The sequence below is a fragment of the Aeromonas sp. s8 genome (genome assembly GCF_040907785.1).
GTDB lineage: Bacteria > Pseudomonadota > Gammaproteobacteria > Enterobacterales > Aeromonadaceae > Aeromonas > Aeromonas veronii.
The window spans coordinates 1-57,671 of record NZ_JBFOCL010000013.1; the positions used below are offsets into that span (position 1 = coordinate 1).

Genomic DNA, 57,671 nt, shown 5'->3' on the forward strand with positions numbered 1-57,671 from the left:
AGGCTCACCGCGAAGTCTTCAAACAGGCTGTTGTTGCCATTCGCCGTCGGGTGCGCCTCGTTGTCGTTCAGGGTGTAGCTGTAGCTCACCAGCCCGGTCGCCGAGTTGTACCCGGTGATGGTCAGGGTGTTGCCCAGCGGCGTGGTCACCCCGCTCAGCGGGAAGCCCGCCACCACCCCGTTCACCACGATGTTGATGCCACCCACGCTCAGGCTCTGCACCCCGTCCGGTGCGCTGATGGTGAAGCTGCCGGGCACCGTGGTCGACTCCTTACTGCTGTCCGACCCCGCCGACTCAATGTCGCCGCGCCCTGCCAGCAGATCATCTTCGTACACGATGGCATCGCCACCCGCCCCTTGTGGAATGAGGTTGGTGATGGTCACCCCGTCATCGTCGTTCCTGATGGCCAGGGTCAGGGTCGCCGTGCTCACATCCCCGTCCGCATCGGTCAGGGTATAGGTGAACACTTCACTCCCCGTCGCCCCGCCCGGCAGCGCCACAAATTGCGGGTCTGCCGGGTCGAGGGTGTAGGTGTAGGTGCCATCGGCATTGAGCACCAGGCTGCCGTAGATCCCGGGCAGAGTGCGCGCAGTCACCGCCGCACCATCCGCCCCCTGCACGTCGTTGGTAATGACGTTGCCGGTGAGGGTGACGCTGCTTTCGCTCGCCGTGCCATTGGTGTCGTTCACCGCCGTCGGTACATCATCCACTATCTGCACGCTCAGGGTGTTCGTCGCCGAGTCCCCATCGCTGTCCACCAGGCTCACCGCGAAGTCTTCAAACAGGCTGTTGTTGCCATTCGCCGTCGGGTGCGCCTCGTTGTCGTTCAGGGTGTAGCTGTAGCTAACACTTCCTGTTCCGGTGACAACGTTGAAGTTAATACCTGTCACAATCAGCTGATTACCCAACTGGCTGGGGATCGCCTGAGGGAATCCGGTGATGAGCTGGCCGTTGCTGACGAGTAGCACGCCGCCCAGCGTAAGGCTTTGCACGCCGTCAGGAGCGTTGAAGGTAAACACGCCACCTTGAGTCAACACTGTCGCATCGGGGGTTGAACCATCCGCCAGGTTGGCATCACTGACCAACACCTCTCCCCCTTCCAGAGTAAGCCCATCAAGGCTAACCTCCTCATCTACCGGAGTAATGGAGATAACGAGTGTTGAAGTCACTGTATCCTGGCCATCAGTTACCTGATAGTTCACCGAGGGAGCTGCGCCATCATAATTAGGCGCAGGAGTGAAGGTATAGCTCCCATCCGGATTGATGATCAGCGTGCCCACTCCGGTAATGGTGGCAGCAACACCGGCAGGGACTCCAATATTGATACCCCAGTCATATGAAACGATAGAGGCATCAGCGGGTCCATCTGGATTGGTACTATTGTCGAGCAAATTCCCACTGACCTGAGTGTCTTCCAGGGTCACGGCGGTTTCGCCCAAATCATCAAGCTGATTTTCAAGAATCAAATCTTCGGCCTGATTTTCATTGATGACAGCGGCCGTATCGTAGGTGGTATCAAACCCTGCAGCCGCTATCGTGGCATCGCCTGTTCGATCAATTGTTACGAAACCACCATTACCACTGGTCCCCGCAACCCCACCAATACCACCGCCCCCACCGGCAGCAGGAGCCCCACCAGCAGCAGAAGCCTCAAAGTTTTGAGTCGGGTCAACGCCCTGCAGAATCGATTCTTGCAATGCGGCAATATCTGAAGGAGCGCCTTCCTGGCTAGCCGCCACTTGCGGTTGAGCTGGTTCAGCCGACTCGAAACCTGCCGGTACATCCGATGCAGGAGTATCGTCATAAGGGGAAAGAGCCAGCTTTGCATCATCCGCTATGGTCAACTTGGCTCCGGGTTGGAGAATTTCCCCTTTTTGCAGAGGGCGGCTGCTTCCATCAGCCAGCACAATCTCCACATTGCCTTCTATAGCTGAGACAACCACGGACTTGTCGATGATTTGGGTACGCATATCCATTGCTCCAAGGTGACAGATCTTAATGGATAGAACATAGAGCTCATCGGAGAGAACAACTGTTGCAAAAATGTATCTGCTGGAAGGTGAATACCCGACACTATTGAATTAAATCGAAAGGAACTTCTTTAACTTAAATATCAACAACTTAAATGCACCCCAATTGAGGCCATATAAGATATTCATTCAATAGATATGGTTTAAAAACAACGGAAGTTATAAAAAAGCAATCCACCGACATCACGACATCAATGTCGCTCAACTGAAACTCAAGCTATGACAACCAAATAGATGTTTCACTAGGTACAGAAAATGGCTAAAAACAATGCCAGTCAGATAGACCTGACTGGCATTGTTGCATCATGATATTAAAGCCGTAACTGCTGTTCTAATTAACGACTGTGCAAACTAGCGGCCGCGTTTCACTACTTTAATTTACCGTCATACTGCTCCGCCAGATAGAGCCAGGTATCGACCACGGTATCGGGGTTGAGCGACACCGAATCGATCCCCTGCTCCACCAGCCAGGCGGCAAAGTCCGGGTGATCGGATGGCCCCTGACCGCAGATCCCCACGTACTTGCCCGCCTTGCGCGCAGCCTGGATCGCCATCGACAGCAGCGCCTTGACCGCCTCGTTGCGCTCGTCGAACAGGTGGGCAATCAGCCCCGAGTCCCGATCCAGCCCAAGGGTGAGCTGGGTCATGTCATTGGAGCCGATGGAGAAGCCGTCCACGTGCTCGAGGAACTTGTCTGCCAAGAGGGCATTGCTCGGGATCTCGCACATCATGATCACCTTGAGCCCCCGCTCGCCACGGCGCAGACCGTTCTCGGCCAGGATGTCGATCACCTGCTCCGCCTCGCCCACGGTGCGCACGAAGGGGATCATCACCTCGATGTTGGTCAACCCCATCACATCGCGCACCCGCTTGATCGCCTCGCACTCGAGGGCAAAGCAGGGGCGGAAGCTGTCGGCGATGTAGCGGGAGGCGCCACGAAAACCGATCATCGGGTTCTCCTCGTGGGGCTCGTAGCCACGACCGCCCACTAGATTGGCGTACTCGTTGGACTTGAAGTCTGACATCCGCACGATCACCCGCTCCGGCCAGAACGCAGCGCCCAGAGTGGCGATCCCCTCGGTCAGCTTGGCCACATAGAACTCCCGCGGGCTGTCGTAACCGGCGATCATCTTGCCGATGGTGGCCTGCAGCTCTGGGGTTTGCAGGTCAAACTCCAGCAAGGCCTTGGGGTGCACGCCGATCATCCGGTTGATGATGAATTCAAGGCGCGCCAGCCCTACCCCGGCATTGGGCAACTGGGCAAAGTCGAAAGCGCGGTCCGGGTTGCCGACGTTCATCATGATCTTGATGGGCAGGCGCGGCATATTGCCCACCTCGGTCACCGCCACGTCGAAGTCCAGCTCGCCGTCATAGATAAAACCGGTATCCCCTTCCGCGCAGGAGACGGTGATCCGCTGGCCCGGCTGAATATGATCGGTAGCGTTGCCACAGCCGACCACAGCCGGAATGCCCAGCTCACGGGCGATAATGGCGGCGTGACAGGTGCGGCCACCCCGGTTGGTGACGATGGCGGAGGCCCGCTTCATGATGGGCTCCCAGTCCGGGTCGGTCATGTCGGTCACCAGCACATCGCCGGGCTGCACTTCGTCCATCTGGCTGATGGAAGAGATGACCCGCGCCGGACCCGCGCCAATCTTGTGGCCGATGGCCCGCCCCTCGATCAGCACCTTGCCCGCTTGCTTGAGAGCAAAACGCTCGAGGGTGTTGGCCTCCTGACGGCTGCGCACGGTTTCCGGGCGGGCCTGCACTATGTAGAGCTGGCCATCCTGACCATCCTTGGCCCACTCGATATCCATCGGGCGGCCATAGTGCTGCTCGATGATGAGGGCCTGTTTCGCCAGCGCCATCACCTCCTCATCGCTGATGCAGAAGCGGCTGCGCTCGGCCTCATCGGTGTCGACAATCTTCACCTGGCGGCCGTGACCGGCATCGTCCGAGTAGGTCATCTTGATAAGCTTGGAGCCGAGGGTCTTGCGCACCACCGCCGGGCGGCCCCCCTTGAGAGTCGGCTTGTGCACATAGAATTCATCCGGGTTGACCGCCCCCTGCACCACCATCTCGCCAAGACCATGAGCCCCGGTGATAAAGACCACGTCGTTGAAGCCGGACTCGGTATCCAGAGTAAACATGACGCCGGAGGCGGCGAGATCGGAACGCACCATCCGCTGTACCCCGGCCGAGAGGGCAACACCCTTGTGGTCGTAGCCCTGATGCACCCGATAGGAGATAGCGCGATCGTTGAACAGGGAAGCAAACACATGCTTGACCGCCGTCATGACGGCATCGATGCCACGTACGTTGAGGAAGGTCTCCTGCTGACCGGCAAAGGAGGCGTCCGGCATATCCTCGGCGGTGGCGGAGGAGCGCACCGCAAACGAGGCCTCGACACCGGCACTCAACTTCTCATAGGCAACCCGGATAGCCTGCTCCAGCTCGGGCTGGAACGGGGCGTCGATCACCCAGTCGCGGATCTGCTGACCGGCCCGGTTGAGGGCGGCGATATCGTCCACGTCCAGATTGTCGAGCAGATGGTGGATCTTGCCGTTGAGGCCGCTTGACTCCAGAAACTCGTTAAACGCAAAGGCGGTGGTAGCAAAGCCCCCCGGCACGGATACGCCGGCGCCAGAGAGGTTGCTGATCATCTCGCCAAGGGATGCGTTCTTGCCGCCAACTCGTTCTACGTCCTGCATTCCGAGTTGTTCGTACCAGAGCACGTACTGTTGCACTTGGATGTCTCCAGGTTGGTGGGCACCGATGCCATAGCACCTCGTGCGCCCGATTTAATCGATGAGGTTATGGGTAAGTCAGGTGCGTTATTGTCTGTTTCTTTTGTTGCCAACGACCATGAAAACGTTTTCTATTGGTTTTCAAAAAAATCCCCGAGCAAGAGGTGGGGATGGTCGAATGACCGGAACATTCTACAATGGCGACACAAAAAGATAACGATTCAGGTTTGCAAGCCACTTCACAACTTGGGCACAGCAGACCGGTTGACAAAACTGGTATGGTTTCGGGAGATACTTCTCACCCCTTACCCCATGCGACCCCACCCGCGGTATCACAGGAGCCCCACGTGCACACCGTATTTTATGTTTCAGACGGCACCGCCATCACCGCCGAAGTGTTCGGCCACGCGGTACTGAGCCAGTTTCCGCTGGCCTTCGAGCAGATCACTATCCCCTTTGTGGAGACACTGGAGAAAGCCCGTCAGGTACGGATGCGGATCGACGAGCAGTTTCGCCAGACCGGGGTACGTCCCATCGTGTTTCACACCATTGTCGACCCGCTGGTACGGGAAGAGGTACTGAAATCGGAAGCGTGCGGCCACGACTTTCTCAACACCTTCGTCAGCCCGCTGGAGCAGGAGCTGGGGGTAAAAGCCGAGCCCCGCCTCCACCGCACCCACGGCATGGAGAACCGCAAGCTCTATGACGATCGCATCGAGGCGGTCAACTTCGCACTGGCCAACGACGATGGCATCACCACCAGGGAGTACGATGAGGCGGACATCATCCTGATCGGGGTCTCCCGCTGCGGCAAAACCCCCACCAGCCTCTATCTGGCGCTGCAGTTTGGCATTCGCGCCGCCAACTACCCCTTTATCGAGCAGGACATGGGGATGCTGGAGCTGCCCGCCCCCCTCAAGGCCAACCGTCACAAGCTGTTTGGCCTCACCATAGCGCCGCAGCGGCTGCACGAGATCCGCAACCAGCGCCGTGCAAACAGCCGCTACTCCTCCATCGAACAGTGCGAGCAGGAGCTGGCCTGCGTGGAGAGGCTGTTTCGCCAGGAGGCGATACGCTTCCTCGATACCAGCTCCCACTCGGTGGAGGAGATCAGCGCCAAGGTTCTCGAGGCAACCGGTCTGCGCCGCCAGCTCTGTTAAGCCAGCTTGACAGCTATCGGCATCAACAAAAGATAAAAATTACAGTGTCGCGGCGAAAGTCAGCTGTGGCGAACTGCAATTCACATAGATGGCAGTGAAAAGAATGGATAAAAAAGGGATAAGCACCACAAATGCTTATCCCTCTTCTTGTCGACCTTGGCGTTGTGCCCTTGTCACCCGCAGCCAGTTAGCCGCTATTCGATTCCGTTCTGCTGCGCTCGGCAAACAGCCAGCGTTCACTAACGATTGAGCTCAGGGTTGTTCATCAACCGGGCATAGAAGGCCAGCAAACCGTGGCGCAGGCGAACCCGCTCCGCCAGCCAGCCGCCAACGAGCGCCCCCGTTACCCCACCCACCAGCAACAGCGACTGCCAGTAGTGCAGCAACTCCTGATCACCGAGTAACAGCCAACCCAGCAGCATGGTGGCGGCCACCAGCAACAACAGCGGACTGGCGGCAATCCCTAACCAGAGCGCCACCAGCACACTCCGGGCAACCCCTTGTTGCAGCACGCTTTCGCGCTCTCTGTACTCCAACTCCCTGCACTCTTCCCTGTACTCTCGCTTGTTTGGCATCATTTGCATCCATTTGTGGCTTGGCACCACAAAAGCACACCAACAAGACAAAATGTCAATAAAACAGAATTCGATTGCACAAACATCAACCAAAAACTACCAAGAAGCCTCTTCAGATCATGAAAAAGCTGCCTTTGGTACAAAACACGGCCATTAGAGATGGAAAACAGGTGCATTCATGGCGGATTATCACTATTCTGCTTCGGTTGCCAGCCAACACTAAAAATTGAAAATGGCATTGCGTAACGAAATAAATACAGCTTTCGTCAGGTTTTGGCTACGCACTGCGGCCTGCTCAGGATGAGCCCAACACCGACCAGAGACAACAGAGACGTAAGGACAGACCCATGGATTTGAAACAAGACGGTGAGGAGCTGAAGCGCGGCCTTAAAAACCGCCACATTCAGTTGATTGCTTTGGGCGGCGCCATCGGCACCGGCCTCTTTCTGGGCATTGCCCAAACCATCAAGATGGCAGGCCCCTCAGTCCTGCTGGGTTATGCCATCGGCGGCTTTATCGCCTTCCTGATCATGCGCCAGCTCGGTGAAATGGTGGTGGAAGAGCCGGTAGCCGGCTCCTTCAGCCACTTTGCCTACAAATACTGGGGCGAGTTTGCCGGTTTTGCGTCCGGCTGGAACTACTGGGTGCTCTACGTGCTGGTGAGCATGGCCGAGCTGACCGCGGTGGGCATCTATGTCCAGTACTGGTGGCCCGAGATCCCGACCTGGATGTCGGCAGCCTTCTTCTTCGTGCTGATCAACGCCATCAACCTCTCCAACGTCAAAGCGTTTGGCGAGATGGAGTTCTGGTTCGCCATCATCAAGGTGGTCGCCATCATCGGCATGATTGGCTTTGGCGGCTATCTGCTCATCTCCGGTGCCGGCGGCCCCGAGGCGAGCGTGACCAACCTGTGGGCTCAGGGCGGTTTCTTCCCCAACGGCATCAGCGGTCTGGTGATGGCGATGGCGGTGATCATGTTCTCCTTTGGCGGTCTGGAGCTGGTGGGCATTACCGCCGCGGAAGCGGACAACCCCGAGAAGAGCATTCCCAAGGCCACCAATCAGGTGATCTACCGCATCCTCATCTTCTACATCGGTGCTCTGGCTATCCTGATGTCCCTCTACCCTTGGGGTAAAGTGGTGGAAGGCGGCAGCCCGTTCGTGATGATCTTCCATGCACTGGACAGCAATCTGGTCGCCACCGTACTCAACATCGTGGTGCTGACGGCGGCACTGTCGGTCTACAACAGCTGCGTCTACTGCAACAGCCGGATGCTGTTCGGTCTGGCCAAGCAGGGCAACGGCCCGAAAGCCCTGCTCAAGACCAACAAGAGCGGCGTGCCGCTGGTTGCCCTCTCGGTCTCGGCCATCGCCACCCTGCTCTGCGTGCTGATCAACTACCTGATGCCGGGCAAGGCGTTCGGCCTGCTGATGGCGCTGGTGGTCTCCGCACTGGTGATCAACTGGGCGATGATCAGCCTCGCGCACCTCAAGTTCCGCAAGGCCAAGGTCGCAGAGGGTGTCCAGCCCAAGTTCAAGGCGTTCTGGTACCCCTTCGGCAACTATCTCTGCCTCGCGTTCATGGCCGGTATTCTGGTGATCATGTATATGACCCCAGATTTCCGCATCTCGGTCGAACTGATCCCAGCCTGGCTGGTGGTGTTGGGCATTGGCTTTGTCATCAAGCGCAAAGGACAAGCCCAAAGCAAGGTCGCAGCCAATCTGGGTTAATGCCCGAATCTAGCGACATCAATGCAAAACGCCGATCACATGATCGGCGTTTTTTTATTGCGCGCAGCGCAACTGACCGCACTACTAGCAGCCATAGCCCTCAGGAAGGCAGCTCTTGCCTTTGATCTTGCCGATGCTCCGGGCTGTTGACGCAACACTCATCGCGGAAAAAAGCGATGATCTCCTCCAACACCGCGTATTGAGAGACGCAAAGCAGGGTGCGACTCTCCCGGTTTTGCTTCACCAGCCCCACCGAGACCAGCGCCGCGATATGGTGGCTGAGGGTGGAAGCGGGGATCGCCAGCTGCTTTTGCAGCTCCCCCACCGGCAGCCCCTGCTCTCCCGCCTTGACCAGATGCTTGAAGATAAACAACCGGGTCGGATGACCCAGCTCTTTCAATGCCTTGGCGACCTCTTCCAGTTGCATCTCTGCTCCCTCCACGAATGTGATATTTCGATAATACCAGAAATATCTTGATCGGCCATTCATTTCGATTATTTTGGAAATATAGAAACTAAGTGAGGATACGACAATGAATGAGTGGTTAACCATGCTGACCGATGCAGCCCAGATGTTCCTGTTTCTGGCTGTCGAGCTGTCGGTGCTGTTTCTGGTCATTAGCGCCGGGGTCAGCCTGATCCGTCAGAAGATCCCCGACAAGAAGATCCAGCGGATGCTGGGGGCGAGACATGGCAAGGGCTATCTGCTCTCGGCCCTGCTCGGTGCCGTCACCCCCTTTTGCAGCTGCTCCACCATCCCCATGCTGAGAGGGCTGCTCTCGGCCAAGGCTGGCTTTGGCCCCACCCTCACCTTCCTGTTTATTTCGCCACTGCTGAACCCCATCATCGTCGGCTTGATGTGGGCCACCTTTGGCTGGAAAGTGACCCTGCTCTACGCCGTGATCGCCGCCAGTGTCTCCGTCATGGCGAGCATGCTGCTCGACAGATTGGGATTCGAGCGCCATGTCATCGACCCCAAAGAGGCCACCCCCTCTTGCGGTAGCGACTGTAGCCCGGCGACCCGCGCCACAACTCAAACAAATTGCAGTGACAACCAACGCAGTGCCATTCGCGCAATCAAACCCCTCAACGGGGCAGCATGCTGCCCGGCTCCGCAACCAGAGATGGCAGAGCAGGCCACCCTCTCCTGCTGCGGCGATGGCACGGCAGCCCTGACCAGAGCACCACAGCTCCCCACCGCCTGGGTCAAAGCTCGCATCGATGCCTGGCAGCAGTTCAAAGCGGTATTGCCCTTCCTGCTGCTGGGGGTGCTAATCGGCTCGTTTATTTACGGTTTTATTCCGGCCGAGTGGATCGCCGCCCATGCCGGCGCCGACAACCCGCTGGCCATCCCCTTCAGCGCCATCGTCGGGATCCCGCTCTACATCCGCGCCGAAGCCGTGATCCCGCTGGCGTTGGTACTACTGGGTAAAGGGATGGGAATGGGCGCCGTCATGGCGCTGATCATCGGCAGTGCCGGTGCCAGTCTGACCGAGGTAATCCTGCTCAAATCCATGTTCAGAATCCCGATGATTGCGGCCTTCCTTACCGTGATCCTTGGCATGGCGATCCTGATGGGCTACCTGACACAACTGCTGTTTTAAACCACCCATTTTTAAGCAGGTAGAGTGTTAAGCCAGCTGAGTGTGAAACCATCAGGCTTCCCATAGACAAAACGCCGATCAACTGATCGGCGTTTTGTCTATTCCGTACGGCAATCTGCAACCGGCGTTACAGATATTGCCCGACGATGGGGAGCAGATCCTCGACGTCACGGGCGATATGGTCGGGTTGGTGTTCCCAGCGCTCCGGGGTCGCGCGGCTATAGGCGACAGCCACCGATATCACACGGCTCTGCTCGCCAAGCGCTGCTTGCAAATGACGGGCAAACTGCACATCCGCTTCATGGTCACCGATATAGATCAGCGACTGGCACCTGGCTGGGCCGAAGATAGACTCCAGACATTTGAGGCCACCGAAAGGATGAGGTTTTTGCTGCTGTCCGGGCACGTCATCATAGCCGACCACAGCCTTGAACAGGCTGTTCACGCCATGCAGCTCCAGTACCCGGCGAATGTTTTTTTGGGAGTTCTGCGAACAAATTCCGTGGGGAATGGCAGAGAAATGGTCAATCACCGCCTCCAGCCCCGCAAAAAAACGCACCTCGGTCCGGTTCATCTCCTGATGCTTGGCCCACAGACTGCCAGCCAGCACCATCTCGTCCCGCGACAAACCGTAGTAATCCATATAGAGCGCCTGCCAGTTCTTGGCGGCGTGATTGGCATGGTGATACTCCGCTTCGCTGCGCAGATAGCGCGGCAGATATTCTCCGGTCAGATGGGGGGCGACCTCAGCCAGGATCTGCTTGGTGATATCGATATTCTTCGGCACCGAATTGACCAGAGTACCGTCATAATCCCATAAAATCGCATCCAACTTCATTGCGTTACCTGTCTCGCTTCACAGCCATAAGTCACGCCATGTTACTTGGCTTGCCTCCCCTCGCCAAACCGCGCTGTAAAAATGTGAGACCCATCCCGTCCCCACGAAGTAGCACAAGAGTTAATGTGCAACAACACAATAAATGAACATCCTCTGCCATACTCAAACGAAGTATTCCGTTACGCCGAAACCGGAGCCTGATCATGGTAACCAGCTCGCTTCACACCACAGATACCGAGGTTGAATTTGCCGACGATATCCAGTTGGTATCGACGACCGACCTCACAGGGGACATCACCTACGCCAATCCGGCGTTTTGTCAGGTGGCAGGCTATCGCCTGGAAGAGATGTTGGGGCAGCATCACAATCTGGTGCGCCACCCCGACATGCCCAAGGCAGCGTTTGCCGATCTCTGGGCCCACCTGCAGGCGGGTAAACCATGGCGGGGGATGGTAAAAAACCGCTGCAAAGATGGTCGCTATTATTGGGTTGATGCCTATGTCACCCCGATTTATGAAGATGGCAAGATGGTGGGTTACCAATCCGTCCGCTGCCGTCCCGCCGCAGAGCACAAAGCACGTGCCAGCAAGATGTACAAAACCCTTAAAGCCCGTGAAACCGGCTCTGCCATTCACATGGGCCTGCGTCAACTCACACCGGCCATGATGACCATCCCCCTGCTGCTCGTCAGCGTGATCAGCGCGCTCTGGCTGCTCTCACCGCTGCAGGCGCTCTGGGTCATCATTCCTCTCTTGGCTGCCATCTGGTTCAATCGCCACCCTCTCTTCCTCACACCGCGATTCTTGCAGCAGCTCGAGCAGGATTACGACAGCATCAGCCGCCTTATCTTCTCGGGGGATGCCCCCCACAGCATTGCCGATTTCCATATCAAGCTCGGGCAAGCGAAGATCCGTACCGTACTCGGCAGGGTGGATGACACCACCGCGTCGCTCAATGCCATGGCCAATGACCTGCGCGGCTCCGCCTCGCTGGCCAGCCAGGATATCTCTTCGCAAGACACGCAGATCCAGCAGATTGCCACCGCCGTCACCCAGATGGCCTCGGCCGCCGAGGAGATCAACCGCAATATTCAAGACAGCAACAGCCAGATTGAAGAGGCCCGCAGCCACTGCATCACCACCAGCACCCAGCTTTCGGAAGCAGGAGAAGAGATGTCGGCGCTTGCTACCCAGGCGGAGCAAGCCTTTCAGTCAGCCGTCGAACTGGCGAGCGAATCCGAGCGGATCGGCACCATCATGAGCGAAATTCGCGGCATTGCAGATCAAACCAACCTGCTGGCGCTCAATGCCTCCATCGAAGCCGCACGGGCAGGCGATCAGGGGCGCGGCTTTGCAGTGGTGGCGGACGAGGTTCGCAGCCTGTCGACCAGAACCCACAAGGCGACAGAGCAGATCCAGAACAGCATTGGCCATATCCAGCAAACCCTGGGGGGATGGAAAGAGATGATGCATCTCAATGTGACCAGAACCAACGCCTGCCTCGCCACCACCCGGGCAAGCACCGGCAACCTGAATCAGGTTGTGGTCGAGATAGACAAGGTCTCTGATTTTTCCAACCAGATCACCGCCGCGGCCACCGAGCAACAAGCGGTCATCGAGGAGATCAGTCGCAATATCAACCAGATATCCTCGCTCTCTCACGATAACAGTCTCAAAATCGATCAGGTGAGTGAAACCAGTGCCAATTTACAGAGCAAAGCGAGCCAGCTCAAGGACTTAAGCCGGACATTTGGATAGCAGCATGCAGATAAAGTCCATGTAAACGAAGGGCCACCCGTCTGGGTGGCCCTGTTGTTTATAAGGCTTAACTGTAGCTCCTAAACTGATCATGACCATTTAAGTTGGAAACTAGCTGATCAATCGATTCAGTAACTTAGCGAGCCCACAAGTGACATTTAAGTTGGAAACTCAATAGCAATCCTCCGCCAGCTCAACCAACAAGCAGGACATTGAAGTTGGAAACCAAGTTCTGTTTGCCGTGACAGTGACTATGTAACTAAATTACAAAACAGCTAATTACCTCTTATGAGGATTAGTGAGCAGACGCTTGTCATTTGTGCGCGTTAGCAGAAAGGCTACATGCTAGTGTTGAAAAGTGTGGCAATGACATCATTTGTTAAGCACACCATCAAAATCCGATAGTTGTAAATCCTTTTTCCCCTGCAACATATCACTCGCTAACAATCTCCGCTGATCCAGCAAATCATCGAGCGTTGCCTCAAAGGTCTGAATTTCAGCATCACGTATGGTTGGATAATAGACAAATACATCCTTGGTCTGGCCGATACGGTATGCTCTATCGGTCGCCTGATCTTCTTTGGCCGGATTCCAGCATCGGGTGAAATGGATCACATGGTTTGCTCCCTGCACATTGACACCAAACCCCACCGCCACGGTGGAAAGAATAATTACATTGAAACCGGTCACAGCCTGGAAACGATCAATCAGACGTTGGCGACTATTCAGGCTATCGCTACTTGTACTGGTGTCCCCATTAATGATTGTTGGGGATATATCGAAACGGACCTTAACCGCGTGCTGTACTTCACGCTGAACATCCCGTAGTTCGGTGAAGATGATAACCTTATCCCCGCTGCGACGGATGTTATCCAGTTGTTCTAAAAGCCACCTCATCTTAGGGGAATGTTCGCGTAACCAAAGATCAGGCTCCACACAATAGGGGTGAGCACAGACCAGCTTGAGTTTATGCAACACAGGAAGGATGAAACTCTCTTTACTCCCTGCGGCCTCCTGCACCAATTGTCGCTGTCGATATTCACCAATCTGCTGGTTATAGAGGGAACGCTGCCGACTAACCATGGTCAGATTGCGGCAAGTGCGATCTTCTATCTTGGAAGGCAAATCCTTAGCCACGTCCTGCTTGGTTCGCCGTAAGGTTTGAGGTTCAATCAAGGAGCGTAATCGAGCCAGAGCAGCTAGATCCTTGCACTCTCCCTCTTCAATTGGTTTTTGGTATTCACGACCAAATTGGTTCAAGGCCCCGAGCAAACCAGGCTGGACAAAATCAAACAGGCTCCAAAGATCGATCAGGGTGTTTTCTACTGGAGTCCCAGTACAAGCGATACGAAACCTAGACTTCATGGCTTTTATAGCCCTAGTCACCATAGCTGCCGGATTTTTGATTTTTTGGGCTTCATCACAGATCACCATGGCCCATGACTGACGACCCAAGGAGATCTCTTGGGAACGCATCGTCTCGTATGTTGTTAACACGATACGAGCCTCCTTCAACCAACCGGGACGCAGCAAATTTGTTACACCCTGCTGACGCAATGATTCTGGGATTTCATAGCTACGAAACTTTGCCTCTGATAGAGCGTCACCGTAGAGTCGCATGACGACAATGTCATCGGCATAGAAGAACTTTCGCAATTCTGCTTCCCAGTTATCCAATAACGAAACCGGGGCAACGATAAGAACAGGATCGCCACTAGGTTGACGTTCCAGATAATCAACCACAAAGGTCAGCAATTGGATCGTTTTACCTAAGCCCATGTCATCGGCTAAGAGGCAACCAGATACATGTTCTGGCGACAGTTCGAACAGATGCTGTAACCATGCCACACCGTGCAATTGGTGCTCACGCAGCGAAATTTCTGGCTTAAGTCTCTCCGGTAAGGAAGGGGAAGAAAGATGCGCCTGTTCAATCGCATCTTGTCGCCACTTGGCATAACCCACCTCATCGATGTTTTCTTCCATCAACAAGCCAATGCCATTTTTCCTCATGGATTCTTGAACTGTTGTATCTTCGCTTTGAAGGCGCTTTTGCCATTCCTTTTGTAACTGCTCAGCCAAGCGCAACGGGACTGGTTGCTCAGAACCGGGCAAACAAAGATGTCCAATGTCGTTTGCAAGCGCAGCATCAATCCTCTTTGACAACTCATCTAGCAGAGCTGAATCATCAAAATTGATCTGTGCGATAGCATCTCCCAAGGATTCCTCTATTTCATGCGACTCGCTCGCGCTCGATAGCCAATCCTGCCCCGTGGTTCTAGCCAGAAAGGGCGATGAAACAGGAACGACTTCTCCCAGACCGATGATGCGATCCCCATAGCGAGAAAGCTCAAACAAAGAATCGAACAACTCTCCGGCCACCTCTCTTTGCCAGCGATCTAGCAACTTTTCGATGTCGAACAACTGCTGTTCGTCAAAGTCGCCGAGCTCAAGCTCAAAACCCTGCCAGAAACCTGCACTCATACCAGCAGCCATCTTAAGGCGAAGCTCTTGTACAAAAGGAGCAAATACTCCTGGTGAATTGAAACAAAGGGTTACATCTGGGAGTGGCTTTCGGCTTATTGGGGAAAGGTGCAGCAATACGATGGTGATTTTCCCACTCTCGACCTCGAATTGCGGCTCCAGACGAAAGTGATGAAAATAAATCCCCGCATCGACAAGCGATTGCTCGTGCTGATCTGGATCGAGTACTACGCTGGTCTTTTCTCCCAGCAGGGCATAGGGGTTACGTAACAAAGACAAAGCCGAATCCCCAGCAACTCTTCTGCCTGGGATCGCCTTGATGGCTTCGAGCACATGTTTAATTTCAGGCTCTATCACCACATGAGCAATAGTGCCATCTGACTGCGTTATACGGTATCTATCCTGCACCCGTTGCGTGGCATCAAATGAGGAAAGGAACCCTGCCGGTTGTTCAGGAAAATCAACGCTAACCTCAATGACGGGACAGGAATCGATCTCAGCCTTCCGTGGTCGCAAGGCCAGTCGCTGAGGCTTGACAACCACGGTCTTGGCAAGAAAACCATCCATGTCAGCATTAGCTGCCTTAGCTGCACTGCGAATAACGGCCCATCCCTCATAGTTGGTCGCCTCACCTGGTTGCTCCTTCTGACAACGAACAAGATCACGCAACGCTTCACAGAGCTGCCAGCTAGCCTCGCTCAGCAAACCCTGTCCTTTTGCCGTTGTTACTAACGCCCCTTGGCGTTTTAACTCAACATGTTCTCCTGTTGCGCCGTCACACCAGTGAGTAATCGCAACGGTAAAATGAGCATCAAGCAGGCTACCAGTACATTCCAATTTGGGGCGTACATCAGCAAAGTGAGGCAAAGATAACAACGCCAGACTGCTTTCATGCTCGGGATCCGCTAGTAATCGATACAAGTTACGCCAAGTTAGGAGCCAGCGGTCGCTAAGCTCTGCGGCGTAATCCTCCTCAGCAAGCTGTTCCAAATAGGCAACCAAGGCCCATCGCGCAGGTTCGTCCTGTATACTTTCGGCAAACACGAGCCCTCTTTGATCCGCCTGCCAACATGGGCTGAGATCAACCGGGTCATGCTTATTTTTCCCAAATTTGCTAAACCAACGTCCAAGCATCATTTTTTCCAAAACATAAACGGGCTACCATTTTTGACCACAAATCCATTGCGTCTAAGAAGCAAAATGTCATCTGTATTGCGCTGCTTGATCTCTATATGGAAAGCTCCCCCCTTAGCGCGATGATCCGTATAGTGCCGCAGGTTTCCGCCTAACTGTTCTAGCAGTAGAGAGAAATCATCTTTTATCGACACTGCCGCTTGGGGAGTACTAGTGCTTTCATTGTCCTGAATAACTGTACTGAACATGAGAGGTTTGTTTTTGTCCGCGATGAAGTTACAGCTTTTTAATAACCATTCATGCCGTTCATGCCGTTCCCTGAGCTCTATATGGAAAGTCCCATACTTGTTGCTGTTATCCACATAGCGCAGCAAGTTATCGCCTAACTGCTCAAGCAACAGGGTAAAATCCCTTTTCCCTTTACTGTCTGAATACACTGAGTTACTGGCTGCCGTCTGCCGTTCAGGTACATTGTAAGATTGGCGCTTAGGTTCTGCTTTGGCTGAGGATGCTTGATTGGATTGGACTGCTGGCTTGACAGATTGACTCCATGACTGATGGGCACCCTGTGGTGTAGGAATAATACCCAGCCGTCGCAATTCATAGTCATAAGTGGTCTGCCACCCCTCCATCGCATCAGGTCTAGATGGCCTAGGAGCATGACGCCAACGAGTACTTCCTCGTTTCAAAACACCATTAAGCTCTAATGTATGTGCATCTGGATTGAACCCACAGGAATCAGCATGATAGACATAACAGGCATTTCCTGTACGTGAAAACTCAACAAAAAGGTATCTGCCAATCTGCATAATTACAGCATTATCGGCTGACGTTCCTCCGGATAAATGCCCTAGGCGCCCCTTATTCTGATCACGAAAACGGGCAAACTCTACATCCCTGTTTAATTGTGCATCACGTCCCATCACAATTCGGGTGTAGCTCATTTGATCAGCAAAACGCAGCCAATAGAAGAGGCGAGCCTGATCAACCTCACCTTCGCCTTTAAGTAAACTAAAGAAATGTTGTAAATCCTGTTTGGCAAGCCAAGCACCCACCATGTCGCACACTGGTTTGCCTACATGGTGGCGCCAACGATTCTGCTCTGACTTCAACTGGGGATTTCCCCAGATCTCCAGACCAGCTTGCATCAAATGGGGTTGTGGCTGAGCATGACAGTGACAATCACGATACCGAGTAAGACAAGCGGCTAAGATCTCGTCAGCATGTCGTCTATTGTTTACCCCCATCAGCGTCAGCAACTCCGGTAACCGGGCTAAAAATCTCGTCTCATCAAGTTCGGTAATTTTCTTCTGCACGACCGCGATAACTTGATGCCAGAGCCAACTTTCTGCCGGGATCTGGGCAAGAGTCTGAAGCTGAGTAAGGTCTGTTACAGTCCCCTCAAATATCTGCTGCCCTAACTGCAAGCCAGCCTCACTCTGAAAAAGATCTTGGTGCTCATCAACTATCCGCATCCAAGCTTTCAGCTTCGCCGGATTCCGTAAAACTCGGTAACCATCCCGGATATAGGTGCGCAACTGTTGCCAGTTTTGACTCTTTTCTGGATCGATTGCCTGATAGCCAAAATAGCTAAAACAAAGTGCCAACCAATCTCGACGAGCTAACCCACTGTTATCGATGTGAGCACGAACATGCCTACCCACTCGTGGAAAGACTCTTTCATCATCTAGTAGTTGTTTACCTGCCTCAACAGAGTCAACAAGTCCTGCATATACCAGCCGCCACTGTCGTCGAGTGAGTGGTTCATTGCGCAGGAAAGCCGCCAAAGCGGCATGACGCTTCTCCTTCGGTGGTTCTGGTGCAGCATCCGCTTGGTCAAAGCTTGCCTCAACCTCAGCACTAGCTTGCTTCAAAGCAGCAAAAGAATGTAGAGGTCGCTCCAGATAGTGTTCCTTGACCCGTTCTACACTGGACTCCAAGGTCGCGGTAAAACGGGAAATTGCATCCACCATCAACGCATCTCCAATTGACAGCGTTCAGCAGTCATCAAACCAGAAAAATGAGGTGCGCTCTCCACTGCCTGCTGCTTGTCTTCCTTGAGTCCATAAAATTGCATGCGCAACTCTACTCGACGACTTGCCTCTTTGCTGTCCTTTGCATTGTTAAAAGAAACGCCTCCAGCTAAAAACAAGCTGCGGATCTGCTGTTGGTGCTCGGCTGATAGGGACTGCTGCAACTGGCTCCGCCCATCAAGCAGAGAACACATTACCCACTCGGAACGCTGTAGGGACAGATGGAGGTTATAGAGGTAAGAACCATCCGTATCAGTAAAACCTTCGACCACCACTTGCTTCATCCAACGTTGCCCTTCCGGGCTATTGGCAACATCCAAGATCAATGGCACCACATCCTGCAATGCCTGCTGACCCTGTGGGTCGAGAAAATATTGGTTGTGGCCAAAGCGACCAGCCTCCCCAAAGCTAATTCGGTTGTCGCGACAGTCTACCTTGATGATATTGCTCTTCTTTCGCGCCTGAATCTCCAGGCTTTGACAGATACGGGTAATATCCTGTCCTCTTTGCTTTTCCCCAGCCTCTACTTCCCGAATTCGCTGGGTCACAGATGCAAGTGAGGCAACCATAACCACTAGGAACAACACCATCATGGCGGTCATCAGATCGGCATAAGATATCCAAAATGGCTTTTCCGCCTCATCATAGCGACGTGAGGTTGAGGCCCCTTTCATCCCGAACATAAGTTAGCCCCTTAGCGTCGTACCTTGACCGACTCAAACAACTCGGAAAGATCCTCAATCCCTTCCTTCATTTCATCAATACCACCAGCAAGGCCTTTCACTGCCTTATCCAACTCGCTATCCAAACTCCCCATGGTCTTAACCAGATTTCGATTCAGCCCATCAGCAAACTCGTTGAACCCCTTTGCCATCGCGTTGCCGATCTGGTCGAGGTATTCTGTAGCCTCACGGTTCAGATCACGCATTCGCTCACCGTGTTGTTTAAGATCGCTAATAAGTTGCACTCGCTGGCTCTGTTCGCTCTGCGCTCCAGCGACAACAGACTCGATAGTACCCAGAATTTTGACGGCAGACTCTCGATGAGCGCGGTATTCTGCGATGATAGTTGTGAGCTCACGAGAAGCGCCTGCCAGGTCTCCACCAACTTGCTGTACCGACTCCATCACTTTGGCAGTAGTTTCACCAACCTGAGCCACACTATTGCCTGCCGTGTCGAACCGATCCGCAGCGAGGCGCATTTTGTCCGCCCCTTGTGCCATCTGCTGCAAGTGCTCCCTTGTTTGCTGACCAAGAACTTCAATAACTTGCTGCGCTTCTTCGCGCTGCTGCTCTACCAGCGCCATCAAACCTCGAATCTGTTGTTGCAGACCATCAACAATGTTCTCAGTCATAGTACGAACGTTAGTTAATGCTTGGCTATGCGCTGTATCCATGCCCTCTCGATTGGTCGCAAACGTCTCGAACATTTGCTCAAGCTTGGAGCCCAAATGAGTTAGTGAGCTCGACATGCTCGCCATAACCTCTTCTTGCCCCTGACCTACTCGGTGCTGAATCTGAGCAATAAAATGATCCAGATTCTCAACCATTGCTTGTTGCTGGCTATCGCTAGCCCGCTGTGCCACTTCTCTCTGCTGCTCGACCAATTGCAGCGTCTCTTTAAGCTGCTTATCCAACCCACCAATAACAGTCTCCGTTGTGTTCCTGATATCGGCCTGTGCCTGACGATGAGCAGCATCCATTCCCTCTTGGTTAGAGGAAAAGGTCTGGAACATCTGGTTGAGTTGGGAGCTCAAGAGAGTCAAGTTGGTGGACATGTTGCTCATGATCTCTTCCTGTCCCTGACCAACACTTTGCTGGACCTGCTCTATAAAGCTGGTCAGACTTTCGGCCATCTGTTGCTGACGAACCTCACTCTCAGCAAACAATTTCTCAAGTTGGTGAGCTATACGCTCACTGGCATCTTCGCCCGAACTTCCCATTCGTTCTACCGTAGTCTGCATCTGTGACAGCATTTCATTCATGCCCGTCTGCATACTTGCTTGGCCAGCCTGCATATCAGCAAGAAGTTGCGCGATCATGGAGGAACTTTGCTGAGAAGAGGATTCTCCAGCTCGTCGCATATCGTCAACCAATGCCATAAAGCCTTGCTGCATGGACTGCATTGCTGTTACGGACTGACCGAGCATCTCATGCAAACCGCTGAACTGTTGGCCGAAAGATGCATCTAGTTTGCTCATGAAAGCACTCAGTACATCAGTCAATAGATGCTGTACCTGGCCCGACTGATCGCCACTTGCTTGCTTCACAGATCCAGCAATTTTTTCCAACGGGTCTTTAAGACTATCTTCGATAGAACGCCCAATTTGGTTAGCTAAAGACGCACCGACTTCTTGATAAGAGGTTGAGAGAGTGTTGGCTAATTTGAAGTTTTCCTGTACCTGGGTATCAACCAGGTTTTGCAACATGGTGCGTAGGTCATTCACCAAGCTGTCTTTCAGTTGCCGGGCATTCACTGCACTTTCATTGCTGGCCTTAACCAGGTCGGCTAAATATTCCTCACCCACCCCCCCCTTGAAGAGTTCATCAATGGACTCGGTCAGCTTTTCCAGCAATACAAGGCAACGTCCCCATCGAGCCTTCTCAAACCCAGTAACTAAAATAGAGGCCAAAATTGCAAATGAAGACCCAACAAAAGCGTAAAGTACATCACTGAGCAGGCGAGAAACACTTTCGGTCACTTTCGCGGGATCTGATACATCAAAATGCGACAATCCCAACATCAGTCCTAAAAAGGTGCCGACAATACCGATACCAGTAAGTACGCCTGGTAGATGCTTGAAAACCTCAGTGCGAAGCGGCATTTCCACCATACTTGGCACTGAGAAGAAGGTCGCTGACAGGGTTGTCGCGCGAACAGCTATCAAGCGACTCTCTCCCTCGGCCAGTTCACTCTGCTTATGCAAAGTGTCTTCATATTCTTTCCACGCATGCTTCATAGCTATAAATTTTGGCGATGCAAACATTGCTGTTGCCTGCTCCAACTTCTCAAAAGCAGGCAGGTCACGCAGTGGTTCTAATCCTTTGCTTGCCTGCTTCAGATTGTTCGCCACAAACAGAGATGGCCAAAGATAGAACAAGCCAAAAAGCACTAACAGCAGCCCGACCAGGCAGACCACGAAAGTAGGGGCAGAAGTCGGCTCAAGAAGCTTGAGCCAATCGAACAACAAGGTGAAATTCATGCATCACTCCCGATTTTGAAGTGATGCAGTATACCAATTCCAATGAACACTTTTTTAATCGAAATCATGCAATTGGGTCCAGTGAAGAAGGCTCGATAGCTATCCCCCGAAAAAACTTATTCAAAGTGACCCCATTATGTTTAATTACCGGCCTCGTTTCGCAAATCGACCACACTTTTCATGCAATTTAGGCCTGAAGCCAAACCTTTGATTCTCACGAGAGGCCATGGCAGCTCTGGAGGATTGAATATTTGTAGAGCCGCGAATAGGTTGATTAATAGTAGCCAGGCAGGGAACAGAGTGAGCGAACGATAATTGTCATATGGAGACCATCAACCAATCGGTGCGCGCTTGTGTTGAGCGATGACGAATCTAATTGGAATGAATGCACTTAACGCATTGATTACATTGAATTAAATTATAATGTCAATTTTTTAGCCAACGACTTGCGAAATGCCCCAAACTAGATGATGACCCAATGAACTCCTGAGTGATGATTCGCATTGGGCTGCCATCAACCCCCCCCATACGGAGGCGCAGACTCATAATGACTCATGTAGAGCAATCTCCCCCAACCAGCAATCTATCTGTTCTGGAGTCGCTCGGTCTACCACGTAACTGGCTAGCCGCCCATCAGCACATAGTGTCTGGTGTATCTCCTGAGATCGTCGTCAAACTGAGCAAGCTATTGGGGTCTAATACCCGAACAATTTGCCAGATGATTGGCATTAGCCGAGACACACTGAATCGCCAAATCAAACGGGGCAATCGCTTATCGACAGCTCAGGGAGATCGCGTTTACTGGGCAGCCTTAGCAGTGGACGCAGCCATATCCCTACACCGGGGAGATACTGCTAAAACGATGAGATGGCTCACCCGCTCTGCGTGGGGATTAGGTGGTGAAAAACCGGCCGATGTGATTACTACGCCTATGGGAGCGCAGGCAGTTATCGATCTTGTCGGCCGGATTAGGCATGGCATCCCCTGTTGATTAACAGTTCATACGTGACCATAAAGCACCAACAATAGGCTCATTTGGTGAGCCGATCACCCCGACCAATCGGCTCATTTGATGAGCCGATCACCTCGACCAATCGGCTCAATTGATGAGCCGATCACCTCGACCAATCGACTCACTTGATGAGCCGATCACCTCGACCAATCGGCTCATTTGATGAGCCGATCCCCTCGACCAATCGACTCATTTGATGAGCCGATCAACACAACCATTCAAATCGTGGTTAGATAAGCTCTCGATTGCCTTCAATTTTCCCAAATTGATCAGGGTCTGCGGGTTGATAATCATCCGAAAACATATTCATCAACCGATGCTCCTGTCTCAGGTTGGCCAGCACCCCAAAAAAGCAGCCTTCACATAGGTGTACCTGATATCGTTCACCATCGTGCTGCGAACCATAACCCCAGCAAGCTTCCAGCGTGCCGAATTCCTGCGTACCGAGCGATTTAGTAGTACTAGCACCACAGACATCGCACAAAATATCGACGACCTGTGTGGTAGGAACGATGGCTTCGACCTTCATGGCAATACTCCTCGTTGTGATGCCTGATATCAGAACCTGTATAGGTATCGACGGCGAGCATCAGGGCATAGGATGTTGAGCGGCATACGCCGCAACCAGCCGCACAGCCAATGCGTAACTGAGCGGTAGACGTGTTTTGTATTTCCTCAGGCAGTCTGGCCTATCGACTGCCCGTTCCAATGCAGATAGAGAGCTTGCCTGCTCGGCCAGCAGCCCCAGTTGCTCAGCCAGTTTCCTATCCCGTTCTTCCCAATCCACACTGGGATGGTGAACTGCTCGCTTGGCGGCAGGTAACTGTTGATACAACCAGGCACGATCATGTTTATAGAGCCAAGTAAATGCGGTTCGACACACCTGTTCGACACAGCCTCGACTGACATCGGCATGCTGTGCCAAATATGCAGCCACCGTTACACGGTGCTCACGTAGACGGTTAACCCTTCTCAAATGCCGTCGCCAGTCAGACAGCCCCTGGTGGCTCTGAATAATGGCTTCGACCGCCCCGACAGAAACGCCATGACTGTACGCGATCTGCTGCCGTGCTCCCCCCATGAACGCCTGACGCCATATTCCCCGCTCAACTTCAGCTGTAATGCGCTTGGCACGGTGATCAACCGGTTGATTGTGTCTCAGGGCGAGTTGTTTGATATAGCCGACACTGTATCCAGTCTGGCGGGCGATCTGCCGCATGGGGGTCTGTTCCGCCAGCAGCCTTAACACCGCTTGCTCGGCGGCTTGCCTGTCACTCGGAGAAGAGGCAGGCACCGGCATCACCTGTGGCTCCTCGATGGAAAAGAATTCTGCTGGGCTGCGGCTCACAAACGCCATCAATACCGCGTGTTTTAGGTAGTGGTGGTTACGATTTCCGTGAACCAGAGCCGAGATGTACTGATAACTGGCCAGGCCCACTGGCACCATGGGGGCAGAGCCGGTAAATAGGCTCTGCCAGAACGCACTCAGAGCCTTCAACAGGGCCTGGCTGCGGAGATGACCTTGGGCTGTCAAATAGCCCTGCTGTCCCAGCCATCGCCGATAATACTCAGCTGGTGATGCCACTGGCGACTGGACGCACAGATACCGATGCAGCTCGGTGATAAATGAAGAAAGGTAGATTTCTTGCTCGGACGGCAACGATTGCTCATAGCGCATGGCGGGATCGGGCAAGAGCAGTCGCCGATCGATACCTCCCGCGCTGGCCGCCAGGGTTTGCAAACGCAGCGTATGCCTGATACAGGCGGTCACTCCATACAGTTGATGCTCTGTATGCCAATATCCGGCCCCAAACGTCTGTTCATCCTCCAGCAGGCAACTAGGACACCATTTCAGGCAAACTACACCAAAGGCGAGTTTGCTGGCGGCTTGTCCTGACAGGGCCATTATTCCCCTCCCCTCACCCAGCATGGCGGCAGCCAGGGCGTGGACTTGGTGCTTATTGTTCAGCGTCAGGGAGAACAATGGGAAACCCGTGCCATGGTGCAGCAGATATTGCGGATCTACGCCCGCAGCCTGAGCTGCTGCCTCAATATGCCCAGGTAATAAGGGGTGCAGACGAATGGCAGGATGGTGGAATAACCGGTTACAAAAATGGTTTCTATCACTGTATGCGGAATGAACAAAATACTGAGTGACCCAACTGTAGACCGACTCACCAGGTATGTACGCCGGGAGCACCGAACCCAACACGGGGTTAACCCTCAGACCTCAGGAGCCCCACCAGATCGATGCCTGCATGTTGTAACAGCAGCAGGTGGACCAGCGGGTGCAACGGATCTCGGGCTGACTGCTCATGGTAGCCCCGTGCATTGCGCAGCTGTGGGGGTAATTGCCATACCTGACCTGGCCCCCCTGTATTGGTGAAATACGCAGTAAGTGCCATGGGATCGCTTTGAACATCCATCTCCCTAAACCACGCATTGATTGACCGGATACTCTCGACCGTGCGCATCGGCTTACCCGATATTCCCATAGACTCACTCACCAACTGGGTCAGCGAGCGTAGGGTGAGAGCACTCGCGGACTGGGCCAATGCCAGCGATGCCAACTCGATCTCGTGCATCCGCTCGGTAAAATGACCATCGTATCCCCCCATCCAGTGTCCACAATGGGGGCAGAGGCTATCGTAGGGTGGGATCAGTTGTTCCGACAACAATTTGGCAGAAAAACCACAGCCTGCGCAGTGACCAGACAAACCGCGTTGATGCCGATGACAATGGAACACTCCTGGCAGTTGATGATCTCGGTGGTAGTAGGGCATACCATGGAGCTCATAATCCTCGGCGATACAGTCTGTACACCAACGCCAGTATCGGTGCTGTAGATTGTTCTGACCGGTCACCCTCAACCGGAGCTGCGTGTGGCCCGCGCACGCAGCCGTCAACATATCCTGCTCAGGCAGACTCAAAAACGGGGTTAGATAATGGCCGTAGCCATGTGTCTGCCAGGGCTGAGCTACCCCCTTCGCCCGAAAAATGGCATCGAGGGCTATGTCATCGGCATGAGACAATCGTTGGGGGCGAATCGGTGGGCTACCTAGACCCAACGCTTTTACTGTAGCGGTGAACGTCCCATAGATGCTCAGCACATGCATTCGACCAGCCACGGCTCCCAGATGTTCACCCGGCAGCAGCTCTAAACGATGGAGAATCATTTCGGCTTAACCTTATCTAGGTTGTAGCCGAGTTGTCCTAACAATACTGACGGCGATAACTGATCCAGTTTTTTGCGTTTCTGTACCTCAATCTGCGATGATACGGGTTTGTCGCTCAGCTCTACCTCTCCTTGAACCAGGTTCATGGCTGGAGGCGGAGTTATCTGTGTCATGACATCAGAATGGCTCGCCACCGACTCCAGCATCAGCATCGGCTCAAAATCCTCAAATTTGTGGTAATCACCTCTTCTCAGTGCAGTTAACGCCGGGGTCAATACTCTAAATTCACGATTAAAAACTAAGTCCAGCGAGGCTATAGAAAGATCTTGATCCTGAGGCTCCAGGAACGTGAGATAGGCGAGCGTGGCCCTAACCAGGCTACTGGCAATTGCCGGAATGCCCGCACTCAGATAATGAATATGCCTACACAATGTATCTACCGATGTTGACTGATTTTTTAGTAATTGAGTCTGGCATAGCAGGCGGATAAACCGTTTCCAAAATGAGCTATTAGAATCGCAACTCGCCAACAACATAGATCCATTTTTGGTCACTCGCCGACCGATAGTTGTTTCCCTCTCAAATAATGCTAGCGTTGCAAATGTTCCTACCAGCATGATCGGCACACCGACTCTGTTGAACAATTCCTCGACAAATTTTATCGACGTTTTTTCATTGATACTTAAAACTTCATTACGGGAGGATTTGGCTAGATTTTGGGCCTCATCAACGACTACCAACCCAACACTATGACCGATAAGGAGCTTGCGTACTATGGTAATTAACTCATTAACAGACCTATTACGGTGTTCATATGCATATGCTTGTCCGGTCACCTCATCCAGCACCTCCAACATATTCAACAGCAGCGCTTTTTGACCACGACGCTCGTGAATTTCTACATACAGATACGTTACCTGAGATTGATCCAGCGTATGCTCCCGCCCCTTGTGGTCGGTATAATTGAAATGTTCAATAACTTGATCAAATAGTTTCAGAATACGCCTTACCATAAATGATTTACCACGACCACTCAGTCCAATCAACAAATAACTCTGCAATACAGAATAGAGTTCCAAGCTTGATAAATATGCAACCTGATTGGGATTTGTCTTGTCTCTATCGATAGCCGTCAGTATCCGCCGTATATCTGTTCGCAGAGGATTGCGTTTATCATACCCCGCTTCAATCATGCGTCGCATGACATCATATAAACGATATGCCTCGTCTTGAACGGCATAAACATCATTCAATTGATCGATCTGGGTTCGGATATAATAACCATGAAGTGATGCATCAACACCAGTCAAATCAACATTGTTAATAAAAGGCAACTCGCTGAGTGCATAAAACTGCTGCATTGTTAATGGCTGACCCAGCGCCTCAATTAATGGGTTGTCTCGATACTGTCGATTAGGATGCATATAATAATTTGGCTGGCTCATTGTTCGTCTTCCTGAAAGGATATTACTGTCGGATCATTCAAATTTTGTTTAGATTGCAGCGATTTGGGCCGATGGATTTGATCCCGGTTGTCGACCCCAGACAGATCGGCATAAATGGCTTGCATTTCATTATGTCGCTGCTGTACAGCCTCAATATGCTTGAGGGTTTTCATCCCTGGCTGAATGCCTTTAGCATTGGATTTTTTAAGATGGCGACTTTCTGCTCTAATCGCATCATCACATTGTTTTAAATCCATTTCCAATAATGCACGTGCATCAAATCTGCTTTCATCTAGAATAGCCAGTTGTTCTTTGACAATCGCTTGGCGGCGCATGACATTGGCCCAAATTTGATTTTTATAGGCTTCGCTACGATCAGTCAAATCCAGTTGGAGGAGCTCTCCACTTTCGTCATCTCCATACCAGATATGATTAGTGCTGATATCGGTATATCGAACCTTTATTTTGAAACGACCAATATTTTTTGCTCGATCAAGATAGCCCCTACGTACAATTTCATTACAATTATAATATAAACCTTTGAAGAACACTCCCTGAGACCTAACTGTTGCCTCTGCTTCCGGCAACAATGCGTATCGTAGGCGATTTGTTGAAACTCGTGGTTTCAAGATTGCCTGCTCCATCCCCCAATCCCAAACACCACGAGATGTAAAAACCACACCATCTCGCGACATCTCAAAATTATGAGATAGGACTCGTTCCCTGTTATTGTTGGTAAATATGATACATTTTATCAGTCGAACCATAAACTGTTCATAGGTATACAAAGAATTACGGGATGCATGTTGGTCTTCTTTTTTTGGAGATTTTACAACCTTGCCAGAATCAAAGGGGATCGCTAGAGACTGAATAATATCAAAACTCTTCTCAACCGTGCCTTTCATATCACCACGATGATATGCATTAAAATTGCCTACAGTAATACCAATTTGACCGCGAAGGAGGGAAGCTATATTGCTATCAGTATTCTCTGAACCTCGGTCTAACGTTAATTCACGACAAACCTCCTGGCATGGCCAATCAGACTCAGCTATTTCATAGCCATACTGTCTACAAAATTCGACCTTATTACTCATAGCATTAAATAATGCCTGACTGGCACCGTGCCAACAAGGACTATCAAAACCAACATGAATTCCCACAATCATTCCACTGAAACTATCAACAACACTATAGATTACAGGTCGTCCTATACTGACTAGTTCATCTTTGCTGTAGGAATATCGAATATATATATCTGCAATAGTACTATCAATTTCGTAGCGCGATGCCGGTCCTCGGAGCCCCGCTCTCGCGAGCCCGGGCTTGCCGGCGTAATCTCGATCATAATTTATACTACCTACCCGCTTTTTCAAAAACGTCAACTGATCAACATATTTAGTAAGCTGGCGCTTGAATGATTTGGGAGAAATAAGATAATTTCTGGGTAGTAAAATTTTGAACGGTTCAGCAATATCCTCATCCGGGGCTCCCATCGGGCGCAACTCTGTCGAAGCATACTCCATACAAAAATCCAAATACAACCGAGAAAGCTGGACTTCTGTCCCCGAGCGGATTTTCTTGGAGAAGAATACTATATTTTTAATGTCTTGTTGGGTAATGCCACGGTAAGATTTACCATAAAGCGTTTCGCGCCCTCGTTTTGATGCAAGACAAACCTTCCCCTTTTCCAGCTCCAGGTATGTAGTAGGCAACTGGTGATTTTTGCCACATGCGAAGTAATTAGGTAATAGCGCATTTGGAATGCCACCACATCGGAAGTAGCGATTCAATTGACTAGTGACATACTTTTTACTTTTTCCTGAACGATCAATGAGTAGTTTCAAAATCCCGCTTGAGTCACCATATAGATAACGATGCCTCAGTTCATGATCGTTTATTAGGGGTTCAAGCGTAGCAAGTCCTTCATCACGTTTTTTTATCCAGTTTGGATTTAAGTTATTATCTGCTTCATAGATGATTTTTGGAAAATCATGATCTGCTATATGCCTACGCCCTTGAGAAATATCATTTTCAACTTCGTCAAGCGACAAGGTAAATGGCCGTTTCGGTGAAACGAGTAGCAATTCAGTTACAGCTAGCCGCATTGTATCCCAGCAGATATCAATGATCAGCAACTCGGAACTATTTTTGGTATCAGACACGATCTTTTGGTTAACCCGCATTAGACCTCCGTATTACTGGCAGAGGACGGTATAACTCGATTCGTTGTGTCAAATCGATATTCAAACGACCGGTATAAACCGCGTGCTGGAACAAACACTGCACCTGAAATTTATCAATATTAAGTTCATAGGCTACCTGATGAATTAACATCAGCAGCGTGGATAAAGGGGTTGCTATCATGTGGTGCCTAAACCGAACAATAACATTGGCATAAAATTCTGCCGAAACCTGAATCAGTTCAACCTCATCAAAACATTCTCGTAGAAACTCTAAATTGTAAATAATGGTGGCGTCAAAACTCTTCTCTGTTATCAACACATGATCAATATTTTGAGTACGCCAATACTCAAGGGCGATTCGCTCTTTTGCCAATGTACGATTAACAACACGGGGGGATGTTATTTCTGGATCCAGCGCATCAGAATATTTGAAGCTATATGGACTCAATATATGCATCCCTGCCTCCGTTTGCCGAATAATGACAAAATCCTGAGTCATAGTTTTGGCTGGGATGCGGCCACCATGATTACCTCGTTCTTTATAATTACCTGGATGGACAACGTTCAGAGAGGCAGCAATTTCTAGAGTTTGATGCAGTGGTAACGGATACTGTTCGAGAATGTCGATAACAGTTGGATCGCGTTCGAAATAGAAAAATGGTGCCCTCTCGCCACGACTCAGCAGATGATGCTCACGTCTCGTTTTGTGACTATACACAATCTGCCCCTGACCATAGGTATGGGACTGCCGCACCGTGACCCAGGGGCGATACCCCGAAGCTTTGATGTCTCGGTTGTACCGTGCTGTTTTTGCGATCTCCGCATCGGTGACGATGGGCTGCTGAACCGTTTTTTGCTGCATGACTACTCCTACCTGACCTGCATACAACCTAGTAACTGGGCAGGGGGTCGTCAATCGCAATAATGCACGTAAGGCGTTGTTTTTACTTATTTATTTTTATAAATAATAACTATCGACGCTATCATGGCAAAAATGCCACACTCAACAAAATTTCATTTTTTATCTTAAAAAAACATATAGTTATAAAAAATCACATAAGCATACATAATCACGAATATTTATTTTCATAAATAATAAGTAAATGTTTTTTATTCCTTTTTTGACATAAGAGGGTGACGGATATAGAACATTATTCTGAAGCGATTGATGATTCCGCTCAGAAAAAATGCCCGTTTTTGGCTACAAAAGGCTCCATGCGAAGAGCAATCAATGCATCCACACCAAAAAATTCAGCCCGGCAAGGGTGGCCTGCCGGGCTGTGGGTGACTGACGAGCTGATAACTCACGTCAACAAGCGGTTAGCCATGCCATCCAGCTTCGCTTTGGTCTTTTCCCAACCGGGCATCACCTGACCCATCAGCCGGTAAAAGTGCTCGCTGTGGTTGTGCTCGGCAATATGGCAGAGCTCGTGCAGGATCACGTAATCGATACACTCGCGGGACGCTTTGACCAAATGCGGGTTGAGAGTGATCCGGCCATTGGGGGAACAACTGCCCCACTGGGTCTGCATGGTCAGGATGCGCAGTGGCGGACGCTCGGTGACCCAGATGGCCTGCTCGAGCATGGCATTGAGCCGTCTGGCAAACACCTCCCTGGCACGAGCCTTGTACCAGTCAGCGAGCAGTGCCTGGACTTTCTCGGCTCTCTTTGCGCTATCAGTGACTAGGCTCCTGACCGACACCTCCAACTTGCCACGCAGCATTTTGACCCCCTGCACAGCATCAGGTGCCGCTATCACCTTGAGCAGGTACTGCTTGCCGAGGTAATAATGACTTTCCCCACTGATGTACTGGCGTGGGGTGACGTGCTCCAACTGCTGGCGAAAGTCGCGTAACTGCTGGTAGATCCAGCGTCCGCGCTGCTTGACCGCTGCGAGAACCGCATCATCAGTCGCCTCACGCGGGGCCGAGACCACGACGCGGCAATCGGGATGCACCTTGATAAGCATCTTGCCGCTAGCCTGTCTCCGTTGCACCCGCTCGAAGGCGATCCGCTCATCGCCGTAGCGAAAGCTAAAGGATGGAGCTGGAGCCTGGGGCTGAGCATCGCCCTTGACCCGAATAGGCACATTCATCTGATCAGACTCCGCTCAAGCCGACTCGGGTGATCTGCACCACCATCTCGACGATCTTCTTGGCCTGCTCCATACCACTGCCGATGTTTTTGCACTCCTGGAACATACGCGGCAGCAACTGCTTGCGAATACCCGCCTCGATGTTCTGCGGGTTGATGGAGTGCTCGGCCACCGATGCATCCACGACCATATCGATCTCGAAGGCCAGCTTTATCCATTTGTCCTGTACCTGGCTGTCGGTAATGGCGAACACCTCCGGCAGTACCTTCTTGAACACGCCAAAGTAGGCCTGAGCGTGGCGATGCCCAGCAAAGGCATCAGGAATGTCACTCAGGCGGCGCTCCTGTACCTGCTCTTCGAACTCCCGAAACAGCATGTACTGCTTGAGTGGGTGCTCGAACAGCTTCTCCGCATCAAGGATGGCCTGGCGCAACAGCGTGGAGAAGGCCTCCTGCGCATAAGGGTCGTCACGCAGCTCCTGCTCAATCATACGGGTGACCCGCGTTTTGATGATGTCGGTCTCGTTGCGGGTCTTGTTCTCGTTCCACTCTTCTGGCTGCTGCTGACCCATCTTGCCGACTTCATAGACGCCACCAGGCTCTTTAACCTCTACCCCGACCACATGCTTATCCAGCAGCTTCTTCACCTGCTCGGCATATTCGTCGTAGTCCACCTTCTCACCTGCATCCTGTTGCACCAGTTGACGCAGGCTGGAGAGCTGTTTCACCGTCTCCTTGTAGTGACGGCGATCCGCCTCGCTAAAGGCGCTGTCCTCGAAGAAAGAGGCCGATTGCAACGCCACTTTCAGGCAACTGGCAAACGCCGTGAGCGCCTCGTAGAAGTCTTCTCGCACCTTGAGGTGCACATCCACCAGTTCGCCGTCCAGTTCCTCCATCTTGGGCACCAGCACTTGGCGCAGTTGCTCGATATCCTGCTTGTTCTTCACCCCGGCGAAGATGTTCCACAGGGTCTGGTAGAGCTGCGGCAAGCGCTTGTACTCGGTGCCCATCTGGTTGTAGAGGCCTTTGAGATCGTCAACGTCATAGCCGCCTTGGGTGCGGGAAGCGAGATCCTGATACTTGCCGATGGTGGTATCCAGCTCGGATAAGATGCCGCGATAGTCGATAAGCAGACCAAATTTCTTCTTCGGGTGCAGCCGGTTGACCCGTGCAATGGCCTGGATCAGGTTGTGCTCTTTGAGTGGCTTGTCGATATAGAGCACTGTGTTCTTTGGTTCATCGAAGCCGGTCAGCAACTTGTCCACCACGACCAGCAACTTGAGGGGATCATTCTCATCGGCAAAACGCTCGATAAGCGCCTTGGAATACACCTGCTCATCCTGAGTGCCGACATTGTCCTTCCACCACTGGGTAACCAGCGGTGTGGTCGATTCATCCACCTCGGTGTTGCCTTCACGGCTGTCTGGCGGGCTCATCACCACCGCCGACTCGAACAATCCCGCCTCGTCGAGGTATTTTTTATAGAGCACCGCCGAGGCCTTGCTGTCACAGGCCAGCTGTCCCTTGAGCCCCTCGATGATGTGGTTTGAAAAGTGACTGGCGATATCGAACGCAATCAGCTTGATGCGGTCCTCCGCGCTGTAGATTTCGCCCTTGCGGGCAAATTTGCGTTTCAGATCGGCCTGCTGCTGTTCGTTTAACCCCTGGGTAATGCGCTCAAACCAACTATCGATGGCCCGCTCGTTGACCTCCAGATCGGGGATGCGCTCCTCATAGAGCAGTGGCGTCACCGTCTTGTCCTCGACCGCCCGCTGCATGGTGTAGGCATGGACGATGGGGCCAAACTTGTTGGTGGTCTTGTCATCCTTGAGCAGCGGTGTGCCGGTAAAGGCGACAAAGGCGGCGTTGGGCAGCGCCTGCTTCATGCGAATATGGTTCTCGCCCCCCTGGCTGCGGTGGCCCTCATCGATCAGCACGATGAGATCCGGGCTCTTGTTGATGCACTCCGGCAACTTGGTGGCTGAGTTGAACTTCTGAATAAGCGAGAAGATGATCCGCTCGCTGCCCTTACCGATCTGCTCGGCCAGCCGCTTGCCCGAGGTAGCCATGGCCGCTTCTTTATCTTTCTTGCCCGCGAGTTCACCGCTGGAGGCAAAGGTCTTGCTGAGCTGGCTCTCCAGATCCACCCGGTCGGTCACCACCAACAGGCGACACTGTTTCAAACTATCGTGCAGGATCAGCGCCTTGCTGAGGAACACCATGGTGAACGACTTGCCCGAACCAGTAGTGTGCCAGATCACCCCACCTTCTCTCCCGCCATCTGGACGTTTCTGGTTGATACGCTCGATTAACCGCTTGATGCCAAACACCTGCTGGTAGCGGGCGACTATCTTGCCCGCCTTCTTGTCAAACAGGGTGAACAGCCGGGTCATCTCCAGCAACCGCTCCGGCGAGAGCAGGCTGATGAGCAGCCGATCCTGATCGCTGACGGCCAGCTCGCCCGCCGCAACCAGAGACTGATACCAGCCCAGATCGGCGGCGGAACGGTGGCTAAACAGGGCAGAGCGTTGTTCAGATGAGAGCGGCTGGTTCTTGATGGCCGTCATCTCGCCATCACCGATGTCCTCCTCACGCCAAGCGGCCCAGAACTTCTCCGGCGTACCGCAGGTGCCATATCGTCCCTCGATACCGTTGATGGAGAGCAGCAACTGGCTGTAGGCAAACAGCAGCGGGATCTCGTCCGGGCGCTGGTTGCGCAGGCTCTGGGAGATCCCCTCCTTGATGGTCGGCCCTTTTTTGGCGTTGCCATCCGGGCGCTTGGCCTCGATCATCACCAAGGGCAAGCCATTGACGAAGCAGACGATATCCGGGCGACGCGACTCGATGCCCCCTGCGCGGGTGACCCGAAACTCTTCGGTAAAGGTAAAGCGGTTATTGTGCGGATTGTGCCAGTCAATCAGGGGGATGGTGGGGCTCACCTTCTTGCCATCGACAAATTCGGTCACCGACATGCCATAGAGAAGGTGGTTATAGAGCCGCTCGTTGGCCGCCTGCAACCCTTCATTCAGGGCTGGACTACACAGCTCGCTCACCAGATTGTCCACTGACTTAGGGGAAAGCGGATAGGTTTTGCCCGCAAACACAAAGGTGCGCTCGGCCAGCACGCTGCGTAGCTGTTGGCGCAGCACCACCTGATCGGCCTTGTTATCCCTTGCGATAAGCGCCTGTTCGGGGGAGAGGAAAGTCCAGCCCAGCTGGGTCACCAGGGTCAGGGCGGGGATCTTGGCGCTGTACTCTTCCTGAAATTTCGGCAAGGCCTTCATAACGGGGGTGCCTCAAACTGGTTATCAATTTTTTGCTGAAAGCCGATCAACTCATGAATGGTACTCGTCGTCGGGTTATACACCCACTCATGATCAAAGAGGCTCTTTAGCCGCTGAACCATATAGGCAGAGCCGACCACCAGAGAGTAAAAGCGGTTACCCTTACCACGCTGTTGCTCGATATTTGCCAGGGTCGCCGGTGGCAGATCCGCCATGATGAAGTCAGAAATCATCAACAGGTCAGCCTTTTGGTAGGTCTCTGCGTCCATGGTTTTCAACGCATGGCCAAGGGCCGGTGTCGCATCAGTACCGCCATGAAACGACATTTTCAGAAAGTCGATTATCGACGCAAGGCCCCATTCTCCACTCAACTCCAACGTCTTGATACCCGTAGAGAAGTTAATCAGGTAACAGGGACGTTGCTCCTCTCTCGCTTTGGTTGCCAGAAATAGCGTCATGGCTTTGGCGATCGTCTCGGGCGCACCGCTCATCGAGCTACTGGTATCAACGCAGAGGATCATGGGGCCGCGCTTCTCCTCTTCGTTGACCGGCCTCTCCTCTTCCCTTTCAACATGCTGATGTTTAGTCTGTATACCAGCCATATCAAAGCTCATCAGTCGTGACTCGACGAACTTCAAATCAAACAGCAATGCGGTCTCGTCATCAGCCAACAGGGCTTTCTCGCTGGGTAATACATGCTCCAGATCTCGCCCCAACCGAATACCCACTATCTCCTCTCGGGAGTTGATATCGGGCAGACAGAGATCCAGAACGTGGTTGACCTTCACCCGCTCAATCTTTTCGGAGAGTTCAATCTGCCGGATCTTGCCGAGCAAGTCGCATAACGCATGCAGCCCCTTGTCGTTTGCCAGATAGCTTGCCCACTTTTGGAACTGGGCCAGATCTTGGGCAGAGAGCTGGCCACTGGAGAGATCAACCAGCCGCCCCGGATCCAGCCCCAACGCTTCAAGCAAAGGTTGCAACTGCTGCAACAGCTTGAGCATGCTCTCCAATCGTTCCATTAACTGGTGACGCAGCTGCTCGATCCTGGCCAGCTCCCAACTATTGCTGGCTTTATCCAGCACCTTTTGCCATTCAGTAGCCAGCAGTTGGCAACTGACGGCCTTATCCGCACTCGGCGGCTCCGCATCCTGACCGAAACTATCGGCAACCTGCTTTTGCCAAAATGGCGGATCCGCCGGGTGCTGGCTGGCTTTACAGAGCGCGAGATAATCCTTCACCGCCCCTTGAAAAGAGGTTTTGGATATATCGCCAAGCGCACTCTCTCTTCGCCAATGGTTCAGCTTGTGGGCATGCCCGGCGAATGGACACTCGTTGGTCAACGCTGCCTCAGTATCTCTCTTCCACTCCTCTATGTTCTGCGTGACCTGGCTGGTCAGCGAGCTGGAGTGAGCCAGCAATCCACCATAGCTGTCGCGGAGTTCTCTGTGAGCGAGAAGCGACGCACTCTCCACCTGACTTATTTGCATAAGGCTTCCAGCCGTTCGCAATCCTTGATACGCAGCTTGAGCTGGCTTATCTGCTCCGTAATCCCATCGAGCGCAATGGCTACTTTTTCTACCGGGACAAATATGGATGCAAGACGCTGTTCATATCCCTGCTGCAAGGTCTCCACCTTGTCCAATATGGCAGTCAGCTGCGCTCTGACCTCTGTCACTGAAGATGAGAGGGAATCAACCAGACGTTGATTGATATCCGGTTTTTTATCGCCCTTATGAAACAATACTTTGGGTTTGAATTCAAATGAACCACTACTGTAAACACGGTGAGAATAAGATACTTTACATGTTCCTTGCTTATCAAACTCGCAATTCAGTTCGTCAATTTCATTGCCCGCCTCGTCAAGTGGATGAAATTCCCCCGACTTGTACATACGTTTTGTTGAAAAGTATATATACGCTGGTGAACCGGCATATCTATTTAATTCATTCTTAACTTTGAAATATTTTTCACTTTTAACAGAACGACTCAATGAGACAACATCGTAAATATCATCTGAACAAAAAAGCTCAATGTGAATCTCTTTATCCAGCAACGTTTTTTTGAGATCGATCTCTGCCAGATTAATACCGCTATCAAAACCGCTATTTTTAACCGCTTGCTCAACGATATCGTTAACGGCAACACGGTTATCTTCATGGGTCCACAAGCAGTGCCGCAATAGCAAGGCATCACTGTGATTGGTTTCGCTGCGGCCATTAAAGAGGGCCGCGGCCTTGAGCAGTTGGGTCGCCCGCTGCCAGCGGCGGTCGGAAACATAGACCTTCAGTTTGTCATATTTGGTGGCGAGTTCACTGCGGATCAGGCGAATAATGGTCAGGGTTTCCGGTGACAAACTCACCTCATGCAGTTGCTCTCTCCATTTAGCCCACTCATCGGCCTTAACAATAAGCGAGTCATCAACCCTGATGGCAGCCTCGGTCGGTTTGCACGCCAGCAATCGTTCAAAATTATCAGACTGCTCAATGGGCCCAACCATCAGGCGGATGATGAAGCGATCATACAGCGCATCCAGCCCCTGATTGGCATCGGGTGTTTCATTCGACGCAGCAACCAAGGCTTTCAGTGGGGCCTGCTCGATCTGTTCGCCGTTACGAAACGTGTGCTCATTGATAAGTGTCAGCAGGGTATTGAGGATCGCCGGGCTCGATTTCCATATCTCGTCCAGAAATGCAAAATCGGCCTGGGGCAGATAATGCTCGGTTTTACGAACATACCGATCCTCTTTGAGAGCCTTGATCGAGATCGGGCCAAAGACCTCCTCGGGGGTACTGAACCGGTTCATCAGGTACTCGAAGTAGGCCGGATTGGCAAAGGCACAGGCGATGCGACGGGAGATCAGGCTTTTGGCCGTGCCGGGTGGGCCGTAAAGAAAGGTATTCTGACCACACAAGGCACCCAGCAGCGCCACCGAGATCACCTCCTCCCGCTCAAACATCCCTTCACATACCGCGTTGACCAGCCGTTCCATCCGTTGTTGTAATTTCATGTTTATCCCTAACTAGCTGTTTATCTTATTTAATTTTTATGGTGATGCGATGCAACCAATGCTCGCCATTCGCCTGGCCGTCACCCTCACTGAGGGGACGGGCATGGGCCGAGCGTCTGATCAGTGCAAACAGCACTGCTTGTACTTCTTGCCGCTGCCACAGGGACATGGCTCGTTGCGCCCGACCTTGGCAGGGGCCTTGGCCGGTTTCACCGATGGCACCGCGACAGGCGCACTGTTTGGCCCCCGTTGGGCCAGAAAATGGGCGTGCAATTTCAACGCGGCAGGCCCCACTTCGGCCACGCTCTGCTGATGTTCCGGCAGCGACAGGCTGGCAAGCAGTGGCAATTGGTCATCGCTGCCATGCAGGCGGATCACCTCAAGGGAGCGGTCAAACGCCTCTGGCAAGGCTGGCCAGTTCCCCAGCGCCATGCCACGCAGATAGCCAAAGCACCACTCTTCGGCGTTGCAGATCTCTTGTTCTTCGAAAAGATTGACCATCAACACAGGGATAAAGTGCTCGGGCTGATAACAGAGGGTGTGGGCCAGAATATTCATATGGCCGATGATAAGGTCCAGCGCCCGTTTCATCTCCCGCTCGGATGACCACTCGGGGGGTATACCGCCCCAGATTACCGGCCACCACTGGCTCGGAGATACCAGCTCGGGGCCGGAGAGCACGGCGGTCAGAAAGCCGTCGAGTGCCGACAGACTCAGCATCGAATCGTCGTTGCCATAATCCATCAGCCGTTGCTCCAGCCACTCAACATCGGCTTCGCTCATGGGGTGAAGGGTCACTTTTTTCATGCGGCCACCTCCACCTTGACCCGCCGTTTGCCGGTTAGCAGTTGTTGCATTAGCGCCTGTTTCTCTTGCTTTAGGGCTGCGAGTTTTTGTTGCAAGATGGTTATTTCCCGATCAGCAACGGTCAGCACTGCTGCGATTTTTTGTTGTTCATCTAATGATGGCAAAGGTACTTTCAGTGAGAAAAAATCTGTTGGTTTTACATTAAGTAGGCCATGAGCTCGGCCACCCTCATGTGCAATTTGTGAGAGCCCCTTATTTAGTAATCCAGATTCAAAATAGTGCTCCCAAAAATCACCATTTGCCTTGGTTGACTCAGATATTTCAAAGCAGATATACAAAGTGGTCACAACACCATCGGCGTAGCGATTGAGACGCTTAATCGCCCCCATCGGATAACCATTTGAATAGCTCTTGTTGTATGCAAACTGCCCTTTCATTAGCAAGAAGTAACCATCAAGGATGTCAGATGCGACTGATTTTTTAAAGAAATCCTCTTGGCGGATCAAGCCATGTTGCCCAGATATGGTGACAACATTGGAACTTTTCCCATTATTTTTTGTTGTCACTCTTTCAAATATTTTTGATAGTTTTACTTGTTTCCACTCCCCACTAAATCTCACTCCATTGTTATCCAGCAAGCGTTTTTGGCCGGTGAGCAGTTGATGCATCAATGCCTTTTCTGCTGCTGACTATTGGCCAGCAGTTGCTCGGTAGTGCTGATTGCCCTATCCCAAGTGGAGAGGACTTGGGCGATCTTCTTTTGTTCAGGAAATGATGGAAGCAGAAGCGGAGTATTTTCAACAACCGCTTTATTTATTTTCACCATTGAGCTACTACTGCCTGCGGCACAGCTTTTATAATACTGCCTTACCTCTGTTGACTTTAATTTTATTTCAATAAAATTGGGATCTGCTTTTTTGGTATCTACACAAAATCTCATCATAAGATCAGGGTAAGAGCAGTTTTGAACTTCATTTTTGAATCTAATCGAGCGCCCTACTTTGTCTGGGGTATTAGAACGACTAATCAAAAAATCACCATCAGAAAGTAAAGCTTGTTTTACCTTCTCATCAACTACCACAGGCTTTATTTCTAAAGGATTGATTCCATGGTCTGTCAATGCACCAAGGCTTAATACCCAATAACCCGTAGTAGTTGAAGCTGGGAGTGGCGAATAACCGTTTTTGATGGCGCCACTAATAACACATTTGAGATGTGTTTTTTTCCACCCATTAGGCACCATAACCGAGCTCCTTCAGATAGTTAGCCATCTCGATTTCCAGCTCGGCCAGTTGGGTTTTCAGTTGTTCGCGCTCGGCACGTACCGCCAGCAGATCGATCTCCTCCTCTTCTTCGAAGGTATCCACATAGCGGGGGATATTGAGGTTGTAGTCGTTCTCCTTGATCTCTTTGAGCGAGGCAAGGTAGGCGTATTTATCGACATTGCCGCCGTTGCGATAGGTAGCGACAATCTTGGCGATATTGTCCGCGCTTAACAGGTTCTGGTTTTTACCCGCCTTGAACTCGCGGCTGGCATCGATAAACAGCACATTGTCATCCACCTTCTGCTTTTTAAAGATCAGGATGGCGGCGGGGATGCCGGTGCCGTAGAAGAGCTTCTCCGGCAGGCCGATCACCGCATCGAGCAGGTTTTCATCGATCAACTGCTGGCGAATTTTCCCCTCGCTCGACCCACGGAACAGTACGCCGTGAGGCACCACTACCCCCATGCGCCCACTCTTGGGTTTGAGGGTCTCAATCATATGGAGGATAAAGGCGAAATCCCCCTTGGTTTTGGGCGGCAGCCCACGCTTGAAGCGACCGAACTTATCGTTCCCCGCCTCCTCATAACCCCATTTATCCAGCGAAAATGGCGGGTTGGCGGTCACGATATCGAAGCGCAGCAGATCGCCATTTTTATCCAGCAGCTTGGGGTTGCGGATGGTATCGCCCCACTCAATCTTGTGGTTGTCTTCCCCGTGCAGGAACATGTTCATCTTGGCCAGCGACCAGGTAGAGCCAATGGCCTCCTGCCCGTAGAGGGCGTAGTGCTTCTCACCATGGTTTGCCACCACCTTGCGGCCGCACTTCATCAACAGCGACCCCGAGCCACAGGCCGGATCGCAGATGGTGTCGCCCGGTATCGGCTCCAGCAGCTCGGCCATCAGATCGGAGACTTCCGGCGGGGTATAGAACTCCCCCGCCTTCTGGCCACCGCTGGCGGCGAAGTTCTTGATGAGATACTCGTAGGCGTTGCCGATCACATCCAGGGTGCCGACCCGACTCGGTTTGAGGTTGAGCTCATCCTTGGCAAAGTCTTCCATCAGATGGCGCAGTATGGTGTTCTTCTGCTTCTCTTCGCCGAGGCGGTCGGTGTTGAAGCTGATGTCCTGAAACACGCTCTTGCCCGCGTCTTTGAGCTTGGTGCCATTGGCCTCTTCGATGGCGTGCAGCGCCTGATCGATCCGCTCGCCGTTGCCCGGCTCGTGACGACGCTCGAACAGGCTGTAGAAGCTGGCCTGTTTGGGCAGCACGAAACGCTCGTTTTTCAGCATCTCTTCAATGAGCTCCGGCTCATCGCCATATTCGGCCTGGTAGCCATCGTAGTGATCCTGCCAGACATCCGAGATGTATTTCAGGAACAGCATGGTGAGCACGAAGTCTTTATAGGTATCGGCACTGATGGTGCCCCGGAAGGTATCACAGGCAGACCAGAGGGCCTTGTTGATATCGTCCTGGTTTATCGAGGTAGTCATAAGTCACAATTCCTTGGGCAGTGGCCGGATAAACGGGAAAGCGCGGACGCTTGAGCGGGGGCAGGATCCATCGTTCAAGCCAGCGGACCGCGCGGGAGAGGCCCGATACTGAGGGTGGCAAGGGGCGGCACGTTCACTACATTTCGCGTTATCGCCGATGATGCGGCGGCAGTCTGTCGCAACTGGCGCAGGTGCGTCAAGCGTGCCCGCTCGCATTTTGCCTCTATCGTTATGATCGCGATAAAGATCCGACGGTGAGCGGACCATAGAAGCGGGTCACGTCACTGATATTGCTCAATCAACGCCCGGCTGTTGCGCAATTCATGCACCGCGCAAATAGAAAGACCCTGCGATGCAGGGTCTTTCAGTTTCCAGCTTAAATGTCCGAGCTCACTAACCGAGATCATTTTTGTAATTTAATTACAGATAATCACCGCACAAAATAAAAAGGCCCTGCTGTTGCAGGGCCTTTGAGTTTCCAACTTAAATGGTCGGTTTCCAACTTCAATGTCACGGTTTCCAACTTAAATGGCCGTGATCATAAACGCCACTTACTTGGCGTAATCCTCAGTCGGGATACAGGAGCAGAACAGGTTGCGATCGCCGTAGACGTCGTCGATACGGTTCACTGACGGCCACAACTTGGCGGCGCGCACGGCGTCGGACGGGAAGACCGCCTCGGCGCGGCTGTAGCCACGGGACCACTCTGCATCCATCACGTCATCCTGGGTGTGCGGCGCATGGACCAGCGGGTTGTCTGTCAGGCTCCACTGCCCCTCCTGCACCTTGGCAATCTCGGCGCGGATAGAAGTCATCGCCTCGACGAAGCGATCCAGTTCGCGCTTGGATTCCGACTCGGTCGGCTCGACCATCAGGGTGCCCGCCACCGGGAAACTCATGGTCGGTGCGTGGAAGCCGTAGTCCATCAGCCGCTTGGCCACGTCCATCTCGCTGATGCCGGAAGCATCCTTGAGCGGGCGGATATCCAGAATGCACTCGTGGGCCACCCGACCGTTGCGGCCAGAGTAGAGCACCGGGAAGGATTCACCCAGCTTCTTGGCCAGATAGTTGGCGTTGAGGATGGCGACCTGAGTGGATCTCTTCAGCCCCTCGTCACCCAGCATGGCGATATACATCCAGCTGATGGGCAGGATGCTGGCCGAGCCGAACGGTGCCGCCGACACGGCGCCGTTGTCACGGCTCTCCTTGTCGGTCTTGACCACGGCGTGACCGGCCACGAACGGTGCCAGATGTTTCTTCACGCCGATGGGGCCCATGCCCGGGCCGCCACCGCCGTGAGGGATGGCGAAGGTCTTGTGCAGGTTGAGGTGAGAGACGTCCGCCCCGATAAAGCCCGGAGCAGTCAACCCGACTTGCGCGTTCATATTGGCACCGTCCAGATAGACCTGACCACCGTGCTGGTGAACGATGTCGCACACCTCCTTGATGGTCTCCTCATACACCCCGTGGGTGGAGGGGTAGGTCACCATCAGACAGGAGAGTTGATCCCCCGCCTCGGCCGCCTTGGCGCGCAGGTCGTCGAGATCCACGTTGCCGGACTTGTCACAGGCGGTGACGATCACCTTGAGCCCCGCCATCTGGGCAGAGGCCGGGTTGGTGCCGTGGGCAGAAGCCGGAATGAGGCAGATATCGCGATGTCCCTCGCCGCGGGATTCATGGTACTTCTTGATGGCGAGCAGACCTGCGTATTCGCCCTGAGCACCTGAGTTGGGCTGCATGCAGACCGCATCGTAACCGGTCACCTTTACCAGCCAGTTTTCGAGGTCGGCCAGCAGCAACTGGTAGCCCTTGGCCTGCGCCAGCGGGGCAAACGGGTGCAACTTGCCAAACTCGGGCCAGGTCACCGGGATCATCTCGGCGGTAGCATTGAGCTTCATGGTGCAGGAGCCCAAGGAGATCATGGCGTAGTTGAGCGCCAGATCCTTGGCTTCGAGACGGTGGATATAACGCAGCATCTCGGTTTCGGAGTGGTACTTGTTGAACACCTCGTGGGTCAGCACGGCGTCAGTGCGCAGCAGATCCTGCGGGATGGCGTGATAGGCCTGGGCCGCCTTGTCGAGTGCCTCGATATCCAAGCCATGGCCTTGACCGAGGAAGAGATCGAACAGCTCCGCCACATCGCCACGGGTAGTGGTCTCAGAGAGTGACACCCCTACCGCGCCGTCGAGATCCGCACGCAGGTTGATGCCCAGCCCCTCGGCCTTGGCGATCAGCTCTGATTTGCCCGTGGTCAGCACGGTCAGGGTATCGAACCAGCTGGCGTGCTTGAGGGCAACACCCTTGGCCTTGAGGCCGAGCGCCAGAATGGTGGTGAGACGGTGCACGCGGGAGGCGATGGTTTTCAGCCCCACCGGGCCGTGGTAGACGGCGTAGAAGCTCGCCATGTTGGCCAGCAGCACCTGTGCGGTACAGATGTTGGAGTTGGCCTTCTCGCGGCGGATATGCTGCTCGCGGGTCTGCATCGCCATGCGCAGCGCGGCCTTGCCACGGGCATCCTTGGAGACACCGATGATGCGACCCGGCATGGAGCGCTTGTAGGCATCGCGGGTGGCGAAGAAGGCGGCGTGGGGGCCACCATAACCCATGGGCACGCCAAAGCGCTGGGCGGAGCCTAACACCACGTCGGCACCCAGCTCGCCCGGGGATTTGAGCAGCAGCAGGGAGAGCAAGTCGGCGCTGACGCAGGCCAGCCCTTTCTGGGCCTGTACCGCGGCAATCAGGGCACGCAGATCTTTCACCTCACCTGTGGTGGTGGGGTACTGGAACAGGGCCCCGAACACCTCTTCGCTCACTGCATCGCTCGCAGCGCCAACCGCCACGTCGAAACCGAAGTGAACCGCGCGCTCCTTGACCACGTCGATCACCTGCGGGTGCACGTCATCGGCAACAAAGAAGAGGTTGGATTTGGACTTGGCCATCCGTTTGGCCAGCGCCATCGCCTCGGCGGCGGCGGTCGCTTCATCCAGCAGGGAGGCGCTTGCCAGATCCATGCCTGTGAGATCCAGCGTCAGCTGCTGGAAGTTGAGCAGGGCTTCGAGACGGCCCTGCGCCAGCTCGGGCTGGTACGGGGTGTAAGCGGTATACCAGCCCGGGTTTTCCAGCACGTTGCGCAAAATGACGTGGGGCACATGGGTATCGTGATAACCCATGCCGATGTAGCTCTTGGCAATCTTGTTCTGAGCGGCATAGCCCCTGAGCTTGGCCAGCGCCTCCACTTCGGTCATGCCGGCACCGATCCCCAGCGGGCCCGGCAGGCGAATGGCGGCGGGCACGGTCTGTTCAATCAAATCGTCCAGGCTTTCGGCCCCGACGGTCGCCAGCAGCTGGCGCAGCTCTTCCTCGCCCGGGCCAATATGGCGGCGGACAAAATCGGTTTTTTGCTCGAGTTCAAACAGTGACTGGGTCATTTCCCTATTTCCTGATAAATAAGTCCTGGCATGACATCCTGATAACCAAGACCTGATGTTCCTGATCGTCGGTTGATACCGACTCCACTCATGTTCTGGGTCCCGCAGACAGGGGTGCGGCACCGGATGCTGCGGCAGCATCAAGAGGGGATCGCCTTGTTGCGAACCGGCCTGTTTGCCCCCTAGGCTCCCAGGCTGGCAAACGGCAAGCGCGGGCGACTTCACCCTTCCACCGGCCGGTGCTTGCCCGGCTGGCGGTCATACAAAGGGGCCCTGCTGTGTTGGCAGGGCCCGGGGGCATTACTCTTCGTCCACCACGTTCTGGTAGCCTTCGGCATCCAGCAGGTTGGCCAGCTCGCTCTCGTCATCGAGCTTGATGCGGAACAGCCAGCCAGCGCTGTAGGGGTCGGAGTTGACCAGCTCGGGGCTCCCTTTCAGCTCTTCGTTGACGGCGATGATCTCGCCGCTCACCGGGCTGTAGATATCGGAGGCCGCCTTGACCGACTCGGCCACGGCGCAGTCGTCACCGGCACTGACCTGCTTGCCCACTTCCGGCAGCTCGACAAACACCATGTCACCCAGCAGCTCCTGGGCGTGCTCGGTGATACCGACCACGGCCTCGCCGTTGGCTTCAACACGGATCCACTCGTGGGAAGTGGCATATTTCAGTTCGCTCGGGATATGGCTCATTTGTGCTTCCTTTGATCTTTGAGTCGCGTTTAAAAACGAATATGAAAAGGGATGGGGGGGAGGCACAGCCCTCCCCCAAGACGATGTTAAACCAGCTTCTGGCCGTTACGGACGAAAGCGGGCTTGGTGACCTTCACGGTGACCAGTTTCTTGCGGATCTCCACCTCGGCCAGTTCACCGATATCACGGGGCACCCGTGCCAGGGCAATACTGTAGCCCAGGGTGGGGGAGAAAGAGCCGGAGGTGATCACACCTTCCCGCTTCTCACCGTTTGCCGCAGTGAAGGTAACGGGCATACCGGCACGCAGCACACCTTTCTCTTCCATCACCAGACCCACCAGCTTAGGCTGATTGCCCGCCGCTTTCTGTGCTTCCAGCACGTCGCGGCCGATAAAGTTGCGATCGCTCGGCTCCCAGGCGATGGTCCAGGCCATGTTGGCAGCGAGTGGAGAGACTGACTCGTCCATATCCTGACCATAGAGGTTCATCCCCGCTTCGAGGCGCAGGGTATCGCGGGCACCGAGGCCGCACGGGGCGACGCCGTTATCCAGCAGTGCCTGCCACAGCTCGCAGGCTTTCTCTTGCGGCACCACGATTTCATAACCATCTTCGCCGGTGTAGCCGGTAGTGGCGATAAAGAGATCGCCAGCCTGCACGCCGAAGAAGGGTTTCATCCCCACTACGGCAGTGCGCTGGGCGGCGCTCAGCACGGCTGCGGCCTTGACCTTGGCGTTGGGGCCCTGCACCGCAATCATCGCAAGCTCCGGACGCTCGGTCACTGTGATGTCGAAATCGATGGCGTGATGGCGGATCCAGGCCAGATCCTTCTCGCGGGTAGCGGAGTTGACCACCAGCCGGTAGAAGGTATCGGTGAGGTAATAGGTAATGAGGTCATCGATCACGCCGCCTTCCGGATTGAGCATGCCGCTGTAGAGGGCCTTGCCGGGGGCAGTGAGTTTGGCCACATCGTTGGCCAGCAGGTGTTGCAGAAAGGCTTTGACCCGTTCGCCGGTCAAATCGACGATGGTCATGTGGGAGACATCGAACATACCGGCATCGCTGCGCACCGCGTGGTGCTCTTCCAGCTGGGAGCCGTAGTTGATGGGCATTTCCCAACCGTGGAAGTCCACCATCTTGGCGCCGGCTTCCAGGTGTTTGGGATGCAGTACAGTAGTCTGGATCATCGCATTCTTTCCTTAGCAAAAAGCCTTTTCGCTTTGGCGACCACCCTTGCAATCCGTGCCACCGCTCTGACTGCACTACGTACAGCAAAAAGCGACCGGATCCAAAAGTGTGTGCTCGCTCCTGCCCTTGCCAGGCAAGAGGGATTCCTTGAACGGAGCGGATTATATGACAAGCAGGCGAGCGTGCCGCTCAAAAAAAACTAATCCCCTCCCGTAAAACTGACTCCAGACACTAAGATAAATACAGTGATAAAAACAGCCATAAGCCGACTCAGACGAGATTAAATTTTGATTTTTACCGTTTCGTCACAATTTGCAGAAAAACGTTTCGCTCCAGAGCGAAATTAAAGGCTGACGCCCAAAACGGGTCATCAGCCTTGTCGGATTACTTTTGTTGTCAAAAACGGCGAGTAATATTAGTTTTTTTCACCCTTGGCCTGCATGGCACTGCCCTTGGTCGCAGCAATAGCCCAGTCAGGACGGGCCAATGCGGGCAACTCGCCCTCCAGCCCCATGGCGGCGCGGATCACCCCCTCCTTGAAGGGCGTCAGCAGATTGGCCGCGCGCAATCCCACGCCCCGCACCAGCTTCTTGAGCGGGTTGGCCCCGCTGAACAGCCGCTTGAGCCCCTCCATCGCAGCGAGCATGCGAGCCGCTTCGCTCTTGCGCCAGCGCTCGTAGCTGCGCAGGTTAGCGAGCAGGCCGATATCCTCACCCGCGGCATGATTTTGCAAGATCAGCTCCGCCAGCGCGGCAGCATCCAGCAGGCCAAGGTTGACCCCCTGCCCCGCCAGCGGATGGATGGTATGGGCGGCATCTCCCACCAGCACCAGCCGCTCGCGGGCAAAGTCGCGAGCATAGCGGGCGGTAAGCGGAATCGCGCTGCGCGGCCCCTCCACCTTGCACAGACCGAGCCGAGCGTCGAAGGCGGCAGTAAGCTGACGATTGAACTGCTCGTCATCGCAGGCACAGAGCGCCTCGGCACGGGCCGCAGGCAGCGACCAGACGATGGAGCAGAGGTTCTCTTGCCACAGCGGCAAAAAGGCGAGCGGGCCATCCGGGGTGAAGATCTGGCGTGCCACCGCCTCGTGGGGCTCGGCGCAGCGCACCGTCGCCACCAGGGCGTGGTGGCCATAATCCCAGCTGGTGAGCGGGATATCGGCCTGACGGCGCACCCAGGAGTGGGCGCCATCGGCGGCTACCACCAGTTTGGCCGAGATGGCCTGACCATCTTCAAGGAGCAGCAGGGCGCCCGCCGGGCCGCTCTGCAAGCTCTTGGCTCTGGCGGGGGTCAGCAGCTGGATATTGCTGGCACCTTCAATCGCCTCAAGCAGCGCCAGCTGGATCACCCGATTCTCGACGATGTGGCCGAGGTTGGCCTGACGCAGGCTGGCGGCATCGAAGTCGATATGGCCGAAACTGTCCTGCTCCCACACCGCCATCTTGTCGTAGGCCTGCAGGCGGCGCGCTTCAATGCCGTCCCAGGCGCCGACATGGCGCAGGATCTGCTGGCTGGCCAGACTCAGGGCGCTGACCCGATTATCGGCCACCTCCCCCAGCTGCGGGTCGGGCAGTTGCCCCTCCACCACCAGTACCTTGAGGGCGCTATGTTTCAAGGCCGCAGCGAGCCCCAGCCCCACCATGCCGCCACCGACAATCACCACATCCACATTTTGCATCTGCATCATCTCATCCTTTCAGGGCTGACCGGCTGGCCAGCGAGGGGACGCCCGCAGGCATCACCTCTTTATTCAATAGATTTTGATCAACGAATGGCGGTCACCATCTTCCGGTCAACAGGTTCCACTCAACAAGTGCTGGCTAGTTGCCGCACACATCAGCGACAAAGCCCAGGGTGCGCGAGGCAAGCGGCGCCTTGATGCACGGGAATCGCCCCATCAGGGTGAGCGCCAGATTGCGCCCCGCCACCAGCGGATCGTGACCATTGGAAAAGAGCTGGGCCAGCGAAGAGGTGAGCCAGACGGTCTGCTCCTGATCGCGCTGACGCCGCTGCCAGTAGCCACTCAGTACCTTGAAGCTGCCGATATCCTCCCCCTCTGCCAACGCCTTGGCTACGGCGCCGGTAAGCAGGTCGAGATCCCGCATCCCGAGATTGAAGCCCTGTCCGGCAATCGGGTGCAGGGCGTGGGCGGCATTACCGATCAGCACGGTGCGCTGGGCCAGCGGATAGTCGCAGGCGGTCAGAATGAGCGGATAGACGTTACGCACGCCACATCGCTCGAAGCGGCCGAGCCGCCAGCCAAAGGCCTGCTGCAGACGGGCAAGAAACGCCGCCTCATCGAGGGCCATCAGCTCATCCACCTCATGCTGCCCGACGCTCCACACCAGCGAGGAGAGCCCCTCCTGCATCGGCAGCAGGGCCAGCGGCCCCCCTTCGGTAAAACGCTCGAAGGCGCGTCCCTCAGGGTCTTGCGCCGTTTTGACCGTGGCGATGATGGCGTGCTGCTCAAAGTCGTGGCGGGTCACCGGCAACTTGAAGTGCTGACGCACAAAGGAGTTGCCGCCGTCTGCCGCCACCAGCAGGCGGGTCTCAATCTGTTCACCGTTCTCGAGGGTGAGGGTCACCTTCTCCTCATCGGGCACAATCTCGCTCACCCGGGCCGGACAACAGACCCGGATATTGGGAGAGGCCGCCATCGCCCGTTGCAGCTCATGACCGGCAGCAGCAAGCTCGATCACCTGACCCAGCGCGGGCAGCCCATATTCGGCCGCCGACAGGCGAGCCTGGCCGAAGTGGCCCCGATCCGAGACATGAATCTGGGTAATCGGGGCGCAATGGGGGGCAAACAGCGGCCAGAGTCCGCGTCGCAACAGCGCATCACAGGTACCGGCCGAGAGCGCAATGGCGCGGGCGTCGAACCCTGAATGGGTGTGCTGTTCGGGGACGCTTGCCTCCAGCAGCAGGATCTCGAGGGGGGAGCCATCGGATCGGAGCAGGGCCGCCAGCGAGAGGGCCAGCACGGCACCGCTCATTCCACCGCCGACCAGGGTGACATCGACCTGTCGCACATCAGATTGAGACATAAGCAGAGAGGAAGAAGTGAAAAAGGTGGCCTCATGCTATCACAAAGGCGACCGGCGGATGTGCGCTTGAGGGCAAAAAAGCGGTTATGGCTCACAGGGTTAGCCACAACAGCGCCATAAAAAAGAGCGCCATCAGGCGCTCTTGCAGATTCAGTAAGGGTCGCGTTGACTCGCACCTCAATGAAGGGTCGGCGGCGCGCTCGGGGTATCGGGGCGCTTGCCAAACTCTTCGAAGGCCATCATGACACCCAGTTTGACGTGTTCGTAGAGCACCAGAAAAGAGGCTTCGTTCTCGTCATCTTCCTGATCGAACTCGGCGGAGACCTGAGTGATGCTGGCGATATCCTGGATCATCTCCTGCAGCTCTTCCGACGCGCGTGAGAGCTCCTGCTGCACCACGCCGAAACCGGCCAGAAACGCCTGTGACCAGTCCACCAGCGAATCGATGCGCTCGTCGAGGGGAGCATCATCACTTGGCAGCAGCAGCTCGACGCCCTTCTGGGCCATCAGGCTCTCGACCACATTGTGATAAAGATCGGTCATCACCTGGCGCACCGGGGCCGGCAGGCCGAAACCGTCATTCACCAAATCGTTGAAATGGGGGACCCAGCTCTTCTCATCCAGTGCCACACCGCCGCACACCAGACCGCAGATCACACCATGGGCCTCTACTGCGCTGGCCATCAGCTCATGTTGTTCCATGATGTCGGCCACTGCCGCGTATTTAAGGGGGTTCGTTTTGCTCATCGAGGATCCGCTCAAAGTTCAGTCAAATTTGCAGAATTAATGGTCAGGATCCTAGCATTCTCCCTCTTGCAGAGCCAGCAAGGCCTTGAAACTTATGCATCTGCGCTATATAGTCCCGCCCAGTTGTCCACGTGGATAAAGGCGGAAATCAGCTCCGCCGTATTGAGGAAGGCATGAGCACAGAGGCCGTAGAAATCGTCATTTTGGGACGTCCCTACAAGGTATCCTGTCCCTTGGGACAGCAGGATGCCCTGCGCCAGGCCGCCGAGCAGCTGACCGACAAGTTGATCGACCTGCGTCAACGTTCCAAAGTCTCCAGCAACGAGCAATTGGCTATCATGGCGGCGCTCAATTTCTGTCATGAGCTCTGCCTTGAAAAAGAGAAGAACCACCAATACTCTGAGACCATGGACAAGCGGATCAAGATGCTGCAGCGCACCATCGAAGCGGCCCTGATCGAGCACGGACAATATGGTGATTCCAGCGAAGAGGGGCAGCAGCCCTAATCGCAAACCGTTTTAAAATTCCCTGGGATGTTTGTCAGCCGGTTCAAGTCCCCGAGCCGATATTCATACCAAACAGGGGATCTGCCTTCTGGCTATTGCGCATGCTCGGCACGACCGAGAAGCCTGCGGTCAGATCCGATCCCCGCCTTGAACCGACGGTTCAAGGGCCCAAACCGGCAACGGCATCTCGGGGTACCAACAGCAAAAGCCCGTCACCAGCGTGACGGGCTTTTTCTTTGCCTGATGATCAACGAACTGTCCCGTCCTGAATATGGTTTACACCTTTCCCCCCAATAAATGGAGAACCCGATGGGACAAGGTGTGAAACGGACACTGCCATAACGACAAAGCCCGCCAAACAGGCGGGCTTTGTTTTGCAACTGGCAAGCAAATTTAGATGGCCATCTGCTCGTGGGGGGAGCCGTGGTGACGCAGCCAGACAAAGCTCAGCGCCACGATCAGCACCATCAGTGTCATGATGGCCCCCAGGGTCACCTGACCGGTCATCGGGAAACCGGCCGCTAGCAGGGTCACCACACCGGCCCCCAGATTCTGCATCCCGCCGAGAATGGCCCCCGCGGTGCCGGCCTGACCCGGGAAGGGCTCGATGGCACAGGAGGTGGCGGTCGGGTAGAGAATACCGCTACCGATGAAGTAGACAGCCGCACCACCAACCAGCGAGGCAGCACTCACCACCCCGAACAGCCCCGGCACCAGAATGATAAGCGACCCCAGAGCCAAAAAGGCGATGCCAAGGCGCATCAGCTTGCCCTGAGTCAAACGGAAGCTCAGCTTGGCAGAGAGCCAGGCTCCGAACAGATAGCCGGGCAGCGGCAGCACGAACAGCACGCTCACGGTACGGGCGCTCAGTTTCAGCACATCGCCCAGCAGCACACCAGCCGCAGCCTCAAACACTGCCAAACCGGCAAAGGTCGCCATCAGGCAGAGCAGGTTGCCCTGAAACTTGGGGTTGCCCAGCACATGACGATAGGCTGCACCGACGCGCAGTGGCTGACGGGCAGCAGCAGGCAGGGTCTCGCCAAACCAGGTCATGATCGCCAGGGTGGCTACAGCACCAAAGCCGAACAGGAACCAGTAACCGGCGCGCCAGTTGAACAGCTCGGTCAGCCATCCCCCCAGCACCGGGGCCAGCAGCGGGGAGAAGATCACCCCCATGCTCACCAGACTGTTGGCGCGGTTGAGCTCGGCGCCATTGTAGCGATCGCGCATCACGGTACGGCTCATGGCGCCACCGGCACCGGTACCCAGCCCCTGAATAAAGCTGCCCACCAGCAGGGCGGCAAAATGGGGGATGACCTGAATGATCAGGGTGCCCACCAGAAACACCATCATGCCGACGATCAGCACCGGACGACGACCGATGCGATCCGACAGCGGCCCGTAGACAAACTGGGAGAGGCCATAGGGGATCAGGTAACAGGCCATCACCGCCTGCAACTGGCCCGAGGCCACATTGAAGTCCCCCGCCATCATGGGAATGGAGGGAACATAAAGGGTCTGGGTCATCTGGCCCACAGCGACCATCAGAATGGTCAGTAAAAACAACGGATAAAAACTGTGCCGATCCATATCAGTCCCAAAAAATCGAAAAAATGCTGCCGCCCCTCTGGCACAAAATGGCCCAGAGGAATCTGATCACAGAGGCTGTGATGCAATCAAAAACAGTGTTGGAAACAGTAGGCGGGGAGCCCGCCAAGCCACCGCACAGGACGCTTGGTGGTATGGGGGCATCATAGTGATTCAGCTCACAAAAAACGAACGAATCTTTATAATCGGCTTGCCTTAGTTTTTCTAATATTACGGGGCTTCACGCCCCGTCAGCATTTAAAAATCAACGTGTTACCATCTGCTGCGCCTGCTTGATCAGCTCATCGGGCTGCTCCTTGCGTGGCGGTATGGTGATCCCCTTCTGGCAGGCAGGTTTCTGTGCCATGCGATCCATCCAGGCTTGCAGATGGGGCAATCCCTCGATGGAGATGCCGCTCCAGTCATAAATACGCACCCAGGGCCAGGTGGCGATATCGGCGATGCTGTACTCGTCCGCCAGATATTCGTGATGGGCCAGATGGCTGTCGAGCACCTCGAACAGGCGGCGCCCCTCCTTCTGGTAGCGTTCGATAGCGGCGGGGATCTTCTCGGGGAAGTAGCGGTAGAAGACATTGGCCTGCCCCATCATGGGTCCTACCCCGCCCATCTGGAACATCAGCCACTGGATGGCTTGAGAGCGGCGTTTGGGATCAGCGGGCAGCAACTTGCCTGCTTTCTCCGCCAGATAGATGAGGATGGCCCCCGACTCGAATACGGCGAAATCGTCGTTATCCCGATCGACGATAGCCGGAATACGGCCATTGGGATTGATGGCGAGAAACTCGGGCTTCTTCTGATCCAGCGCCGAAAGATCGAGAGGAATGACCCGATAGGGCAAACCCAGCTCTTCGAGGGCGATCGCCACTTTGAAACCATTGGGGGTCGCGGCGGTGTAAAAGTCGATCATGATTCACTCCTTGTTGGTCATAGCCAGATTGCACGGTTGGAACAGGGTGCAACACCATAGCCGCCTCATCTTGCAACAAGTGACCGGCTCCAGACCATTAAAAAGCGGCGCACCGTAGGCCAAACAAGGCCACGGTGCGCCGCTGGTGTGCTCTGGCAATGGTAGATATTAGTTGATCATGGCGACCGGCTTGCGCTGGCGCAGCATGATCAGGCGGGAAAGCAGCGGGAAGTAGGACTCCAGCTTGCGCAACAGCACCCGGCTGCAGGCAGGCTCGGCCAGCTCCGACTCATCCAGCACGATGCCGTTTGAGACAAAATAGAAACGGGGGTCACGCACATCCGGCCCGCAGACCGTCAGCTCCTTGTCCCCCTTGCGGATCAGCAGCGGCAAGACCGGCAAACCGATCGTCTCATCCTCTCCCCGGGCACATCCGGCATCCTGCCAGGGCGCATCGCCGTCGATCAGCAGGATCGCCGCCTCCGTCTTGGCCGGTTGCCACTGGGCCAGGGGGGTCACGGTGATGTGGGCAAAGTGATCACCATACTCGGGTGATGACCGCAAGATGGCCAACAGTCCCTCGCTGGCCGCTGACACGTTCTGACTCACTAATGACAAATTCATGGTTCACATCCCTATGCTCATGACAGCCTGTATCCGGCTGCTGGGATAAGACTAGCGCAGATCTGGTCTATATTGGAGCCGTCAAATCTGGCAGTGGTAATCAATTGGTCGTAGGGGGATAACAGTTGCCATCGCACAAAATACTGGTATCATACCGCGTCCTTTTATCCCCCGTTCTTTAACATCCAGTGGTGAACCTATGCATCCGATGCTGAATATCGCCGTGCGCGCTGCGCGCAACGCCGGTCAAGTTGTAGTAAAAGCCTTCTCCCAGCCCGAGAACATTGAGGCTATCCAAAAAGGCAGCAATGACTTCGTGACCAACGTTGACCGTGAAGCCGAAGCGGCCATCATTCACACCATCAAAAAATCTTACCCTGAGCACAGCATTGTTGCTGAAGAGTCTGGTGAGATTGCCGGTACCAATCCGGACTACCAATGGATCATTGACCCACTGGATGGCACGACCAACCTTGTCAAAGGCATTCCGCACTTTGCCGTTTCCATCGCCCTGCGCGTGAAAGGCAAAACCGAACAAGCCGTTGTTTACGATCCCATCCGTGACGAGCTGTTTACTGCTACCCGTGGTAGCGGCGCACAGCTGAACGGCTACCGTATCCGTGTCGGCAAAGCCAAAGAGCTGGCTGGCACCGTACTGGCTACCGGTTTCCCCTACAAACAAAAGCACCACATCGAGTCCTACCTGAAAATGTTCCAGAGCATGTTCATCGAATGTGCCGACATCCGTCGCTCCGGCTCTGCCGCACTGGATCTGGCCTACGTGGCTGCCGGTCGCGTCGACGGTTTCTGGGAAATCGGCCTGAAACCCTGGGACACCGCTGCCGGTGAACTGCTGGCCAAAGAAGCTGGCGCCATCGTCACCGACTTCGTAGGTGGTCACAACTACGAAAACTCCGGCAACATCGTGGTTGCCAACCCGCGTGTCCTGAAAGAGATGCTGGGCAAGATCCGCGAAGAGCTGCCGGAGTCTCTGGCCAAATAAGCCAGCTCCCCAGCCTTCACCAATATAAAAAAACCGGCGCAAGTCGGTTTTTTTGTTTCTGTTAACCGAACACCAAGGCAGACATCTGCAACTGATTTAAAAGAGTTCGCGATGCATCCCCCACTTGCCACCCAACATCCAGCTCCGTCATTTGCAGACCACCACTCTTGCCCCCCGCCTTTGGCTACCGATAAGAGTTCCCATGTGTTTGCTTGGATAAACTCTTTCCAGATTTTCAGATAGCGGCAATCGCCTTGCAGGCATGGACAAGGGGCGGCCAAGTGGATGTAATGCCACCATCCACTTTGCACACCTTGAGGTCATGCCATGGACCATCTCTCAGCTCTTCCTCCGTTATCCTGGTCACAGCAACTGCGCAGCCAGATGCAAAGCCGCCCGCTCACTGCTCTCGGCCTCTTTATCGCGCTGGCTGCCGTCTTGTTGCTACTGTTGCAGAGTCTCATCATGCTCGCTACCGGCGAGGTGACCAGCGGCGTGCGCTATGGCCTTGTCGGTGGTGCCGCCGGGTTTGCCGCCACCGCCATCGGCGCCCTGCCCGCCCTGTTTCTGCGCTCGGTGCCGCAAAAGGTAGAGGACACCATGCTGGGCTTTGCCGCCGGCATGATGCTGGCGGCCAGTGCCTTCTCCCTGCTGCTGCCGGGGCTGGAGGCCGCCGAGGGGATCACTGGCAACGGCTTCAGTGCCGCCGCCGTGGTGGTGGTCGGCATGACCCTCGGGGTGCTGTTGATGCTGGGACTGGATCAGTTCACCCCCCACGAGCATGACAAGACCGGCCCCTGCGGCCCCGGCCATGAGAGCTGCTCCCGGGTCTGGCTGTTCGTCTTTGCCATCGCCCTGCACAACCTGCCGGAGGGGATGGCCATCGGGGTCAGCTTCTCGCAGGGGGATATGTCGGTGGGGCTGCCGCTTACCACTGCCATCGCACTGCAAGATATTCCGGAAGGATTGGCGGTGGCGCTGGCCATGTGCGCCGCCGGTTTTCGCCCCTCGGTGGCGGTGCTGGTTGCCATCGCCAGCGGCCTGCTCGAACCGGTTGGCGCCCTGCTCGGAGTGGGGCTCTCCAGCGGCCTTGCCATCGCCTACCCCATCGGACTTGGGCTCGCCGCCGGCGCCATGTTGTTTGTGGTCTCGCACGAGGTGATCCCGGAGACCCACCGCAACGGTCACCAGACCTATGCCACCCTCGGTCTGATGGCAGGCTTTGCCCTGATGATGACGCTCGATACCGCGCTCGGCTAAAGGCACTCTCCCCTCCTCATCAATGCTTTTTGTCACCTGCGGCGCTCCCATATGGAGCGCCGCGCTTCATCTCTCCTTTCGCTTGTGCCTCTCGGCGCCGACGCCATCTTTTGTTATGATCTACAGCAACTTAAATTCAGCCACACGGCTATCAAGACGAGGTCAGCAATGAAAGTAGGTATTATCGGCGCCATGGAGCAAGAAGTTGCCCTGCTGCGCAGCCAGATGAGCAACCCCACCACCCTGCAACTGGGCGGCTGCGAGTTCTATCAAGGGATGCTGGCAGGCAAAGAGGTGATCCTGACCCGCTCCGGTATCGGTAAGGTCGCCGCCAGCGTGGCCACCAGCTTGCTGCTGGAAAAGTTTTCCCCCGACTGCGTCATCAATACCGGCTCTGCGGGCGGCTTTGCCCAGGACCTGCATATCGGTGATGTGGTGATCGCCAGCGAGATGCGTTTCCACGATGTCGACGTGACCGCTTTTGGTTACGAGATGGGCCAGATGGCGCAGCAACCTGCCGCCTTCCCCTGCGACGAGAAGCTCATTGCAGTCGCTCAGGATTGCATCGCCGAGCAGGGCAAACACCAGACCAAGGTCGGCCTTATCTGCACCGGCGATCAGTTCATGTGCAAACCGGACGCCATCGCCAAGGCTCGCGCCGACTTCCCGCAAATGCTGGCGGTCGAGATGGAAGGTGCCGCCATCGGTCAGGTGTGCCACATGTTCAAGGTGCCCTATCTGGTGGTACGCGCCATGTCCGATATCGCTGGCAAGGAACAGGTTGAATCCTTCGATGCCTTCATCGAAGTGGCCGGCAAGCACTCCGCCGAAGTGATCATCAAGATGCTCGGCAAGCTGTGATCGAGAACGGCTCGTTTGATTTGATGGCCGACGCCTTCCTCTCGACGACGGCGGCCATTCTGGTGGGGGCAGCCCTGCTGGAGGTGGTGATCCCGTGGCCATCCCATCTGCGTCTTTCGGCCGTCACGCCCCTGCTGATCCGCCTGGGGCACAAGGTACACAGACCTGATGGTTCACCCGGCCAGCAAATGCAGGCCGGCCTGCTGGCAATGCTGGTAGTCTGGCTCCCCTGCGCCGCCGGGCTCTGGTCGCTGCGCAATCTGGCCCTGAGCGAGCCGATCTTCGACATGCTGTTCCTGCTGCTGATGCTCGAATCCCGCCCGCTGCGCGAACTCGCCCATGCCACCCGCTCGCTCGCCGCCCAGGAGACCCTGCCGCTGGCGAGATTGCAGGCGGCTCCCTGGCTTAAGCGGGAGACCGGTAAACTCTCGGCCATGGGGCTCGCCAAAGCGGTGACGGAGAGCTGCGCCCTGCGTCTGGTAGGCCAATGGGCTGGCCCACTGCTGGGATATGCTCTGGCCGGCGTACAGGGCGCCCTGCTCTGGCGGCTGGTGCAGCTGATGAACCTGAGCTGGAGTCGCAAAGATCCCGCCTTCGACCACTTTGGTCGCGCCGCCAGCGCCCTCTATCAGGGGCTCAATGCCTCCGTCATTTTGCTGCTGGGACTGCCACTGCTGGCAAGCCGTCTCAAGCAGGCTGCGCAGTTGCTGCGAAGTGGCGCGCTCTGGCCCTATCCCGCCATGGGG

At 54.6% G+C, this 57,671-nt stretch carries 42 protein-coding genes and 1 other RNA gene (1 of these 43 running past the window's edge); 11 read left to right on the forward strand and 32 right to left on the reverse strand.

The window, feature by feature from the left end; translation table 11 throughout:
* Both AB5Y86_RS03415 and ppsA read right to left on the reverse strand, forming a co-directional pair.
* Positions 1 to 1,970: retention module-containing protein (locus AB5Y86_RS03415; protein ID WP_368192146.1), on the reverse strand; the 1,970-nt coding region annotated here is incomplete at its 3' end.
* 428 nt (positions 1,971 to 2,398) lie between these two features.
* Positions 2,399 to 4,777 (reverse strand): phosphoenolpyruvate synthase, encoded by a 2,379-nt coding sequence (ppsA, locus tag AB5Y86_RS03420; protein WP_368192147.1) that lies wholly within the window; start codon positions 4,775 to 4,777, stop codon positions 2,399 to 2,401.
* Positions 4,778 to 5,124: 347 nt separating this feature from the next.
* Here ppsA and AB5Y86_RS03425 point away from each other — a divergent pair, with 347 nt between their 5' ends.
* Positions 5,125 to 5,937 (forward strand): pyruvate, water dikinase regulatory protein, encoded by an 813-nt coding sequence (locus AB5Y86_RS03425; protein WP_245132429.1) that lies wholly within the window; start codon positions 5,125 to 5,127, stop codon positions 5,935 to 5,937.
* Positions 5,938 to 6,176: 239 nt separating this feature from the next.
* Here AB5Y86_RS03425 and AB5Y86_RS03430 read toward each other — a convergent pair whose 3' ends face one another.
* Positions 6,177 to 6,512 carry a hypothetical protein gene (locus tag AB5Y86_RS03430; protein ID WP_322112650.1) on the reverse strand — a complete coding sequence of 112 codons (336 nt, stop codon included), beginning with the start codon at positions 6,510 to 6,512 and terminating at the stop codon, positions 6,177 to 6,179.
* A gap of 347 nt (positions 6,513 to 6,859) precedes the next feature.
* Between AB5Y86_RS03430 and AB5Y86_RS03435 the strand changes: the two genes are divergently transcribed.
* Positions 6,860 to 8,242, forward strand: coding sequence for an amino acid permease (locus tag AB5Y86_RS03435; RefSeq protein WP_005333893.1), 1,383 nt, complete (start codon positions 6,860 to 6,862; stop codon positions 8,240 to 8,242).
* Positions 8,243 to 8,342: 100 nt separating this feature from the next.
* Here AB5Y86_RS03435 and AB5Y86_RS03440 read toward each other — a convergent pair whose 3' ends face one another.
* Positions 8,343 to 8,669, reverse strand: coding sequence for a helix-turn-helix transcriptional regulator (locus AB5Y86_RS03440; protein WP_005344826.1), 327 nt, complete (start codon positions 8,667 to 8,669; stop codon positions 8,343 to 8,345).
* Between the two features lie 106 nt (positions 8,670 to 8,775).
* Here AB5Y86_RS03440 and AB5Y86_RS03445 point away from each other — a divergent pair, with 106 nt between their 5' ends.
* Positions 8,776 to 9,846, forward strand: coding sequence for a permease (locus AB5Y86_RS03445; protein WP_368192148.1), 1,071 nt, complete (start codon positions 8,776 to 8,778; stop codon positions 9,844 to 9,846).
* A 127-nt stretch (positions 9,847 to 9,973) separates the two neighbouring features.
* Here AB5Y86_RS03445 and AB5Y86_RS03450 read toward each other — a convergent pair whose 3' ends face one another.
* A complete protein-coding gene (locus AB5Y86_RS03450) occupies positions 9,974 to 10,684 on the reverse strand; it encodes an HAD family hydrolase (RefSeq protein WP_368192149.1) in 711 nt (236 codons plus the stop codon).
* Positions 10,685 to 10,887: 203 nt separating this feature from the next.
* On the opposite strand from AB5Y86_RS03450, the gene AB5Y86_RS03455 reads away from it, so the two are divergent.
* Positions 10,888 to 12,441 (forward strand): methyl-accepting chemotaxis protein, encoded by a 1,554-nt coding sequence (locus AB5Y86_RS03455; RefSeq protein WP_368192150.1) that lies wholly within the window; start codon positions 10,888 to 10,890, stop codon positions 12,439 to 12,441.
* Positions 12,442 to 12,813: 372 nt separating this feature from the next.
* Here the strand turns inward: AB5Y86_RS03455 and zorD are convergent, their stop codons facing one another.
* The 4 genes from zorD to zorA are packed head-to-tail and all read right to left on the reverse strand — an operon-like array spanning position 12,814 to position 21,291.
* Positions 12,814 to 16,059, reverse strand: a complete 3,246-nt coding sequence (zorD, locus tag AB5Y86_RS03460) for a type I Zorya anti-phage system protein ZorD (protein WP_197971419.1) — start codon at positions 16,057 to 16,059, stop codon at positions 12,814 to 12,816.
* A complete protein-coding gene (gene zorC / locus AB5Y86_RS03465) occupies positions 16,056 to 18,029 on the reverse strand; it encodes a type I Zorya anti-phage system protein ZorC (RefSeq protein ID WP_088869618.1) in 1,974 nt (657 codons plus the stop codon). Before zorC ends, zorD begins: the two co-directional genes overlap by 4 nt.
* Entirely contained in the window at positions 18,029 to 18,772 is a 744-nt protein-coding gene (gene zorB1, locus AB5Y86_RS03470) for a type I Zorya anti-phage system protein ZorB1 (RefSeq protein WP_368192151.1), read from the reverse strand. Before zorB1 ends, zorC begins: the two co-directional genes overlap by 1 nt.
* A gap of 11 nt (positions 18,773 to 18,783) precedes the next feature.
* Positions 18,784 to 21,291: an anti-phage ZorAB system protein ZorA gene (gene zorA, locus AB5Y86_RS03475; RefSeq protein WP_088869620.1), complete on the reverse strand. Its 2,508-nt coding sequence runs from the start codon at positions 21,289 to 21,291 to the stop codon at positions 18,784 to 18,786.
* A gap of 547 nt (positions 21,292 to 21,838) precedes the next feature.
* On the opposite strand from zorA, the gene AB5Y86_RS03480 reads away from it, so the two are divergent.
* On the forward strand, positions 21,839 to 22,282 hold the full coding sequence (locus AB5Y86_RS03480) for an antitoxin Xre/MbcA/ParS toxin-binding domain-containing protein (protein WP_080630556.1): 444 nt from the start codon (positions 21,839 to 21,841) through the stop codon (positions 22,280 to 22,282).
* 250 nt (positions 22,283 to 22,532) lie between these two features.
* Here the strand turns inward: AB5Y86_RS03480 and AB5Y86_RS03485 are convergent, their stop codons facing one another.
* From AB5Y86_RS03485 to AB5Y86_RS03580, 20 genes are all read right to left on the reverse strand, one after another.
* Entirely contained in the window at positions 22,533 to 22,832 is a 300-nt protein-coding gene (locus AB5Y86_RS03485) for a hypothetical protein (RefSeq protein ID WP_368192152.1), read from the reverse strand.
* A 60-nt stretch (positions 22,833 to 22,892) separates the two neighbouring features.
* On the reverse strand, positions 22,893 to 24,515 hold the full coding sequence (locus AB5Y86_RS03490) for a TnsD family Tn7-like transposition protein (RefSeq protein ID WP_368192153.1): 1,623 nt from the start codon (positions 24,513 to 24,515) through the stop codon (positions 22,893 to 22,895).
* A 4-nt stretch (positions 24,516 to 24,519) separates the two neighbouring features.
* Positions 24,520 to 25,479 (reverse strand): TniQ family protein, encoded by a 960-nt coding sequence (locus AB5Y86_RS03495; RefSeq protein WP_335856136.1) that lies wholly within the window; start codon positions 25,477 to 25,479, stop codon positions 24,520 to 24,522.
* Entirely contained in the window at positions 25,476 to 26,924 is a 1,449-nt protein-coding gene (locus AB5Y86_RS03500; protein WP_368192154.1) for an ATP-binding protein, read from the reverse strand. Before AB5Y86_RS03500 ends, AB5Y86_RS03495 begins: the two co-directional genes overlap by 4 nt.
* Positions 26,921 to 29,089 (reverse strand): transposase, encoded by a 2,169-nt coding sequence (locus tag AB5Y86_RS03505; RefSeq protein WP_368192155.1) that lies wholly within the window; start codon positions 29,087 to 29,089, stop codon positions 26,921 to 26,923. Before AB5Y86_RS03505 ends, AB5Y86_RS03500 begins: the two co-directional genes overlap by 4 nt.
* 10 nt (positions 29,090 to 29,099) lie before the next feature.
* Entirely contained in the window at positions 29,100 to 29,972 is an 873-nt protein-coding gene (locus tag AB5Y86_RS03510) for a TnsA endonuclease N-terminal domain-containing protein (RefSeq protein ID WP_368192156.1), read from the reverse strand.
* A gap of 442 nt (positions 29,973 to 30,414) precedes the next feature.
* A complete protein-coding gene (locus tag AB5Y86_RS03515) occupies positions 30,415 to 31,206 on the reverse strand; it encodes a SprT family zinc-dependent metalloprotease (protein ID WP_279486912.1) in 792 nt (263 codons plus the stop codon).
* A gap of 4 nt (positions 31,207 to 31,210) precedes the next feature.
* On the reverse strand, positions 31,211 to 34,489 hold the full coding sequence (locus tag AB5Y86_RS03520) for a type I restriction endonuclease subunit R (protein WP_368192157.1): 3,279 nt from the start codon (positions 34,487 to 34,489) through the stop codon (positions 31,211 to 31,213).
* On the reverse strand, positions 34,486 to 35,979 hold the full coding sequence (locus AB5Y86_RS03525; protein ID WP_331378305.1) for a VWA domain-containing protein: 1,494 nt from the start codon (positions 35,977 to 35,979) through the stop codon (positions 34,486 to 34,488). The genes AB5Y86_RS03520 and AB5Y86_RS03525 overlap by 4 nt, the downstream gene beginning before the upstream one ends.
* Positions 35,970 to 37,499: an AAA family ATPase gene (locus AB5Y86_RS03530; protein ID WP_331378304.1), complete on the reverse strand. Its 1,530-nt coding sequence runs from the start codon at positions 37,497 to 37,499 to the stop codon at positions 35,970 to 35,972. Before AB5Y86_RS03530 ends, AB5Y86_RS03525 begins: the two co-directional genes overlap by 10 nt.
* Before the next feature lie 120 nt (positions 37,500 to 37,619).
* Positions 37,620 to 38,306 (reverse strand): UPF0149 family protein, encoded by a 687-nt coding sequence (locus AB5Y86_RS03535; protein ID WP_368192158.1) that lies wholly within the window; start codon positions 38,304 to 38,306, stop codon positions 37,620 to 37,622.
* Positions 38,303 to 38,974 (reverse strand): restriction endonuclease subunit S, encoded by a 672-nt coding sequence (locus AB5Y86_RS03540; RefSeq protein ID WP_368192159.1) that lies wholly within the window; start codon positions 38,972 to 38,974, stop codon positions 38,303 to 38,305. The genes AB5Y86_RS03535 and AB5Y86_RS03540 overlap by 4 nt, the downstream gene beginning before the upstream one ends.
* The gene (locus tag AB5Y86_RS03545) at positions 38,974 to 39,549 is read right to left on the reverse strand and encodes a restriction endonuclease subunit S (RefSeq protein WP_368192160.1); all 576 of its coding nucleotides are present in this window, start codon (positions 39,547 to 39,549) and stop codon (positions 38,974 to 38,976) included. Before AB5Y86_RS03545 ends, AB5Y86_RS03540 begins: the two co-directional genes overlap by 1 nt.
* Positions 39,539 to 41,062: a type I restriction-modification system subunit M gene (locus AB5Y86_RS03550; protein WP_368192161.1), complete on the reverse strand. Its 1,524-nt coding sequence runs from the start codon at positions 41,060 to 41,062 to the stop codon at positions 39,539 to 39,541. The genes AB5Y86_RS03545 and AB5Y86_RS03550 overlap by 11 nt, the downstream gene beginning before the upstream one ends.
* Positions 41,063 to 41,613: 551 nt before the next feature.
* The gene (gcvP, locus tag AB5Y86_RS03555) at positions 41,614 to 44,490 is read right to left on the reverse strand and encodes an aminomethyl-transferring glycine dehydrogenase (protein WP_368192162.1); all 2,877 of its coding nucleotides are present in this window, start codon (positions 44,488 to 44,490) and stop codon (positions 41,614 to 41,616) included.
* A 300-nt stretch (positions 44,491 to 44,790) separates the two neighbouring features.
* A complete protein-coding gene (gene gcvH, locus AB5Y86_RS03560) occupies positions 44,791 to 45,180 on the reverse strand; it encodes a glycine cleavage system protein GcvH (protein ID WP_368192163.1) in 390 nt (129 codons plus the stop codon).
* Positions 45,181 to 45,266: 86 nt separating this feature from the next.
* Positions 45,267 to 46,364: a glycine cleavage system aminomethyltransferase GcvT gene (gene gcvT / locus AB5Y86_RS03565; protein ID WP_005346577.1), complete on the reverse strand. Its 1,098-nt coding sequence runs from the start codon at positions 46,362 to 46,364 to the stop codon at positions 45,267 to 45,269.
* A gap of 416 nt (positions 46,365 to 46,780) precedes the next feature.
* Positions 46,781 to 48,049: an FAD-dependent 2-octaprenylphenol hydroxylase gene (locus AB5Y86_RS03570; RefSeq protein ID WP_368192171.1), complete on the reverse strand. Its 1,269-nt coding sequence runs from the start codon at positions 48,047 to 48,049 to the stop codon at positions 46,781 to 46,783.
* Positions 48,050 to 48,185: 136 nt separating this feature from the next.
* On the reverse strand, positions 48,186 to 49,409 hold the full coding sequence (gene ubiH, locus AB5Y86_RS03575; protein WP_368192164.1) for a 2-octaprenyl-6-methoxyphenyl hydroxylase: 1,224 nt from the start codon (positions 49,407 to 49,409) through the stop codon (positions 48,186 to 48,188).
* 177 nt (positions 49,410 to 49,586) lie between these two features.
* Positions 49,587 to 50,156 (reverse strand): UPF0149 family protein, encoded by a 570-nt coding sequence (locus AB5Y86_RS03580; protein ID WP_033138039.1) that lies wholly within the window; start codon positions 50,154 to 50,156, stop codon positions 49,587 to 49,589.
* A gap of 173 nt (positions 50,157 to 50,329) precedes the next feature.
* Here AB5Y86_RS03580 and zapA point away from each other — a divergent pair, with 173 nt between their 5' ends.
* A complete protein-coding gene (gene zapA / locus AB5Y86_RS03585; protein WP_005333910.1) occupies positions 50,330 to 50,662 on the forward strand; it encodes a cell division protein ZapA in 333 nt (110 codons plus the stop codon).
* Positions 50,663 to 50,678: 16 nt separating this feature from the next.
* Positions 50,679 to 50,860, forward strand: a non-coding RNA gene (gene ssrS / locus AB5Y86_RS03590) — 6S RNA.
* A gap of 195 nt (positions 50,861 to 51,055) precedes the next feature.
* On the opposite strand, the gene emrD is transcribed toward ssrS, so the two are convergent.
* From emrD to AB5Y86_RS03605, 3 genes are all read right to left on the reverse strand, one after another.
* On the reverse strand, positions 51,056 to 52,252 hold the full coding sequence (emrD, locus tag AB5Y86_RS03595; RefSeq protein WP_368192165.1) for a multidrug efflux MFS transporter EmrD: 1,197 nt from the start codon (positions 52,250 to 52,252) through the stop codon (positions 51,056 to 51,058).
* A 262-nt stretch (positions 52,253 to 52,514) separates the two neighbouring features.
* Positions 52,515 to 53,177, reverse strand: a complete 663-nt coding sequence (locus AB5Y86_RS03600) for a glutathione S-transferase family protein (RefSeq protein WP_058056648.1) — start codon at positions 53,175 to 53,177, stop codon at positions 52,515 to 52,517.
* A 168-nt stretch (positions 53,178 to 53,345) separates the two neighbouring features.
* Positions 53,346 to 53,801, reverse strand: coding sequence for a hypothetical protein (locus AB5Y86_RS03605; RefSeq protein WP_368192166.1), 456 nt, complete (start codon positions 53,799 to 53,801; stop codon positions 53,346 to 53,348).
* Between the two features lie 199 nt (positions 53,802 to 54,000).
* On the opposite strand from AB5Y86_RS03605, the gene suhB reads away from it, so the two are divergent.
* From suhB to AB5Y86_RS03625, 4 genes are all read left to right on the forward strand, one after another.
* Positions 54,001 to 54,804, forward strand: coding sequence for an inositol-1-monophosphatase (gene suhB, locus AB5Y86_RS03610; RefSeq protein ID WP_005352992.1), 804 nt, complete (start codon positions 54,001 to 54,003; stop codon positions 54,802 to 54,804).
* Between the two features lie 327 nt (positions 54,805 to 55,131).
* On the forward strand, positions 55,132 to 56,064 hold the full coding sequence (locus AB5Y86_RS03615) for a ZIP family metal transporter (protein WP_047440409.1): 933 nt from the start codon (positions 55,132 to 55,134) through the stop codon (positions 56,062 to 56,064).
* A gap of 168 nt (positions 56,065 to 56,232) precedes the next feature.
* A complete protein-coding gene (gene mtnN, locus AB5Y86_RS03620) occupies positions 56,233 to 56,925 on the forward strand; it encodes a 5'-methylthioadenosine/S-adenosylhomocysteine nucleosidase (RefSeq protein WP_019446014.1) in 693 nt (230 codons plus the stop codon).
* Positions 56,922 to 57,671, forward strand: the 5' portion of a protein-coding gene (locus tag AB5Y86_RS03625; protein ID WP_368192167.1) for a cobalamin biosynthesis protein. Its footprint extends 213 nt past the window's final position; the window shows 750 of its 963 coding nt (coding positions 1-750); the start codon lies at positions 56,922 to 56,924; the stop codon falls past the right edge of the window. The genes mtnN and AB5Y86_RS03625 overlap by 4 nt, the downstream gene beginning before the upstream one ends.

Excerpts from the sequence above, each read along its gene's own strand:
- zorB1 (WP_368192151.1), bottom strand. The coding sequence starts at position 18,772 with ATGTTCGGGATGAAAGGGGCCTCAACCTCACGTCGCTATGATGAGGCG.
- gcvH (WP_368192163.1), bottom strand. The coding sequence starts at position 45,180 with ATGAGCCATATCCCGAGCGAACTGAAATATGCCACTTCCCACGAGTGG.
- AB5Y86_RS03545 (WP_368192160.1), bottom strand. The coding sequence starts at position 39,549 with ATGGTGCCTAATGGGTGGAAAAAAACACATCTCAAATGTGTTATTAGT.
- AB5Y86_RS03520 (WP_368192157.1), bottom strand. The coding sequence starts at position 34,489 with ATGAAGGCCTTGCCGAAATTTCAGGAAGAGTACAGCGCCAAGATCCCC.
- emrD (WP_368192165.1), bottom strand. The coding sequence starts at position 52,252 with ATGGATCGGCACAGTTTTTATCCGTTGTTTTTACTGACCATTCTGATG.
- AB5Y86_RS03510 (WP_368192156.1), bottom strand. The coding sequence starts at position 29,972 with ATGCAGCAAAAAACGGTTCAGCAGCCCATCGTCACCGATGCGGAGATC.
- AB5Y86_RS03485 (WP_368192152.1), bottom strand. The coding sequence starts at position 22,832 with ATGAAGGTCGAAGCCATCGTTCCTACCACACAGGTCGTCGATATTTTG.
- AB5Y86_RS03605 (WP_368192166.1), bottom strand. The coding sequence starts at position 53,801 with ATGAATTTGTCATTAGTGAGTCAGAACGTGTCAGCGGCCAGCGAGGGA.
- zapA (WP_005333910.1), top strand. The coding sequence starts at position 50,330 with ATGAGCACAGAGGCCGTAGAAATCGTCATTTTGGGACGTCCCTACAAG.
- AB5Y86_RS03450 (WP_368192149.1), bottom strand. The coding sequence starts at position 10,684 with ATGAAGTTGGATGCGATTTTATGGGATTATGACGGTACTCTGGTCAAT.
- gcvT (WP_005346577.1), bottom strand. The coding sequence starts at position 46,364 with ATGATCCAGACTACTGTACTGCATCCCAAACACCTGGAAGCCGGCGCC.
- AB5Y86_RS03600 (WP_058056648.1), bottom strand. The coding sequence starts at position 53,177 with ATGATCGACTTTTACACCGCCGCGACCCCCAATGGTTTCAAAGTGGCG.
- zorC (WP_088869618.1), bottom strand. The coding sequence starts at position 18,029 with ATGGTGGATGCAATTTCCCGTTTTACCGCGACCTTGGAGTCCAGTGTA.
- AB5Y86_RS03615 (WP_047440409.1), top strand. The coding sequence starts at position 55,132 with ATGGACCATCTCTCAGCTCTTCCTCCGTTATCCTGGTCACAGCAACTG.
- AB5Y86_RS03445 (WP_368192148.1), top strand. The coding sequence starts at position 8,776 with ATGAATGAGTGGTTAACCATGCTGACCGATGCAGCCCAGATGTTCCTG.
- ubiH (WP_368192164.1), bottom strand. The coding sequence starts at position 49,409 with ATGTCTCAATCTGATGTGCGACAGGTCGATGTCACCCTGGTCGGCGGT.
- AB5Y86_RS03435 (WP_005333893.1), top strand. The coding sequence starts at position 6,860 with ATGGATTTGAAACAAGACGGTGAGGAGCTGAAGCGCGGCCTTAAAAAC.
- AB5Y86_RS03455 (WP_368192150.1), top strand. The coding sequence starts at position 10,888 with ATGGTAACCAGCTCGCTTCACACCACAGATACCGAGGTTGAATTTGCC.
- AB5Y86_RS03495 (WP_335856136.1), bottom strand. The coding sequence starts at position 25,479 with ATGATTCTCCATCGTTTAGAGCTGCTGCCGGGTGAACATCTGGGAGCC.
- AB5Y86_RS03540 (WP_368192159.1), bottom strand. The coding sequence starts at position 38,974 with ATGCATCAACTGCTCACCGGCCAAAAACGCTTGCTGGATAACAATGGA.
- AB5Y86_RS03515 (WP_279486912.1), bottom strand. The coding sequence starts at position 31,206 with ATGAATGTGCCTATTCGGGTCAAGGGCGATGCTCAGCCCCAGGCTCCA.
- AB5Y86_RS03535 (WP_368192158.1), bottom strand. The coding sequence starts at position 38,306 with ATGAAAAAAGTGACCCTTCACCCCATGAGCGAAGCCGATGTTGAGTGG.
- AB5Y86_RS03480 (WP_080630556.1), top strand. The coding sequence starts at position 21,839 with ATGACTCATGTAGAGCAATCTCCCCCAACCAGCAATCTATCTGTTCTG.
- AB5Y86_RS03440 (WP_005344826.1), bottom strand. The coding sequence starts at position 8,669 with ATGCAACTGGAAGAGGTCGCCAAGGCATTGAAAGAGCTGGGTCATCCG.
- AB5Y86_RS03580 (WP_033138039.1), bottom strand. The coding sequence starts at position 50,156 with ATGAGCAAAACGAACCCCCTTAAATACGCGGCAGTGGCCGACATCATG.
- AB5Y86_RS03430 (WP_322112650.1), bottom strand. The coding sequence starts at position 6,512 with ATGCCAAACAAGCGAGAGTACAGGGAAGAGTGCAGGGAGTTGGAGTAC.
- AB5Y86_RS03525 (WP_331378305.1), bottom strand. The coding sequence starts at position 35,979 with ATGCAAATAAGTCAGGTGGAGAGTGCGTCGCTTCTCGCTCACAGAGAA.
- zorD (WP_197971419.1), bottom strand. The coding sequence starts at position 16,059 with ATGATGCTTGGACGTTGGTTTAGCAAATTTGGGAAAAATAAGCATGAC.
- AB5Y86_RS03550 (WP_368192161.1), bottom strand. The coding sequence starts at position 41,062 with ATGACTACCTCGATAAACCAGGACGATATCAACAAGGCCCTCTGGTCT.
- suhB (WP_005352992.1), top strand. The coding sequence starts at position 54,001 with ATGCATCCGATGCTGAATATCGCCGTGCGCGCTGCGCGCAACGCCGGT.
- gcvP (WP_368192162.1), bottom strand. The coding sequence starts at position 44,490 with ATGACCCAGTCACTGTTTGAACTCGAGCAAAAAACCGATTTTGTCCGC.
- AB5Y86_RS03570 (WP_368192171.1), bottom strand. The coding sequence starts at position 48,049 with ATGCAGATGCAAAATGTGGATGTGGTGATTGTCGGTGGCGGCATGGTG.
- mtnN (WP_019446014.1), top strand. The coding sequence starts at position 56,233 with ATGAAAGTAGGTATTATCGGCGCCATGGAGCAAGAAGTTGCCCTGCTG.
- AB5Y86_RS03530 (WP_331378304.1), bottom strand. The coding sequence starts at position 37,499 with ATGAAATTACAACAACGGATGGAACGGCTGGTCAACGCGGTATGTGAA.
- zorA (WP_088869620.1), bottom strand. The coding sequence starts at position 21,291 with ATGAATTTCACCTTGTTGTTCGATTGGCTCAAGCTTCTTGAGCCGACT.
- AB5Y86_RS03500 (WP_368192154.1), bottom strand. The coding sequence starts at position 26,924 with ATGAGCCAGCCAAATTATTATATGCATCCTAATCGACAGTATCGAGAC.